Source organism: Pseudomonas sp. UBA5706 (genome assembly GCF_002419965.1).
Taxonomy (GTDB): domain Bacteria; phylum Pseudomonadota; class Gammaproteobacteria; order Pseudomonadales; family Pseudomonadaceae; genus Aquipseudomonas.
In genome coordinates, this window is sequence record NZ_DIHC01000032.1 from 1 (window position 1) to 42,678 (window position 42,678).

At 61.5% G+C, this 42,678-nt stretch carries 32 protein-coding genes and 1 pseudogene; 16 read left to right on the forward strand and 17 right to left on the reverse strand.

Features of this window, described 5'->3' with window-relative positions:
- Positions 1-545: 545 nt before the first annotated feature.
- The 3 genes from B3I26_RS14910 (at position 546) to cueR (ending at position 3,503) form a co-directional block, all read left to right on the forward strand.
- Positions 546-758, forward strand: a complete 213-nt coding sequence (locus B3I26_RS14910) for a DUF6124 family protein (protein WP_296258648.1) — start codon at positions 546-548, stop codon at positions 756-758.
- A 163-nt stretch (positions 759-921) separates the two neighbouring features.
- The gene (locus B3I26_RS14915) at positions 922-3,120 is read left to right on the forward strand and encodes a heavy metal translocating P-type ATPase (RefSeq protein WP_296258650.1); all 2,199 of its coding nucleotides are present in this window, start codon (positions 922-924) and stop codon (positions 3,118-3,120) included.
- Positions 3,117-3,503, forward strand: a complete 387-nt coding sequence (gene cueR / locus B3I26_RS14920) for a Cu(I)-responsive transcriptional regulator (protein ID WP_296258652.1) — start codon at positions 3,117-3,119, stop codon at positions 3,501-3,503. The genes B3I26_RS14915 and cueR overlap by 4 nt, the downstream gene beginning before the upstream one ends.
- 172 nt (positions 3,504-3,675) lie before the next feature.
- Here the strand turns inward: cueR and B3I26_RS14925 are convergent, their stop codons facing one another.
- From B3I26_RS14925 to B3I26_RS14935, 3 genes are all read right to left on the reverse strand, one after another.
- Positions 3,676-4,569, reverse strand: a complete 894-nt coding sequence (locus B3I26_RS14925; RefSeq protein ID WP_296258653.1) for a PA4780 family RIO1-like protein kinase — start codon at positions 4,567-4,569, stop codon at positions 3,676-3,678.
- A 297-nt stretch (positions 4,570-4,866) separates the two neighbouring features.
- Complete coding sequence (locus B3I26_RS14930) at positions 4,867-5,670, reverse strand: AraC family transcriptional regulator (RefSeq protein ID WP_296258654.1); 804 nt, start codon at positions 5,668-5,670, stop codon at positions 4,867-4,869.
- Between the two features lie 288 nt (positions 5,671-5,958).
- Positions 5,959-7,236, reverse strand: coding sequence for an acetyl-CoA C-acetyltransferase (locus tag B3I26_RS14935; protein WP_296258655.1), 1,278 nt, complete (start codon positions 7,234-7,236; stop codon positions 5,959-5,961).
- 104 nt (positions 7,237-7,340) lie between these two features.
- On the opposite strand from B3I26_RS14935, the gene B3I26_RS14940 reads away from it, so the two are divergent.
- The 7 genes from B3I26_RS14940 (at position 7,341) to B3I26_RS14970 (ending at position 14,325) form a co-directional block, all read left to right on the forward strand.
- Positions 7,341-8,696, forward strand: a complete 1,356-nt coding sequence (locus B3I26_RS14940; RefSeq protein ID WP_296258656.1) for a 3-oxoacyl-ACP reductase — start codon at positions 7,341-7,343, stop codon at positions 8,694-8,696.
- 131 nt (positions 8,697-8,827) lie between these two features.
- Positions 8,828-9,685, forward strand: a complete 858-nt coding sequence (locus B3I26_RS14945; protein ID WP_296258657.1) for a MaoC/PaaZ C-terminal domain-containing protein — start codon at positions 8,828-8,830, stop codon at positions 9,683-9,685.
- Positions 9,686-9,900: 215 nt separating this feature from the next.
- On the forward strand, positions 9,901-10,209 hold the full coding sequence (locus B3I26_RS14950; protein WP_296258658.1) for a nucleotide pyrophosphohydrolase: 309 nt from the start codon (positions 9,901-9,903) through the stop codon (positions 10,207-10,209).
- Positions 10,202-10,951: a methyltransferase domain-containing protein gene (locus B3I26_RS14955; RefSeq protein ID WP_296258660.1), complete on the forward strand. Its 750-nt coding sequence runs from the start codon at positions 10,202-10,204 to the stop codon at positions 10,949-10,951. Before B3I26_RS14950 ends, B3I26_RS14955 begins: the two co-directional genes overlap by 8 nt.
- Positions 10,952-10,971: 20 nt before the next feature.
- Positions 10,972-11,613, forward strand: a complete 642-nt coding sequence (locus B3I26_RS14960) for a DUF4136 domain-containing protein (RefSeq protein WP_296258661.1) — start codon at positions 10,972-10,974, stop codon at positions 11,611-11,613.
- Between the two features lie 31 nt (positions 11,614-11,644).
- Complete coding sequence (locus B3I26_RS14965) at positions 11,645-12,208, forward strand: DUF4136 domain-containing protein (RefSeq protein WP_296258662.1); 564 nt, start codon at positions 11,645-11,647, stop codon at positions 12,206-12,208.
- Positions 12,209-12,411: 203 nt separating this feature from the next.
- On the forward strand, positions 12,412-14,325 hold the full coding sequence (locus tag B3I26_RS14970; protein ID WP_296258663.1) for a pilus assembly protein TadG-related protein: 1,914 nt from the start codon (positions 12,412-12,414) through the stop codon (positions 14,323-14,325).
- 45 nt (positions 14,326-14,370) lie between these two features.
- Here the strand turns inward: B3I26_RS14970 and B3I26_RS14975 are convergent, their stop codons facing one another.
- Positions 14,371-17,136, reverse strand: coding sequence for a PAS domain-containing sensor histidine kinase (locus B3I26_RS14975; RefSeq protein WP_296258664.1), 2,766 nt, complete (start codon positions 17,134-17,136; stop codon positions 14,371-14,373).
- A complete protein-coding gene (locus B3I26_RS14980) occupies positions 17,126-17,596 on the reverse strand; it encodes a TadE/TadG family type IV pilus assembly protein (protein WP_296258775.1) in 471 nt (156 codons plus the stop codon). Before B3I26_RS14980 ends, B3I26_RS14975 begins: the two co-directional genes overlap by 11 nt.
- Positions 17,597-17,671: 75 nt before the next feature.
- On the opposite strand from B3I26_RS14980, the gene B3I26_RS14985 reads away from it, so the two are divergent.
- A complete protein-coding gene (locus tag B3I26_RS14985; protein WP_296258665.1) occupies positions 17,672-18,142 on the forward strand; it encodes a prepilin peptidase in 471 nt (156 codons plus the stop codon).
- Positions 18,143-18,294: 152 nt separating this feature from the next.
- Positions 18,295-19,065: a response regulator transcription factor gene (locus B3I26_RS14990; protein WP_296258666.1), complete on the forward strand. Its 771-nt coding sequence runs from the start codon at positions 18,295-18,297 to the stop codon at positions 19,063-19,065.
- 164 nt (positions 19,066-19,229) lie between these two features.
- Here the strand turns inward: B3I26_RS14990 and B3I26_RS14995 are convergent, their stop codons facing one another.
- Genes B3I26_RS14995 through cpaB form a run of 8 tightly spaced genes read right to left on the reverse strand, consistent with a single transcriptional unit; the run spans position 19,230 to position 26,711 of the window.
- Positions 19,230-19,508 carry a DUF3613 domain-containing protein gene (locus tag B3I26_RS14995; protein WP_296258667.1) on the reverse strand — a complete coding sequence of 93 codons (279 nt, stop codon included), beginning with the start codon at positions 19,506-19,508 and terminating at the stop codon, positions 19,230-19,232.
- The gene (locus B3I26_RS15000; RefSeq protein WP_296258668.1) at positions 19,505-20,230 is read right to left on the reverse strand and encodes a tetratricopeptide repeat protein; all 726 of its coding nucleotides are present in this window, start codon (positions 20,228-20,230) and stop codon (positions 19,505-19,507) included. The genes B3I26_RS14995 and B3I26_RS15000 overlap by 4 nt, the downstream gene beginning before the upstream one ends.
- 9 nt (positions 20,231-20,239) lie before the next feature.
- Positions 20,240-21,127, reverse strand: a complete 888-nt coding sequence (locus B3I26_RS15005; protein ID WP_296258669.1) for a type II secretion system F family protein — start codon at positions 21,125-21,127, stop codon at positions 20,240-20,242.
- Between the two features lies 1 nt (position 21,128).
- Complete coding sequence (locus tag B3I26_RS15010) at positions 21,129-22,013, reverse strand: type II secretion system F family protein (protein WP_296258776.1); 885 nt, start codon at positions 22,011-22,013, stop codon at positions 21,129-21,131.
- A 20-nt stretch (positions 22,014-22,033) separates the two neighbouring features.
- Positions 22,034-23,293 (reverse strand): CpaF family protein, encoded by a 1,260-nt coding sequence (locus tag B3I26_RS15015; protein WP_296258670.1) that lies wholly within the window; start codon positions 23,291-23,293, stop codon positions 22,034-22,036.
- A complete protein-coding gene (locus tag B3I26_RS15020; protein WP_296258671.1) occupies positions 23,290-24,489 on the reverse strand; it encodes an AAA family ATPase in 1,200 nt (399 codons plus the stop codon). The genes B3I26_RS15015 and B3I26_RS15020 overlap by 4 nt, the downstream gene beginning before the upstream one ends.
- The gene (locus B3I26_RS15025) at positions 24,486-25,742 is read right to left on the reverse strand and encodes a type II and III secretion system protein family protein (RefSeq protein ID WP_296258672.1); all 1,257 of its coding nucleotides are present in this window, start codon (positions 25,740-25,742) and stop codon (positions 24,486-24,488) included. Before B3I26_RS15025 ends, B3I26_RS15020 begins: the two co-directional genes overlap by 4 nt.
- 21 nt (positions 25,743-25,763) lie before the next feature.
- Positions 25,764-26,711: a Flp pilus assembly protein CpaB gene (gene cpaB / locus B3I26_RS15030; RefSeq protein WP_296258673.1), complete on the reverse strand. Its 948-nt coding sequence runs from the start codon at positions 26,709-26,711 to the stop codon at positions 25,764-25,766.
- A 320-nt stretch (positions 26,712-27,031) separates the two neighbouring features.
- Here cpaB and B3I26_RS15035 point away from each other — a divergent pair, with 320 nt between their 5' ends.
- The gene (locus B3I26_RS15035) at positions 27,032-27,208 is read left to right on the forward strand and encodes a Flp family type IVb pilin (protein WP_296258675.1); all 177 of its coding nucleotides are present in this window, start codon (positions 27,032-27,034) and stop codon (positions 27,206-27,208) included.
- Between the two features lie 71 nt (positions 27,209-27,279).
- Positions 27,280-27,690 (forward strand): response regulator, encoded by a 411-nt coding sequence (locus B3I26_RS15040; protein ID WP_296258677.1) that lies wholly within the window; start codon positions 27,280-27,282, stop codon positions 27,688-27,690.
- Between the two features lie 151 nt (positions 27,691-27,841).
- Here B3I26_RS15040 and B3I26_RS15045 read toward each other — a convergent pair whose 3' ends face one another.
- The 3 genes and pseudogenes from B3I26_RS15045 to pbpC form a co-directional block, all read right to left on the reverse strand.
- On the reverse strand, positions 27,842-29,518 hold the full coding sequence (locus tag B3I26_RS15045) for a ShlB/FhaC/HecB family hemolysin secretion/activation protein (protein WP_296258678.1): 1,677 nt from the start codon (positions 29,516-29,518) through the stop codon (positions 27,842-27,844).
- A 185-nt stretch (positions 29,519-29,703) separates the two neighbouring features.
- Positions 29,704-31,389 (reverse strand): collagen-like triple helix repeat-containing protein, encoded by a 1,686-nt coding sequence (locus B3I26_RS15050; protein ID WP_296258679.1) that lies wholly within the window; start codon positions 31,387-31,389, stop codon positions 29,704-29,706.
- A 428-nt stretch (positions 31,390-31,817) separates the two neighbouring features.
- Positions 31,818-34,130 (reverse strand): annotated as a pseudogene (gene pbpC / locus B3I26_RS15055) (peptidoglycan glycosyltransferase PbpC); the annotation flags it as partial.
- Between the two features lie 269 nt (positions 34,131-34,399).
- Between pbpC and B3I26_RS15060 the strand changes: the two are divergent.
- A complete protein-coding gene (locus tag B3I26_RS15060; protein WP_092407437.1) occupies positions 34,400-34,693 on the forward strand; it encodes a hypothetical protein in 294 nt (97 codons plus the stop codon).
- A 443-nt stretch (positions 34,694-35,136) separates the two neighbouring features.
- Here B3I26_RS15060 and B3I26_RS15065 read toward each other — a convergent pair whose 3' ends face one another.
- The gene (locus B3I26_RS15065) at positions 35,137-40,059 is read right to left on the reverse strand and encodes an alpha-2-macroglobulin family protein (protein ID WP_296258680.1); all 4,923 of its coding nucleotides are present in this window, start codon (positions 40,057-40,059) and stop codon (positions 35,137-35,139) included.
- 1,223 nt (positions 40,060-41,282) lie between these two features.
- Here B3I26_RS15065 and B3I26_RS15070 point away from each other — a divergent pair.
- Entirely contained in the window at positions 41,283-42,632 is a 1,350-nt protein-coding gene (locus B3I26_RS15070; RefSeq protein ID WP_296258681.1) for an MATE family efflux transporter, read from the forward strand.
- Positions 42,633-42,678 lie beyond the last annotated feature (46 nt).

Here is a 42,678-nt window from a genome sequence, read left to right on the forward strand (position 1 = left end):
CCCGGACACTAGTGACGCTCTTCGTGGGAACGATCAGCCAGCCGTCAGTCTCTCGTCGGGCCGAAGATGCATGGACTCCACCGCACCTGTGGGCTTCTGGATCCGTGCGACAGTGGCGAATGTGGCAGGTCAGGCATTCCATCTATACCGGACTTCATGCATTCGCTGCGGTCATCACGCCAGATGTTGGTCCCAGAGGTGGACGGCTCATTAGCCATCTTCTGCAACAAAAATCCCCGCCTGTAGGCTGTTTCTTACAGCCCAATCTCTTTCTTGTGAAAGGTATTTCCTAGAAACTCCTACCCGCTTGTGCTTGCCGATTTCGATCTCTAGGCTGCGTCGGTCACTGAAAATCAGTGGCCGGGTTTAGCAGCCTGTAGACCTTTCGAGCTAGGCGACACCACCTTATGGTGGCTTTGCGCGGGGCACCTTTGGGTGCGCCGGGTTTGGCTCTATGGTCTCGGTCTGCTAACCCGTGTCAAAGCCGCCACCCTCTTTCGTTTAGCAGCGACTGTTCGGTGGCCCCAACACCATAGAGCTGAGAAATGAAAAAAGTCACCCCAGACCCGCCCGACAAAACCCTCGAAGAATCCCTCGCCCACGTCTCGGGCCTATTGCGCTGCGCCACGGCATCGGCCTGTGAAAGCGCCGAAAACCTCACAGGCGTCAAACGCGACCTGGCCTTCTCTGTCGTGCACCTGATCGACATGGCCAGAGCCGTCGTCGATCGCTCACTGGACCAACTGGACGTCCGCTGACCGTCGTCTGCCGCTGCTACGCGGCAGACCCAGCGACTGCGGCCCAAAACCAACACTCTCCCTGTCGTTCTGTGCACAGCCATGTTTTTTAAAACTGGCTGTTGACCTTGTCCACGTGGCAAGGTTGATGCTTGCTGGCAATCGCTTCCAAGGAGTGCCCGGAATGCCCAGTCCCGATATGTTCGATCTGCCGATCACCGGCATGACCTGTGCCAGTTGCGCGGGCCGTGTAGAGCGCGCACTGCGCAAGGTCCCCGGTGTAAAAAATGCCACGGTCAACCTCGCCAACGAACGCGCCCACGTAGAAGTGCTCGAGCCGATAGACCCGGCCAGCCTGATTGCCGCGGTCGATAAAGCAGGCTACGGCGCCAGCCTGGAGCAGGACTACGCCGTTCAGCAGGCCGATCAACTCAAACGTCACGACATCGAACGCTGGCACCTCATCCTCGCTATCGTGCTCGCCTTGCCTCTGGTGCTGCCGATGTTGTTGCAACCGCTGGGCGTGCACTGGATGTTGCCGGCATCGGTGCAGTTTGTTCTGGCGACACCGGTGCAGTTCGTCCTGGGTGCTCGCTTCTACGTCGCAGCCTTCAAAGCCCTACGTGCCGGTGCCGGCAATATGGACCTGCTGGTCGCGCTGGGCACCAGTGCAAGTTACGGCTTGAGCCTGTATCAATGGCTCGCCGCCGGCCCCGGCGGCATGCCGCACCTCTACTTCGAAGCCTCCGCCGTTGTGATCGCGCTGGTGCTGTTGGGCAAATACCTGGAAAGCAGCGCCAAACGACAAACCGCCAGCGCGATTCGGGCGCTGGAAGCGTTGCGGCCGGAACGGGCTATTCAAGTCATCGATGGTCAGGAACGGGATGTCGCGATCAGCGCGCTGAAAGTGGGTGATCAAGTGCTGGTTAAACCCGGCGAGCGCTTTCCAGTGGACGGCGAAGTCATAGAAGGCCAGAGCCATGCCGATGAGGCATTGATCAGCGGCGAAAGCCTGCCGGTTGCCAAGCAGCCCGGCGACAAGGTGACGGGCGGGGCCATCAATGGCGAGGGGCGGTTGCTGGTGCAGACCCAGGCATTGGGTGCGCAGACCGTGTTGGCGCGCATCATTCGGTTGGTCGAGGATGCACAGTCGGCCAAGGCACCGATTCAAAAGCTGGTGGATAAGGTCAGTCAGGTATTCGTACCCGTGGTCCTGCTCGTGGCGGTCGTCACGCTGGTGGGTTGGCTGGCGGCGGGCGCTTCATCGGAGGCCGCGCTGATCAACGCGGTGGCGGTGTTGGTCATCGCCTGCCCTTGTGCATTGGGGCTGGCAACACCGACGGCGATCATGGCCGGCACCGGCGTTGCAGCGCGTCACGGGATTCTGATCAAGGACGCCGAAGCCTTGGAGCGTGCCCACCAAGTCACTGCGGTGGTGTTCGACAAAACCGGAACGTTGACGTCCGGGACGCCGCGTATCGCGCACCTGAGCGCGGTCAATAACGACGAAAATACCCTGTTGCAACTGGCGGGCGCGCTGCAACTGGGCAGCGAACATTCGTTGGCCAAAGCGGTGCTGGACATGGCCTACGAACGGGGCCTGACACTGGAAGCGGTTAGCAACAGCCGAGCCCTGCCCGGGCGCGGGATTGCGGGCACCGTACAGGGCCGCGAGCTGGCGCTGGGTAATCGTCGGCTACTGGAAGAAAGCCAACTGGCGCCGGATGGCCTGGCTGAGTCAGCTCAACACTGGGAGGCAGAAGGCCGCACGCTGTCCTGGCTGGTCGAGCTGAGCCCAAAGCGACAGGTGCTCGGTCTGTTCGCCTTTGGCGACACGCTTAAAACTGGCGCTGCGCAAACCGTCGAGCAACTGACCGCGCGCCACATCAGCACTCACCTGCTAACCGGCGACAACCGCGGCAGCGCTAACGTCGTGGCACAAGCGCTAGGCATCGACGATGTACACGCTGAAGTCCTGCCTGCCGACAAGGCCGCGACGATTATCGCGCTGAAGAAAACCGCGGTGGTCGCGATGGTCGGCGATGGCATCAACGACGCCCCCGCCCTTGCCGCTGCTGACGTCGGCATCGCCATGGGCGGCGGCACCGATGTCGCCATGCACGCCTCGGGCATCACCCTCATGCGCGGCGACCCTCGCTTGATCCCGGCCGCGCTGGACATCAGCCGCAAGACCTACGCAAAGATCCGCCAGAACCTGTTCTGGGCCTTCGTCTACAACCTTATCGGCATTCCCCTTGCAGCGTTTGGCCTGCTCAACCCGGTGCTGGCGGGTGCAGCCATGGCGTTGTCGAGCGTCAGCGTCGTGAGCAATGCGCTATTGCTCAAGACCTGGAAGCCGGACGACACGGGAGATAAGCCATGAACATCGGCCAAGCCGCCAAAAGCAGTGGCCTGAGTGCCAAGATGATTCGCTATTACGAGTCCATTGGCCTGCTTCCCGCCGCGACCCGCACAGACAGCGGCTATCGGTTGTATGGCAAGGACGAGTTGCACACGCTCGCCTTCATTAAACGCTCCCGAGACCTGGGCTTCTCGCTGGAGGAAGTCGGCAAACTGCTGACCCTCTGGCAGGACCGCCAGCGGGCCAGCGCCGATGTGAAGGCTCTCGCCTGTCAGCACATTGCCAAATTGAATCAAAAGATCAGCGAACTGGCAGGGTTGCGGGATACCTTGCTGGATCTGGCAACGCATTGCCAGGGAGATGATCGGCCGGAGTGTCCGATATTGAGGAATTTGGAATCGTAACGGTTTAGATGTGCGAGTGACGTCAATTGCGAAATCGCCTGCCGAACGCAATGAACATCAACACTCACGATCATTATGAAAACATCCGCCAAGCGTTAACATCTTGATCCGACACTCGCTGCGCACTAAGGGCTAAAGCGCTGGCATCGGCCAGCGCTGTGCTCATCGCCCCTTACTGCATCCAGGGCGGAGGCGGTTCCTCAGCCTTGCCCGGTGGCGCATCATCCTCTGCCTTGGCAGCCTGACGCCGCGCCTCATCACGTTGGGCCGCTTCGATCTCGCGCAACACGCTACCCACGTCTGCTACCTCATCGGTGTCCGCAAACTCTCCGGTGAGTACGGTCGCCGGCGACAGGGTGCCGGCTTCGTAGTAAGCCCACATCTCTTTGGCGAAGCGGGTTTTTTTCAGCTCCGGGGCAAAGCGGCCGAAGTAGGAAGCCATATTGCCGACATCCCGCTCAAGCATGCTGAACGCGTGGTTGTTGCCCGCAGCGTCCACTGCTTGCGGCAGGTCGATGATCACCGGGCCATCGGGCGACAGCAGCACATTGAACTCGGACAGGTCGCCATGCACCAGGCCGGTACATAACATCAGCACGATCTGTTGAATCAGGAAGGCGTGATACTCACGCGCTTGATCAGGATCGAGCGTGACGTCGTTCAAGCGTGGCGCTGCGTCGCCGTACTCATCCGACACCATTTCCATCAGCAGCACGCCTTCGAGGAAGTCGTACGGCTTTGGTACCCTGACGCCCGCGCCGGCGAGGCGGAACAAGGCCGCCACTTCGGCGTTCTGCCAGGCGTCTTCGGTTTCCTTGCGTCCGAACTTGGAGCCCTTCGCCATGGCCCGAGCCTGACGACTGTTGCGCACCTTGCGGCCTTCCTGATACTCCGCAGCCTGACGGAAACTACGTTTGTTGGCCTCCTTATAAACCTTCGCGCAGCGCAGCTCGTTGCCACAGCGCACTACATAAACAGCTGCCTCTTTGCCGCTCATGAGCGGGCGCAGCACCTCGTCTACCAGACCGTCTTCGATCAGGGGTTCAATGCGTTTTGGAGTCTTCATCGGCTTTTATTCTGGGTCCTTCGTGGCCAAACACGCGATTGTTGCTCGTTATACGGCAATCTTCCGCCAGCGAGTAGGGGCATATGTATTGAGTCATGGATTCGATTTCAAACCAGACGTTCCCAGGATCGAGCCAAGCACCTTTCATGCCGGGCGCAGGATAGTCCAATCCTGGTGATTACAGAGGCGCCAGCTGTGAGCGGATATATCGCCCCGATCCCGCCGATCAGACCATGCCGGTTGCCGCGCGGGCATAAAAAAAATGGGCTTCGCAGGCGCTTGAGCGGCGATCAGTGACTACCTGAACAACTCCCCCGGAGTAAGCCCGAATAAACCCTTGAATGCCGCGATGAACGCGGAAGTTGACTCGTAACCGCACTCAAGGGCGGTGCAGGTCACGCTGTCCCCCTCCTCCAGCGCGTTGAGCGAAGCCAGCAGTCTCGCTCTCTGCCGCCAGCCTCTGAAACTCAAGCCCGTCTCACGCTGGAACAGCCGCATCAGGGTCTTTTCCGACATATTCAGACGTGCTGCCCAACCAGCGAGCGTGACGTTCTGGCCAGGCTCTTCGACCAGCTCGTTGCACAGCGAAAGCAAACGGTTATGACGTGGAAGCGGCAGGGAAAACCCGACTTCCGGCAGGTTCGCCAGTTGGTCGAGCAACACCTGGACCAGTCGCGTTTCAGGGCTGTCGTGCTCGGGATAATCGGCGGGGAGCAGACAGAAGGTTTTGATCAGCTCGCGGGCCAGGGGCGTGACTTCCAGCACTCGACAGCGATCCGCTGCCCAGAGGCAGTCCTGGGTGCGGACGTACAGGCTGCGCATTTCGGCGCGGGTCGAGGTGATGACTTCGTGATCCAGCCCTGCAGGAATCCATACTCCCCATTGCGGCGGCGCGAAGAAGCTGCCCTGTTCGGTGTGCACCCCGAGCACGCCGCTAATGGCGTAGGAAAACTGCACCCATTCGTGGCGATGGGTCGGCGTCCATGAGCCAGCACCGAGGCTTTCCGCGCGGGCATACAGCGGGCGCGGCAGCTCGGTAAGCGTCGGTATCAGCCTTTGGGTGACGGGGTTGCGCAAAGAGGATTGTCCGTTTTTCGGCATGGGCGGGCCTTGTGTCGAGAGAAGGCAGTTTACGGCGCTGTCGCCCCCCCGACGAGACCCGCCATAGGCACAGACCTCTTTCGCCGACCGACCGGCTACAGGAAAAGGGGGGTGGATCAGCTCAAGCTTCGGTTATGCCCAGAGGGCGCAATTTGAAGCCGTTCGACTACGCCGCATCAGGCAGACTCAGCCTGCGTATGTGCTGCCAGTGAAAGGCAGACCGTTTGCAAGCTAACCTGCCGCTCCCTTCGGCCAGAATCAAAACAGGGGCAGCAAACTGATTGCGCCTTACCGCTCAAGAATCGCCGTGACACCTTGCCCACCGGCCGCGCAGATCGAGATCAAGCCCCTGCCCTGCCCCGCCACACTGAGCAACTTGGCCAGGTTGGCGACGATCCGTCCACCCGTAGCGGCAAAGGGGTGGCCTGCGGCCAGGGAGCTGCCCTTGACATTGAGTTTGCTACGGTCGATCGAACCCAGCGGTGTTTCCAGGCCCAGACGCGCTTTGCAGTATTCGGGGTCTTCCCAAGCCTTGAGTGTGCACAGTACCTGGGCGGCGAATGCTTCGTGAATTTCGTAATAGTCAAAATCCTGCAGGCTCAGGCCATTTCGAGCTAGCAAGCGCGGCACGGCATAGACCGGCGCCATCAGCAAGCCCTCGTCGCCACGCACGAAATCCACCGCTGCCGCCTCGCCATCGCGCCAATAAGCCAATACCGGCAACCCGCGCTCCCTGGCCCAGTCTTCGCTGGCGAGCAATACCAGCGAAGCGCCGTCGGTAAGCGGCGTGGAGTTACCGGCCGTCAATGTACCTTTCGCACTGCGCTCGTACGCAGGCTTGAGCGATGCAAGCTTTTCAAGGGTGGCATCAACGCGCAGATTGTTGTCCCGCGTCAGACCGTTGAAGGGCGTGAGCAGGTCGTCCTGCCAGCCTGCGGCATAAGCGGCTGCCATTTTCTGGTGACTCTCCAACGTCAACCGATCCTGCGCCTCACGGGGAATCTGCCAAGTCTGCGCCATCAGCTCGCAATGCTGCCCCATCGATAATCCCGTGCGCGGCTCGCCATTGCGCGGCAGCTCTGGCTTGAGGTTGTGCAGGCGCAGCTGGGTCAGCGCCTTGAACTTGTCGCCCGTGCTTTTGCTGCGATTGACCTGCAACAGGATTTGCCGCAAATCTTCATTTACGCCGATAGGCGCGTCCGACGTGGTATCGACACCACCAGCAATGCCGCATTCGATCTGACCCAACGCAATCTTGTTGGCCACCAGCAATGCCGCTTCCAGCCCGGTGCCGCAGGCTTGCTGAATATCGTAAGCGGGTGTCTGTGGCGACAGGCGCGATCCCAGCACGCACTCGCGGGTCAGGTTGAAATCCCGCGAATGCTTGAGCACAGCCCCTGCTACAACTTCGCCCATGCGCAGGCCGTGCAGGTTGAAACGCTCGATCAAGCCTTCCAGTGCGGCGGTCAGCATGTCCTGGTTACTGGCGGTGGCATAGGCGCCATTGGAGCGAGCGAACGGAATCCGATTACCCCCAACGATGGCCACGCGGCGTGTCTGACTCATTGAAATCTCCCTTTCTTGTGCGAGCTGATCAGCTCAAGAGCGTAGGACTTATTACCCGATAGTGCGGTCCATTTCTTTGAACCCCGACTCAAGGAGAGTGTTCCATGGCATCTGATCGCTACATTGACTTCGCCAACTCGGACATCGGTCGCCGATTGGTAGGAGCCGTGGGGCTGCCTGCGCCAGCGCGTCTGGAACGCTGGCAGGCTGGACGTCTGCGCCCGGTGGAAGGGGCCTTGCTGTTGAGTTCGGGGCCGTTGGCGCAACGGGTCAGCAGCTTTGCACCCCGCATGACCGATCTGCTTTTCAGCTTTGGCGCGCAGGTCAGCGACGCACACCCCTGGACCGAGGATCAGGGCTCGAAAATCAAAGCCGTGGTCTTTGATGCCAGCACCCTGCTACACACCTCGCAACTGGCCCGGTTGCGCGAATTCTTTCACCCCGTGCTGCGCCACCTGGAGCACAGCGCGCACATCGTGATTCTGGGCCGCGCGCCCGATACCCAGGCCGATCCGCTAGCGGCCAGCACGCAGCAGGCCCTTGAAGGCTTCAGTCGTTCGCTGGCCAAGGAAATGCGCAATGGCGGCACGGTCCAGCTGCTGCAGATAGACGAAGGCGCCGAGGATCAACTCGAAGGCGCGTTGCGCTTCTTCCTGTCGCCGAAAAGCGCGTTCATCTCCGGACAGGTGATCCGACTGAGCGCCTGCCCGAGCAAGGTGCAGGACTGGAGCCGCCCGCTGGCCGGGCGCAAGGCGCTGGTCACCGGCGCTGCACGCGGGATTGGCGCGGCGATTGCCGAGACGCTGGCGCGCGATGGCGCACACGTCGTATTGCTCGACGTGCCCCAGGCCAAGTCCGATCTCGATGCCTTGGCCGCGCGCCTTGGCGGCCAATCGCTGGTGCTGGACATCTGCGCGCCGGATGCGGCAGCACAACTGGTCGAACACATCCCGGGCGGCCTCGACATCCTCGTGCACAACGCAGGGATTACCCGGGACAAAACCCTGGCCAACATGACGGCTGACTTGTGGGACTCAGTGCTTAACGTCAACCTCAATGCGCCGCAGTTGCTGACACAAGCGCTGCTCGACGCAGGCGCGCTGCACGACAACGGCAGCGTGATCCTGATGGCCTCGATCAGCGGCCTGGCGGGCAACCGCGGGCAAACCAACTACGCCACCAGCAAGGCCGGGCTGATCGGCCTGGCCAGAGCCATGGCTCCGTTGCTCAAGGAGCGTGGCATCAGCATCAATGCAGTGGCGCCCGGTTTCATCGAGACCAGCATGACCGCACACATGCCGTTTGCCATACGTGAGGGCGGTCGGCGCATGAGTTCGCTGGGACAGGGAGGATTGCCACAGGATGTGGCCGAAGCCGTGGCATGGTTGGGTCAGCCCGGCAGCGGCTCGGTCAGTGGCCAAGTGCTCAGAGTGTGTGGGCAAAGCCTGATCGGCGCCTGAGTTCCGGGGCGCTGCTGACTGCGATCGCTGCAGCAGCCTGGCTTGCCAACGGCGGCTCTGCAACGCCATCGTGGGCAGGCCGTCCTGCTACAGGCGTCAGGGAACGTGTGGATAACAACGGGAGAAAGTCGATGAGTGGACATTGGCATTATCTGGACAGCCCACCCGCGCTGCCGGGTCTGTTCATGCAGGCGGCGATGCGGCGAAAAGTCACCGGCACCCGTCTGCCCGATTTAGGCCTGCGCTGCTGGGTCTCGGTAGATCCCGACAAGGTCAATGCCTTTGCCAAGGTCTGCGGATTTATCCCCGGTAGCCTGTTGCCGCCGACCTATCCACACGTTCTGGCGTTCCCGCTGCAGATGAAGTTGCTCACCGACAAGGACTTCCCCTTCCCACTATTGGGGCTGATCCATGTGCAAAACCGGATCAGCATTCGACGGCCGCTGGGCGGCGTGGCAAAGGCGCAGGTCAGCGTGCGTGTGGCGGACTTGCGGCCTCATGCCAAGGGCGCGACGTTCAACCTGATCACGCAGTTCGAGGACGCTCTTGGCCTGCTCTGGGAAGAGCACAGCACCATGCTCTGCCGGGGCGTGAATATCGAGGGCGAGCTCGCCACTGCACCTGAGCGCGAGCGGTTGCCGATCACTGAACTGGCGAACTGGTATGCACCGGCCGATATCGGTCGCCAATACGCCAGGGTTAGCGGAGATTACAACCCGATCCACTTAAGCGACATCAGTGCCAGGCTTTTTGGCTTCCCCACGGCCATTGCCCATGGCCTGTGGATGAAAAGCCGCGCTCTCGCTGCGCTGGACGATCATCTTCCGGCCTCAAACGTCGACATCTCGGTGGAGTTTCACAAGCCGGTGCGGTTGCCGAGCGAGGTGACGCTCTCTGCAAGCGCTGCGGGGTCCCACGGGCAGCTGAAGGTCGAAGGTCGGGAAGGGATTGTGCACCTGGTGGGCAGCTGGCAGCCGGCCTCGGAGTGAGCGCAGTGCGAACGTCGGCGCAGCAGCGCGACTAATTGACGGCGGCGTCAGCCCAATGGCTGCCGCTGGCAAGCCGCGCTGCTGCAAATCCTCAAGCATCTGCTGCTTGGCGCGCCTGACGTACACTGCGCGTCAGCATCCCTGGAAAATCCAGCGGCTTTACTTGATTCGCGCCACCATCCCCCTGAAGCTACGCACCTTCAGGAGACCTGCCCATGAACCTCGACGAACTCACCCAACGCCTGCATCGCATCCGCGATCACAACGACTGGCGGCAATTTCACAGCCCCAAGAATCTGGCCATGGCTGCCAGTGTGGAAATGGCTGAGCTGGTAGAAATCTTCCAGTGGAAAACCGAGGACCAGTCGCGACAACTGCCCGCCGAAACGTTGGCCCATGCTGGTCAGGAAGTGGGCGACATCGTGCTGTATCTGCTGCTGATGTGCAGCGAGTTGGGCCTGGACATGAATGAAGTGGTGCGCGCCAAACTGGCCGACAGCGAACGGCGGTTCATCAATGAGTGATCGTCACTTCGACCAACTGGCAACGCGCTTCGCCGAAAAGATCTACGGCGGCGCCAAAGGTGCCATTCGCCTTGCCGTGCTGCAGGCCGATATGAAGGAAGTCCTGCCGGACCGTCCCTTGCGGGTGCTGGACATCGGTGCGGGCCTGGGCAATATGTCGTTGTGGCTGGCCGAACAGGGCCACGAGGTCACGCTGGCTGAGCCCGCCGAACCCATGCTGGAGGGCGCTCGGCAACGTTTCGCCGAGGTCGGGCAGTCGGCGACTTTCATTCAAGCGCCTTGGCAGGCGCTGCCCGGGCAACTGGATGAACCCTACGATCTGGTGCTGTGCCACGCCGTGCTGGAATGGCTGGCCGAGCCCCACGCGATTCTCCCGGTACTGCGCCAGCTGACCAAGGCCGATGGTTGGCTGTCGCTGGCTTTTTATAACCGCGATGCGCTGATTTACCGCAATCTTCTCAAGGGCCATTTCCGCAAGATGCGCCGAAACACCCTGGCCGGTGAAAAACACAGCCTGACCCCGCAACAACCGCTTGATCCGCGGGACTTAGCGGCGCACCTTGAGGGTCTGTGGCGAGTCGAAACCCAGAGTGGCGTCCGGGTTTTCCACGACTACATGCCGGTGGAGTTTCAGGCCAGGGCTGAACTCGCGGACGTGCTGGAAATGGAACTCGCTCATCGTCGCCACCCGGCTTTTGCCGGGCTGGGACGTTATCTGCACTGGATGTGCCGACCTGTTTGAGGCTATCTGCGGAGACCACCATGAAACGCTGCCCCGCTTTGCTGACCCTTTGCCCGCCCCTGTGCATAGCCCTTGCCGCCTGCCAGAGCCCTAATCCTTACACTGCCGTTTCCGCGGCGGTGCCACCTGCCCCGCCGCAAGCTGCCCATGCGATCGACATGAGCGCTTACCCGGCCGCGCCTCGGGATTACGGGCGCTACCGCAACTGGACCTGGCTCAACAGCCAACTACCGCCCGGCACGCAGTGGGCGGATTCGGCGCAAGTCGCCGAAGCAGTGAGCAATGGACTGGATCAACGAGGTTTGCGTCCTTCGCGCGCCCCTCAGGCGGCAGACCTGCAAGTGGCTGCCGAGACCCGGATGGAAACCCGACTGCGCCAGGTGCGCGAGGATTATTACGATCCCTACTATGGCGGCGCGGGCGCTGGTTATTACGGGGGCAACGGCTATCGCGGCGGCTATGGCGGATACGCCAGCGTACCGGTGGTGCGCACCTACCAAGAACAGGTAGTGGTGGTGAGCATCAGCCTGTTCGATGCCCGCAGCGGCCAACCGGTGTGGAGCGCCAGTGCCGAAACCGGCAGCGCGGGCGATCAATCCGATCGCGCCAAGGCATTGCGTCAGGCCGTGCAGCGCGCCTTGAGCGCCTATCCCCCTTCTTAGCCCCGTCTTACATCGTTTCTGGAGAACCATCATGTTGCGCTGTATCGCTGTCGTGTGTGTTGCCCTGCTGCTCGCTGCGTGTCAGACCGATCGGGTCAATCGTGACTTCGATGCCAAGCGCGACTTCGGCGGGTACAGAAGCTGGGCCTGGAAAGAGCCGGGCCTGCAATATCAACCCAATGACCCGCGTATCAAGAGTGATCTGACCGAGCAACGCATCCGCCAGGCGGTCAGCGAACAGCTCGATCAACGCGGTCTGCGCATGAGCGCGCCCGGGACCAAGGCAGACGTACAGGTGCAAGCCTGGCTTGTCGTCGAGACCCGTCAGCAGATGGTCACCACAAATTACGGCGGTGGTTACTGGGGCAACCCCTGGGGCGGCTATTGGGGCGGGCCTATCGGCACCGAGACGCGCAATGTCGATTACAGGGTCTCGACCCTGCAGATCGATATGCTGGACGGCAAGGACGGCAAACTGGTATGGCGCGCCAGCTCCGAGCAGGTCATGAACGACACCAGCGATAACCCCGCCGCCCGCGAACTTGCGTTGCGCCAGACCGTACAGAAAATTCTTCAGCAATACCCTCCGCGCTGATCAACAGCTGCCGGGCAAAAGCCGGTGTGGCGCTGGCCACTGTAGCCGTCAGGCCTGCCGACGCAGACGAGTTCACGTCCGTCCCTCGCCAGCAAGCCGCGCGGCTACCGTTCAAACGCGTTAAACCCGGCATATTTGCAAAGCTCGAACTACACTCCCTGCATCTCGGGCGAGTGGCGACGGCTTTGCCGAAGGAGTGCTGGATGTCTCCCCTGATGTGCCCCTGCCCGCTTCGCAAAAGGCAACGTGGTGCCATAGGCTTGATAGCCGCCCTGACGATGGCGCTGGCGTTGTTATGCACCCTGGTGGTGGTCGACAGCGGCCGGCTCTATCTTGAAAAACGGAACTTGCAGCGCGTGGCCGACATGGCAGCTCTGGAGGCGGCGAGCCTGGGTGGTACCTGCACGGGAAGCAGCACCGCCAGCAGCTATGCCATCCAAAGTGCCACGCGCAATGGTTTCCCCGTTACCGACAGCAGCCGCGTTCTGACGACCCGCTGCGGCACCCTCACCACGGCCGCCGATAGCCGCCGCAGCTTTGCCGTCGATGCCTCGCGATCGGACGCCATCCAGGTCACTGCCAGTCATACCGTCGCTCGCAGCATTGCCGCAGGCATCGGCGCACTGTTCCAACGTACCCCGTCTGCGGCCAACATCCAGCTCAGCGCCATTGCCGTGGCCACACCGCCCTTGCCGCCGTTGGCGCAACTGACGATCAGAAGCACCTTGGCAGACGTCAACAGCGACAACGGTAATCTGCTGAACGCCCTCTGGGGCGGACTGTTGGGTGGCTCGTTGAACGTTTCTCTCACGGGATGGCAAGGCCTGATGAACGCTAACATCAACATGCTCAACTATCTGAACCAACTGGCCCTGGATGTCGGGGTCAAGGCAGGGGATTACACATCGTTGCTGGGTACCGATATCACGGTTTCGCAATTGCTCACTACGGCGGTGAAGGTGTTGCCTCAGGGCAACTCGGCGGCTCAGGCCGCGATCACTAACCTGTTGAGTGCCGGCGCCATTGCTGCAGGTACGCGGATAAAACTGCAAGGCCTGCTGACCGTGCAAAACGGTCTGCCACAGGCGGCGCTCGACACTAGCCTAAACCTGTTCCAGCTGGTGCAAGCCTTCGTTCAAGTAGCCAACAGCAGCAGCGCTCTTGCAGCGACGGTTCCCGCCAATGTCCTGGGTGTGGCAGGCGCCGTCGTGCAGGTGAAGATCATCGAACCACCGCAGTTGACGGCCTTAGGCAATCCTGTTCTGGCCAAAGCCAACCCTACCGGGCCGAATCAGATTTACGTGAAAACGGCACAGGTGCGGATACTGATCAGCGCCGATGTGGGTCCGGGGCTCAGTACCACGCTTACCGCTTTGAACAAATCCCTGTCCGCGCTTGGGCTATCACTCTTGGGGGCCGACGTGAAAATGTTGCCCAATGGCTCGACTGTCGATATCAGCATTGAAGCTGCCAAAGCCAGTAGCTATGTGACCGATTTCACCTGCGACAGCGACGCGACTAAAACCCTTACCACCAGCACTACCACCGCAGCGTTGGTCACCAAGGTCGGCAGCATCGCCAACAAATCGGCCTGGACGTCTTCTTCTAGCGCCATGAGCGTGCAGGAATTGCCGATTCTGGATATAGGGACGACCAGTTGCACGGTCCTGCCGCGCGTTTGCCAGCCAAGGGTGGCCTATGGTGGCGGTGGGCTCGGTGTGCTGGTCGGCGGCTCAGGGCCTAACGACGGCAGTGTGCTGGGCCTGACTCAGTCGTTCACGCACGTCAAACCGGCGGAAATACACAAGCCCCCCGCCTCTTATCAGTCCTTCAAGAGCGATAACCTTGTCGGCAGTCTCAACAATACGTTAGGCAGCATTCATCTGATCTATCACAAACCCACCAGCGTGACGCTGCCGTCGACCGTGCTGGGAACGCTGACCTCCATCCTGACAACGGCAGTCAGTACCATCGGCGGGGTGATCAATGGCGTGTTGGCGCCGCTGGTCGATCCTATCGTCAATCAGGTTCTGACCACACTCGGCATCAATCTGGCCTCGGTCGATGTCGGGCCTAACCTCAGTTGTCATCCGGGGCAGGCAATATTGGTGATCTGAAAATGCTCGCCATGCACGCCGGCAGTCCCATACAGCGTGCCCCTTTCACCCCCGCACAATTGGCAGCGCGATACGGAAGCAAGCTCCCTCACTGCCGTTACTCACGGTCAGCCGTCCGCCCATTTGCTCGACGATGCCGTAGCTCACCGATAAACCCAGCCCCGTGCCCACACCGACCGGCTTGGTGGTAAAAAACGGCTCGAAGATGCGTTCAAGCAGACGAGGATCGATACCGCCACCGTTATCCTCGACCACCAGCCAGATCGTCTGCTCGTCCTGTTCCACCTGCAGCGCAATCCAGGGCTCGAAGTCGGTGTCCTTTTCGCGTTTGGAAAGCAGCGCGTCACGGGCGTTGACCATCAGGTTGATCAGCACCTGCTCGAGCTGATCGACATGTCCACGCACCCTCACCCGTGGCCCGGGCTCGGCGGCACGCAGCTGCACACCCTTGCCCTTCATCCCCTCGGCCAGCATGTTCAGGCTGCCGTCCACCGCATCGATCGGATCGAACACCTGTTGCTCGATTTCCGAACGCCGACCGAATACCCGCATGTGGTCGACCACCCGTGCTGCACGCTGCACCTGGGAGTCGATACGGGTGAGTTTGTCGGTCAGGTAATCTACGTCTACGTTGCCGCTGCTCAGGCGCTTGAGCACGTTGACCACCGCCATGCGCATGACATTGAGCGGCTGATTGATCTCATGCGCCAGGCCTGTGGCCATTTCGCCAAGGGTTGCCATTTTTGCGCTCTGGTTAAGCTGCATCCGGGTGCGGCGGATTTCCGTGTTGTCGCGGCCCACCGCCTGAATTTCGATCAGCTCGCCACGCTCATCGAACACCCCACGGTCGGCCCATATCCACCAGGCATGTTCGCGCCCGGGCAATTCGAGGCAAATTTCGGAAGTGCTCATCGGCGCCTGCGGCGACAACTCGGCAATACGCTGCAGGAAGGCCTCTTTCTGTTCGGCGGAAAACCACGCTCCCAGGTTCATACCGGGCAACTGGGCCGGTGTGCATTCCAGGTAATCTGCCAGCGGCCGGTTGCCAAAACTGAGCACCAGGTCCGGCGTGTAGCGACAGATCATGGCAGGCGAGTCTTCCACCAGAATCCGGTAGCGCTCCTCGCTTTCACGCACGCGCTCAGTGGCCTGGGTCGCGTCCGTAACATCCAGCCACAAGCCGACGGCCTCCACGGGCATGCCCAAGTCATCACGCAATAGCCGCGCTTCATCGAGCAGCCAGTGGTATTCGCCTTTTTTGTCACGCAAGCGATACCGGCAACTGACCACGCCCTCGCGCAACAGCTGACGGGTGCGCTGAAACCAGATGTCGCGATCGTCGGGGTGAATATAGTGAGTGAGCTGCCCCGCGCTGCATTCGGCCTGACTCCACCCCAGCAGCGGCGTCAGGCTGGCGCTGAAGAAAGTCGGCTCCAGACTGCCCTGGTCGTAGCCGAGCACGTAGATAACTGCAGGCGAACTGGCAATCAGGTTATCGAGCCGGGCATGGGCGGCTGCAGCCTGGGTCTCCTGATTCTTGATGTCGCTGACATCAAGCATGAAGCCCAGCACCCGGCGCGTCTGCCCGCTGACCAGCACCTGACCCTGAATTCGCAGCCAAACCGTAGGTTGGGCGGGATCGTCCTGACGCAGCCTGACGCACGCCAGCAGGGGCGCTGCATGCTCGCGCAACAGGGTGAGGCGGCTTTGCAGTTCATGGCGATCGGCGGGATGAATTAACTGCAGCCACTGCGCCAGAGGTATCACGTCGCAGTTATCCGGCAGGCCAAGGGTGCGTGCCAGTTGCGGCGCAAGCTGTATCTGCTCGCCTTGGGGGAGCAATTCCCACCAGCCGGTGCCGAGCAGGTCCTGCAACACCGCCAGGCGCTCCAGTTGATGCAGGTGCATCTGGTCGGCATGCCGATAGAGAATCGGCCCGGCCAGTGCCGAACACAGGTTCATCCACTCCCGATCGCCCAATTCCGGAGCCTGTGCCGACGCGTCGTAGAAACCGAACAACAGCCACGCCTTGGCCGAGCCTGCCTTGTGATGCGGCACCAGGAAGGCTTGCGAATTGCCGAACGCACTTTGCAGATGCACCAGGGAGGTCCGTGTGTCGAAGTCGATCTGATGAGTGACGGTGCCTTTGAGCGAATCGAGATCAGCGCCCAGGCGCTGGTTGTATTGCCACAGCTGCGGCGCGGTGTGCGCGTTGTAATGCGCATAGATACGCCAACCGGCACCTTCCGGCTCAGCGAGCGCCAGGGCCAGACAGGGAACCCGATAGCTTTGCGCCAGCTCTTCCAGTTGCTCGGCCGCCATCGCTTGCAGACGATCGATATGGCAGCCACGGACCTTTTCCGCCACTTGTTCGGCCAGACGCAGGCACTGTTGACGGCTCTGTGCGACATTGGCTTCTTCCATCAGATCGCCGATGTCCAGCAATTGCAAAAGCCAGTGGTCCGCCTGCGCCTGGACCCAGCCGCGGGTGTGCAACACCTGCCCATCGAGACGCCGAAAATCCAGATCAAGCATGTGCCCCTGCCATTCCTGAGGCGTACCTTCGACCACCAGCGCACTGCTGGGCATCAGATAGCCCAGCAGGCGCTGCGGCGGGGTCGATGCAGCGGCCAGCCCCAACGCGTTGCGCAGGGGTTTGCTGATGCTGGTCACGTGCCCGTCCTGATTGAGCTGCATGTGCCAGTCGGCACTGGCCGGAGCGGGATCGACCACCTGCGGCTCGGGTTCGGGTTCGGAAGGTGCATCGGCACGTCCGAGCCAGCGATTGAGAAGTTCCTTTTTAAGGGGCAAGTTGCAGGCTCGCTTCTGCAGAAAGGTAGGTGGGCAGGTTCGGTACGTCGCCGATTCCGGGCAACTTCAAAACCGGCACGACATGGGTCAGCTTGCTTTTGGGGTAATCGATGCGAACCCTGAGCAGCTTTCCATCGAAGGTGATCGCCGCGTCGGAAGCGGCATTGAACGCAATTGCCGGCGGGAGCCAGGACAGCTGGCTGGTCAATGCCGTCGTCGCCTGGGTGGTGACGAGATTGGCATAATCGGCGGCACTGGTGCCGGCGCCGGGGCTGATGGCGACGCTTTGGCGAACAGCCTCGGCGGTCGCATTGTTGAAGGACTGCATCATCAGCAACGGCAGGCTATAGGTCACCAGCCCGTAAAAAATCGCGAAGAAGATCACGAACACCAACGCGAATTCGATGGCCGCTGCGCCGCGTTGCCTGGCGGAACAAAACTTGCGGGGGATACTGCGCATGCCGACGTCTACCCTGACAGTGCTACCGTGCATGGAGCATAGATTCTTTACAGAAAACAGGACGTGTTTTACCCAATGAATTTATTTTTTCTACTGCTGTGGTTTGCCGTTTGCGCGGACCAGGACGCGCGCAGCAGGCGGGTTTCAAACGTATTGACCCTGGGTGCCGGGCTGTTGGCGCTGGTTTATCTGCTGATCAACGGTAGCAGTTGGCTGGGTGCGCCGATGCCGCAGGCAGGCTGGGCGTTGTTGCTGACCCTGGGGCTCACACTGCCCGGTTATGCGTTGGGCAGGCTCGGTGCGGGGGATGTGAAATTGCTGGCGGCCTTGGCGCTCGCCAGTGATCAGTTGCATGTGCTGGGAACGTTCATCGGCGCTGGCGTGGCCCACATTGTGTGGCTGATGACGCGTCAAAAAGTCTGGCCCCATGCCGGTCAATGGGTTACGGCTCGCTACTCTCACCTCGTACCGCAAGCGTCAAACAAACTGCCTTTCGTGCCTTTTTTGTTCGTCGGTTTCCTCATCACTGCGTTTTGGATCCGCTAGTCGAATTGCCATCACACTCTATGTACATAGTAGGAAAGTGCGTCTAGTTTTGTTCCCACGCCCGGGCAGAGAACTGTCCTGCAGTGGATTGCCATAACGGATAGGCAAGGTCCCGGGCCGGGTTCGGTCGTAGTCGCAGCAGGGAGTCGCGCGTGAACAATCAATCGGCAGTCAAGGTTCTGGTGGTCGACGATCAGCCATTGATCGTTGACGAAATCAAAGAGTTTCTGGACAGCAGTGGGTACAGTTGCGTGCCTTGCTATTCCAGTCGAGAAGCATTGGAGCGGTTTCGCAACGACACCACCATCGCCATCGTTCTGTGTGATCTGGATATGCCAGGTTTGAACGGGATTGAGCTGGTGGAAGCCATGAAAGTGCTGGCGGGCAAGCAACGTCTCTTCGAATCGATCATGCTGACCGGCCGCGCTGAAAAACAGGACGTGATCAAGGCGCTGCGGGCGGGGATCGCCGATTACTACCAAAAACCGGTGGACCTGAATGAATTGCTCGAAGGAGTCAAGCGCCAGGAGGAATCGCTTGGAGAAAGGGCCAAGAATGTGCAACACCTTGGCCATCTCAACGACAAGCTACAGTTCCTGGCGGCCTCGATCGACGACCTCTACCAGGACCTGGATAAGTCCCGACAAATCGCTCAGGCAACGGTGGCGTCCGAAGGCGACGCCGAATCAGAAATCCCGGCCATCTTCGATCCACTCTCCCCCCGGCAACTGGACGTCGCCAGGCTGGTGAGCAAGGGCCAGACCAACTATCAGATCGCCTGCGAACTGGGGATCACCGAAAACACCGTCAAACTCTACGTGTCGCAAATTTTGCGTCTGACCCACTTGCACAACCGGACCCAGCTGGCGCTGGCTCTGTCGCCCAACAACAACGCCGCAAGGGGGCGGGTGACTGCGCATTAGAAGGCCGCGGGGCAGTCAGGTGAGCGCTGCGTGAATACCGCGCTCGCAGCTGTCGTACCTGCGTTCTCTCACTCAGTGATTACACCTTGCAGATCATCACTCTCCCCGCGTAGCGACCGGCGGTGGCGCTCCCGAGCATCCCACCGCAGGCACGCGGCCCTCTGTCAATTTCTCCCGGCACTCCCTGACCCGGACGAACTTTCTTCCTTTTTGCGCTCATAAAACTCAGGAATCGGGTGCTGGTAGCTGTTGAGCCAGCGCTGCAGGCTCAGGTCCCGCTCGGCGGGCGCCTGGGGCTGGGGAAGGTTCGAGGCAGCCCTGCCGCTGGCTTGCAGCTGCAGCCAGGCCTCCGTCTGCTTCTGAGAAGATGCGTCCGGTTCGATCGCCATGGCGGGCACGCTCAGGGCCAGCAGCCACAGGCCATTCAACAGCACGTTTTTCATGGATGTCTCCCGGCAGCGGCGGTCGGATCGGTGGCCACGGCAACCTTGTCCGGTCTGATCGTGGCACCGGGTGTGGTTTTGAGTTTTTCTGCACGGGCCTGGGCGTCGTTTACCTGTTCAGGCGATAGCCCTAGCCGTGAGACCCACTCGGCAGCCTGCGTCCAGTCGTCCTGATAGATCAGCAACGTCACCATATTCAGCGCCGCCAGGTTGTCCTGTTGCTTGAGTTCCATCGCGGTGAGGAACTGGAAGCGCGCCTGCTCAAGTTTGCGCTGATTGAGGTAAACCACCCCAAGATCGTTGCGGATTTTCTCGTCGGTGGGCGACAGTTTTACCGCCGCCTGCAGGTGCCTCAGCGCCGCATCGTTATCGCCTCGCGCCACGGCAAGTTGCCCCAGGCCGTGTTCGCCTTCGGCCGCGCGACAGGTGCCCAGAAGGCTTTTGTACAGCGGTTCGGCTTCATCGCTGCCCAATAGACGCAGCACCCGCGCCTTGCGCAGCCGAACCTCGGCCAAATTCGACGGCAGCCCTTCCAGGTGCGCCAGGCTTGCATGCAGGCGTCCTTCGTCCGCCATGTCCTGTGCCATGTTCAGCGCCAGTTCCTGATCGGAGGTGGGTTTGCCACAGCTGCTCCCGGTGGCCTGTGCCAGCCAGGGCGCACTGCCATCGCTGGCGCAACCACCGAGCAGCACCAGGCCCAATGCCGCAATCACTGCTTTCATTCGACCTCCCTAATGCGAACCCAATGCCTTGCCGATGGCGATAAAGCCCGGCCCGGCCAGTACGATCAACAACGCTGGAAACAGAAACACCATCATCACCACCGACATTTTTGCCGACAGCTTGGAGATGTACTCCTGCAAGCGCGTCAGACGACGGTCATCGATCAACTGCTTGAGCGCCAGCAGCGACTTCATCGCCCCGCCGCCCTGTTGAATCAGTTGATTGAGAATCACGCAGGTGTCACTGAACTCGTCGACCGCCAACACCGAGGCCATCTTGGTCAGCTCGTTGCCCAGCTCAAGGCCTGAATCAACGCGCACCAGCATCAGTCGCAGCTCCGACGACAACACGGGCAACAGCCGTTGGCCTTCATTGCCGAGCACACGCAGCGCCTGTTCAACCGCCATGCCGGACTCGAACAGGATGCGCAACAACGGAATGAATACGGAAATCTCCGCCACGACCTGCTTTTGTCGGCGCGCCGCCGCCTGCGCAAGCACTCGCTTGGGCGCCAGATAACCCAGGCCAAGGGCAAACAGGGGCGCCATGACCGGGTACGTGATGTCCGAGAAAAACAGCATCTGGATAGCCATGACCAGGCAGAGCGTCACCACGGGCACCCCCACCTGACACGCCGCGAATAGCGATCGCTGGCTGGCCCGGCGCCAGCCGATGCGGTTGAGCAGGACCTGGGTTTCACTGTCCAGACTAACCGCGCGCTGCCCCAGAGGACTGTCGCCGAGCAGGCGCATCAGCGTACCGACCCGACTGTCGCGCACCATCACGCCTTGCAGGCGCGACATCACTACGCGCTCGTTGCGTCGTTGGCGAGCGACCGTTAGCAACAGGAAAAACCCGGCGGCCACAAACATCAACCCACTGAGCAGCAAGGCCATATCAAATGCTCCGCATCATCCGCCACAGTGCCAGGCATCCCAAGGTCTGCATGGCAAACGCAACCATCAGCATCGTCCTGCCGCTGTCGTCATTCCACATGTGCAGCAGGTAGCTGGGGTTTGCGATCAAAAAGTACGCCACCATGCCCACCGGCAGCAGCGCCAGCACCACGGAGGTCATGCGGGTTTCTCCGGTCATCGCCTTGAGCTGCCGCGTCGCCTGTTCGCGCTCGCGGATCAGCCGGATCAGGTTGTCCAGCAACTCACTGGCGTTGCCGCCATAGCGGTGGTTGACCCGTAACCCCATGGCGAACAGCTGAAACTCATCACGCTCGTACAGCTCGGCAAAGTCCTGAACCGCATCCGGCAGGGGCACACCCAATTGCACGTTGCGCTTGATCCGCGACATTGCCTCGTTCAGCGGATACCCCGCAGAGTCGATCCCGTGCAATACCGCATCCCCCAAGGTGCGACCGGATTTCAGGCTGCGCACGGCATGATCGAGCAATGGCGGCAGTTGCTCGATCATGCGGCGCACGCGGCGCTGATAACGAAAGCTGACATACAGGCGCAGCAGGATCACAGGCAACAGCACGCCCAGCGCCAGCCCGAACCCTTCGTCGAGCACATAGCCCACCAGCATCGTTACCAACCAGATGGTCAAGGCCAATGGCAGGCGCTCGGTAGGGCGACCCAGGCCGGCACGCAAAAAAGCGCGTTCAATGCGCGCAAGGCCCGGGCTCGACGCCGCAGACTCAGGTCGGCCCAACGACAGACGCGACATGATTCGCTCGTTGGCCCCCTGGTTCAGGCCGCGATAGAACAGATAAAACGACAGGCCCATCAGCAACATGAACACCAGCCCGAGGATGATTGCCCCTTTCACCATGAACCTCCGTGGCTCATTTAGTAGTCCATGTGCCGCAGCTTGTCGCCGGCAGGGTTGATGGCCTCTCGCAGGAAGCCGAAGCCCGAGCGCCGGTCGAGCCGGAATAGGGTGTTGGTGACGTAGACGTCATCGCGCACGCCTACCACTTCCACGACCTCGCTGACGCAACGCCGGCCATCGGGCATGCGCGTCAGCTGGATGATCACGTCAAGCGCTGCGCAGATCATCTGCCGCAGGGTTTTCTCGGCGATCTGCCGGCCCGTCAGGCCCACCAGGGTTTCCAATCGCAACAGGGCATCCTGGGCGTTGTTGGCGTGCACGGTACTCATCGAGCCGTCGTGACCGGTGTTCATGGCCGTCAGCACGTCGAGCACTTCCACGCCGCGAATCTCGCCGAGGATGATTCGGTCCGGACGCATCCGCAGCGCGTTGCGGATCAGGTCGCTGGAACGCACCTCACCGTGGCCTTCGGCATTGGGTGGCCGCGTTTCCAGGCGTACCACGTGAGGGTGCCCAAGCTGCAATTCGGCGACGTCTTCGATGGTCACCAGGCGTTGCTGGGTTTGAATCATCTGGCTCAGGACATTGAGCATGGTGGTCTTGCCCGTGCCCGTACCGCCGCTGATGAGGATGTTGCAGCGCTTGCTCACGGCGCTTTCCAGAAACTCGTAAATCGGTTGGTCGATGGTCTGCATGGCGACCAGGTCGGCGCTCTTGAGCATGTCCTTGCGGAATTTCCGAATCGATACACAGGGGCCATCCAGCGCAATCGGCGGGATGATGGCGTTGACCCGGCTGCCATCGGGCAGGCGCGCATCGACCATCGGCGAAGACTCATCCAGACGCCTGCCCAGCGGCGCAAGAATGCGCTGAATCACTCGCTCGACGTGGTGCGAATCGATAAAGCGCAAGTCCGAGTGATGCAACACGCCGTCGCGCTCGATGAACACTTTGTTCGGGCCGTTGACCAGAATCTCGGTAACCGACTTGTCGCGCAGCAGCACTTCGAGTGGGCCGAAGCCGGTGAGCTCATCCACCAGTTCCTCGGCCAGACGCTCCATTTCGTAGCGCGAAACCGCCAGGCGCAAGCGCGCCACGTACTCGGCGACCTTGTCGGCGACGAACTGGGCCAGTGCCGTGCGCGTGCCCTCCAGCAGGTTGCGCCCGCTCTCTTCGATGGCATCGATGATGTAGCGATGCAGGACCAGCTTCAGGCCCTGGCCGTCGCCTCCTTCCTGCGGGCGGGCTGAAACGCCAAAGAGTTTTTCACCTTTCATTTACGCTCCCCCAATAGACGTCCCAGCCAACCTTCGCGCTTTTTTTCCGAGGCCGGTGCGTGACTGGCCAGCCGTTCGCCAAGGGTGCGCAGACCGGTGCTCAGGGACTCGCGCGGTGAGATTTCGAACAATGCCAGCCCCTGATTTTTTGCGTTCAGGCGCAGTTCCGGGCTCAGCGGCAGCACCGCCATCGCGGGCAGGCCAAAGGTCTTCTCCAGCGCCTGTGAATTGGGGGTGACGTGGCGCATGTATTTGTCCACCAATAAACCTCCTTGTTGCAGCTTCAGACCCTTCTCGCGCCAAAGCGTGAGAATCGCCAGGTTGCGGCGGCACTCGATGACGTTCTGGTCGACGTACCACAGCAACTGATCGCAATGGGCAACGAAGGTCCGTAACGACTGACTGTCCGGTTGCCCGACCAGATTGACGACCACGTGCTGGAAATGCTGACGCAGGGCGCTGAGCAACATGTACAGCTCCGCCGCGCTGGTGTGCTCCAGTGACATGTCATCGTCGCCGTAGGCCAGAATGCGCAACTGAGAGGGATGAACCGTGAAGGCACTGTCGATCAACGTTGAGTCCAGGCGACGCAGGTGGCGCAGTGCGTCGCCGAAGTTGAACGAGGATTCAAGGCTTAGCATCGCCAGACTGTCGCCCCGGGGCATGCCCAGATCCAGCAACAAGGTGCGCTGCCCTTTCTGCTGCGCCACCAGCGCCAGATGTGCCGACACCAACGCGCCGTCGCCATCGCATTGCGCGCCATAGATGACGGTCAGGCTGCCCATGTTCGGATTGGGAGCAGCTGCAGGCAGGCGTTTACTCAGGCGCCGAACCAACCCTGCGACCTCACTGGACCGCGAGCCATAGGCCACGAAATCCCGCGCACCGGCGCGCATGGCATTGAGTACCAACTGGTTATCCATGCCATCGCCAAGGGCCACGATGGCTAGCATCGGCTTGGCTTCCAGCGCACCTTCGATCAGCGCGCTCTGGTTCACCAGGTGCTCCCGATCAAGCCCCACGAACACCACGCTGGCAAAGGTCACGTCGACCAGCGCGAGCAGTTCGTCGAGGCTGCCGGTCCCGGCACTGACCACCTGCCCAAGCGGCAACAGCGCGGCCTGCAGCCATTCCAGATCGGTGTTATTGCGGGTGATGGCCAGGAAGGTCTGGCTCAGGCTGGGTCCCTGGCTCATTGGGATAACCCGCTACGGCGATCGAAACGGCCGTTTTCCAGAAAGTACAGGTTGAGAAAGCTCGGGTCGTAGTTGCGCAGTCCTTCTCCCGGCAACGATGGCAGCGGGGCGTTGACCGCCATCGGCTGAACCAGATGCGGGGTGACGATCATCAGCAATTCACGCTCGTCGCGGTTGATTTGCGAGCTGCGAAACAGCGCCCCCAGGATCGGGATGTCGCCAAGGCCCGGGAACTTGTCCACCGCCGCGATATTGCTGGTGTTGATCAAACCGCTGATGACGAAGCTTTCGCCATCGGCCAGCGACACGCTGGTGTCGGTCCTGCGCACGTTCAGCGCAGGAACCGTCGTCCCGGCGATGGTCACGCCGGCGCTAAAGTCCAGTTCGCTGACCTCAGGGGCGACTTTCAGCACAATGCGATGACGCCCCACCACCGTCGGCGTCAGGGTCAGACGCACACCGTATTCCTTGTACTCGATGGAAATGCCGTTGCTTTCACCATTGGGCACCGGCACTGGAAACTCGCCGCCGGCCAGAAAGCTTGCGCTCTGCCCGCTGAGGGCGACCAGGCTAGGCCGGGCCAGGGTGTAGGCGAACCCGCTGCTTTCCATGGCATTGAGCATGCCGAGCACTTTGCTGCTGCCGCCGCCCCAGACGATGTTGAAGGTGTTGTTGTTCAACGCAATACCCGGCTGCGTTTTGCCTACGGATCCCGGCGTCACGCTCACGCCCGGCACAGTACCGGGCGCGCCGAACAGGAAGTTGTTCGACCCCCTGCCAAAGATCGAGGTGCTGGCTTCCTTGAGCTTGGTTCGGCTGACCTCGACGAAACGGATGTCGGTCTGCACCTGACTGGGCAGCAGCGGGTCTTCGGAGGGCGGCAGCTGCGCGTCGGTCAATGCGGCTTTGGCGGTGCCGCGCACGAACACCATGCTTTGGCGGGGCGAGGTGGAGCAGGCGGTCCAGATCATCAAGCTGGTGGTGCCAGGCCCAACGCCGGTCAGCAGGAAGCCGCCGTTATCGTCACCGTTGACGTGCACATCGGCAATCTTCGGATCGCCCACCGCCAGGCGCGTAATGGCAACGGGCGAACGAACGTCCTGTTGCACCCCTTGAACGATTTCCATCGCCGCAGGCATGGCCGACAACGTCGAGCATCCCGCAGGCGCTGCCATTGCCAGGCCCTGGCACAGCCCCGCAGACACCAAGGCCAATACGATGCGATTCGCTACCGGTTTGAAACAGCTGCTCATCAAATGCAATCCTTGCTCGAATCAGGGTGTTTGCTGGGTCATTTGGTTGCCACGGATGACTTCCACCGGTTTAGGCCCGCGAGGCGCCGCACCGCTGGCACGTGAGGTAGCGTTCGCCTGCATGTTCAGTTGATCGAAGTGAATGATGTTGCGATTGGCGGTGTCCGCCTGCAGGGCAATGTCACTGTCACCCGCCCAGTACCGCTCAAGGTTCCTCTCGTCGGCACTGCGCACGGCCAGCCGCAGAAGGCCGGCCTGCGAGGCCAGCGTTAACCGGCTGAGCAGTTTTTCCGGGACAGCGACCACCACGCTACGGGCGTTGGCCTTGAGTTTTTGTTGCTGCGCGCGGTCGTCGCGACTCACGCCCTGATCGTCCTGGCCCTCATTTACGGGGCCTGTGAGTGCACCGACGCTGAGCACGCGCAGTGCGGCAGCGACGGTCTGCGCACTGCGGTCGGTGCTGGGTTGCTCGGGCGGAATATAGAGCAGGACATCGACGTAATCGCCGGGGCTCAACTGGCCGCCGGCGCCGATGATCTCGTCGATGCCCAGTGCCAGGGCTCGTTCGCCGGGACGGATCATGCGCGCCAGCGCGCCCCCCGCCTCGAAGCTGCTTTCGGTCAGCCACGTGCCGGCTGAAAGGGGTCGCCACGGCATACGGCCTACCGCCTCTTCAGGTTTGCTGAAGCTGCCGGCAGGGGCTACCTTGAGCCGCTCGACGATCAGGTCCTCGGCCTTGATGGCTTGATAGGCGGGAATGTCATTGGCCAGCACCAGTACGGGCTGGCGAGTGAGATCTTGCGCGGGCTTTTCCTCGATCACCGGAGCCGGGACAGGCGCGACACTCTGGGCAACCGGAGCCTGCGCAACGGGGACGGGCTGACGGCTCAACACCAGTCCCCAATACCCGGCAAACAACGCACCCAGTAAAAAGAGTACAGCCAGCCCCTTTGTAACGCGACTGCTCATAACGGCCCCCCATGCCCAACTCCAACTTAAAAGTAACAGCACAGATCGCTTAATCAGTTGGCTGTGAACATTGATCCCTATCGCTTTATGAAGGTAGCCGAAGTCATTCAAAAAGCCATTAGCAGTAGGAAATTTCCTACTGCGGTATTCATTCGAGGGGACTTAACTACCGAGAGGTTGCCATTCGCTTTTATTACTTTGTGATTAATGCTTTCTTGTGATTGTGGTGTATGCGTTTGGCGGCAATGCTGTAACCACGAAGGATTGTTATGACGCTGTATGCGTGTAGATATGCGCCTTGTGCGCCGAGGAGAAGTCAGATGTCCCTTATGTATTTTTCTGCATTGCTGCGTAAGTTCGTTAAGGATGAGGAAGCGGCGTCCGGGATCGAGTATGCAATCGTGGTCGCCATGGTGGCCGTTGTCATCGCGGCGTTCATAACGCCGATCGGAAATAAAATCACCGCGATGTTTACATCGCTGTCCTCGGCGTTGTGAATGACCTGACGACAAACTCTGCTGATCCATCGTGATGGTCCGTGAACGTCAATTTCGGTAGGTGAATCAACATGCGTGTCCACTCAACACGCCAACAGTTATTACTCGTTGACGACGAAGAGGACGCCAATGAAGAGCTGGCAGAGTTGCTGGAAGGCGAAGGCTTTTGCTGCTTCACTGCGTCATCGGTCAAAGAGGCGCTCAAGCAACTGGCCTTGCACCCGGACATTGCATTGGTCATTACCGACTTGCGGATGCCGGAGCAGAGCGGCATCTCGTTGATCAAGCGTCTGCGCGAGCATCCCTCGCGCCAGCACCTTCCCGTGATCGTTACCTCGGGCCATGCGGACATGGAAGACGTCAGCGACCTGTTGCGCCTTCAGGTGCTGGATCTGTTTCGTAAACCTATCTATCACGTGCGCCTGGTGGAAACGCTCAATAAGCTGTTCGCGCAACCGAAGGTTTATCAGGTCGGGCCATAAGCCCATAGGCAAGCTCACCCCACGTGCGGTCCAAGCCCATAACGCTCAACTACCCTCACCTGCCTCCAAAGCAATCCTGCCCACCCGTGTTAATGCCAGCAAAACAGCTGCCACGGCCTAGCCGTACGCGACAGGCGTTTGCGTACTTACGCTATAGCTGATAGCTGAAACTCAAGGTAAAACGCGGATTGCGGTTGAAGCTGTCCAGGCCCACGTCGGACATGGGCTTTGCAGCCTCCAGAGCAATGTTGTAATAACGCGCATCACCCAAGCGCAATCCCAGCGCCGAGGAGGACAATTTCGAATCCCTGACCGCAAGCTCGTTGAACCAGGTACGCGCCGCGTCAAACACGACGTATGGCTGCAGCACTTTCACCCAGTTGCCGTCGTGCATGAAGCTGTAGTTGACCTCGTATGCCACGCCCCAACCCTTGTCACCCGACGCCTGATCGGTCGGATAGCCACGGCCGAAATTCTGCCCGCCGAACTGTGCTCGTTCGCTGTCTGGCAAGGTGTCGTTGCTCCAGTACAACGCCGCCGAAAACACCCCCTGCCAGTGCTCGAAAAACTTGTCGCTTTGCACCCCGGATAACCGCGCCCGGAAGAAATCCAGATCGTAGGTGGTGTCGTCGGTCTTCGCGCCCATACCGTCGATGCCGCGGTACAGGCCGCCGCTGAGAATCCGCAATTGCCGGTCCGTCGACTTGCGCCAGTCGCCCTCAAAAGCGAGCGCGCGTATATCGGTGCGGCTCTGGATGCTCAGTGGAAAGCCGATCACGTCATAGCGGGTCTTGTCGTTTACGGCGTACAAGCGCGCACCGGCGCTCAGCCATTCGTTCTGCGCAGCGATCAGCGGATGAGTGAAGCCGATGGAATAACGGTCGTTGTCGCGCCGCCGTTTGAGCTCCAGGCCGTTATCCAGCGCAATGTTGGTCCCCGGTTCACTGCGATAACGGGATGCCGAGAGGTTCAGCTGCGTGCCCTCGGTGTTGAGAAACTGGCTGTAATCCAGGCGGTAGTAATGCTCCTTGTCATCGCCCGGCGGAAACAGGCCGCTAAAGGTCAGTTGCTCGGCCATCGATGTCTGCGCATTGCTGCTGACACCTAACAGCGCCTGAACGCCGTCGCGGTTGTCATCGGTTGTACTGAGGTTACTGGTGACCGGTTTGCGCGACGCTTGGGCGATCAGCGTGGTGGCGCCGTCGGTGGTACCCGGTGGCGGGACCTGCGCCTGCAAGGTCACTCCGGGCACTCGGCTCATCAACGAGGTGTAGCGCTCGAATGTCTTGCGGGTCAACGGGCGCTCCTGCTTGAGCTTATTTGCAAGCTTTTGCAGGTAGGCCGACACATTGCCGACATCGCCTTCCAATCGGTAATCGCGTACATAGCCTTCCACCAACACCACCCGCACCAGTCCCTGATCGAAACCCTGGGGAGGCAAAAAAGCATAGGACAGCAGATAGCCGTCGTCCTGATACCGCTTGGTAATGCCGCGCGTGGCCTCGATCAATTCGGCCAGCGTGGCATCACGGCCGATGAGGGGCTGGAAGGCGGCGCCCAGTTCCTCAAGCGAATAAACGGTGCCGCCTTCGATACGGATTTTGCGCACCCCCACCCGGGTGCTCATCATCAGCAGTGTGGTCTGGGCAGGGGGCGTCGGCACTTGAAACGCGGGCGTTGTCGGACGGTAGGCATCGGCGGGCAGGTTGGGTGCCCGAAGTGTTCGCTCTCGGTCATTGCTGTTGAGAAAACCGGGCAACGGTTCAGCGTTCGCGAACAAAGGCGAGACGCAAAAACCGGCCATAACGACAGGGATTAAGGCACGCATAGGACCCTCCATTGGCCAATAGCAGCGACAACGCACGGGCAAAAAAAAGACAGGGGGCCATTTGACTCCCCTGTCTAAAACAAGCGTAGGCGTAATAGGAAAAGCCGCTACCGCAGTAAGCTGGAGAAAGAACACTTCGTCACGGAAAACAGACTCGCGACAGTTCTTACACTTCCCGGCACGTCTTACTTACGGTTGGCCAACCCACCACCGAGGACGCTTGTCACCCCGTTGAGAATACCTCCGACGCCACCATTCGCTGTGCCGCCGTTAGGGTTCACCAGCCCGCCAACCTGGGTCAACGTGTTGCCCACCGACGAAACCGTCCCCCCCAGTGCAGCCGTTACCTGACCGCCATTGCCGGCCGCGATCTGATTGCCCAGATTGCCGACTGCCCCGCCGGTCTGCGCGAGCAGGCCATTGATCGGGGCTCCGAGGCCCGTGGCGCCGCCGATGTTCTGTGTGATGCCAGCGACGTTGCTCACCACCGGAGCGAGCGCTGCGCCGACGTTGTTCGTCAGTGCGCCGATCGGTGCGCCGATTGCCGTGTTGGCGACACCATTGCCCCCCAGGATCGGGCCGAGCGAGGCGACGGTGTTGCCGACGCCCACACCGTTGAGCCCCGCCGCGCCAAGCACGCCGCCGCCAGAACCTGCGTTCAACCCTGAACCGGCGGCCGCCACCACGCCGCCTACGTTTTCCAGCAACCCGCCGTTGAAACCCGGCACGCCTGGAAGGCCTGGCAGCGTGCCTCCCGCGCCGGCCCCGACGTTGACATTCACATAACCGCCAGCGGTGCCCGCTACATTACCCACCCCAGCGAGACTGCCACCCAGACCTGCTGCCACCGGATTGTTTTGTGCGCTGTCTTGCACGCCGGAACCCAGGCTGTTAAGCGACCCTTTGACGTTCTGCAGCAGGCCGTTCACCGGCTGGCCCAGCCCCGTGGCGCTACCGACGCCATTGGTGGTCGACTCGAGCATCGCCACCACCGGCACCAGCTTGTCGCCGAGGGCCTGGGTCGCCGAGCCCGTCGGGCCGGAGGTGGTACCGGTGCTGAGGGTGTCACCGAGCATGGTGACTTTCTGCCCGACGCCATCGACCAGATTACCGGTGCCACTGACTACAGTGCCAACCAGCGGCACTTGCTCGATGGTCGACGAGCGGGCGAATTTCGATACACCCCTCCCCGCCGCGGACACGCCGGTGCCCAGGTCACCCGTTGCATCGCCGACGCTGGCAAGCGTGACACCGAGTGAGTTGCTGTCATCGCCCAATGTGCCGAGGCCGTTGACCAGGCCGTCGCTAACGCTGTTGGTCGCCACGCCGACGGACGAGACCAGGCCCCCTGCACCGGAGGTCAGGTCGGTATTGCCGGCAACTGGCACCGAGGACACGGCATCGCCGACACCGACCACAGCGTCGCCTACCTGACCGAACACATTGCCCAGGTTGGCGCTAGTCCGCGCCGTCGTGCTTCGTGTACGGATCACGGGCGTTCCTCCACCGCCGGTTCCGCCGGAGCCATCAGTCGCACCGCCGTCGGTGCCACCTGTTCCTCCAGTGCCGGTGCCGCCGGTTCCGCCATCGACTACGCCGCCGTCCGTACCGCCTGTGCCACCCGTTCCAGACCCACCGGTCCCGCCGTTCCCGCTATCGCCTGTGCCTCCTGTTCCGCCAGCACTGCCGGTTGCGCCGGTGCCGCTGCCATCGGAGGATCCGCCGCTGGCAGATCCTGCCGACGTGCCCGCTGTTGATGACGAGCCATTGACATGACTTTTCGAACCGCCACCGCCGCTGCTGCACCCGCCAAGGCTAACCGCCAAAACCAGTGCCAGTGCCGATGTTGCGACAAACATCTGGGTTTTCATGGGGAGAATCCTTCCAAAACTATTGTTTTATCGACTTATCGGCTGGGCCGAAAAGCAGTTGTCCATGGCGACATAACAGTCTTGGGAAAGGGGTTAGGCAATTCGTAAGTTGGTATTAACCACTTATATAAATGAGCAACGACACACCTCGAATCAGACGGATCTTCATGTAAATCAATGGGTTTTGAACGGGTCGAAATGGCGAAACCGGAGGGATGTCAGAAAGTTATATAGTCGTAATTGACGGGTTGTTTGTCTTGGATTCTCACTGCGGGCCCTGAAGCCGTCGGGAGCCAAGCCCTGCGACCGCGGCGTGCCAGGCGCACCTTGTGTGCAGTTTTACTGCCGGTCCCTGAACCATCGCCGGCAAGCCGAGCGCCTACGCCATTCGGGCAGCAGCGGGCTGGTGTCGCAGCACTTAATCGTGCTCAATCCACCACGCTGAACTCCACCCGCGCGGTTTGTCCACTCTCGTCCAGCACACTCAATTGATAGCGACCCAGCCGGCTGAAACTGTGGCTGTAACTGTCCTGATTAGCCGTATCGCCGACCGGCGCGCCATCGATGAACCACCAGCGCCGCCCCAAGCCCCCCAGCGCTGAAAAGTTGAGACGCAGCTGCTGCTGGCTGCCCGTCGGCAAGCGCAGTTGGTCCCCTTCCCGCACGCCCACGATCGATATCGGTGTCGCCAGACCCAGGCTCTGGGGCGGGCAGGCAGGATCGATGGCAGGCAGGCGCATGTCGCGCCGTTCGGCCTTGGGCAGCCAAGGCTCCAGTGAAGCGGGCCACAGCGCAATATCGCGGGGCTGCGACTGTGGACAACCGGCACCGACGCGCAGGCCTTTGTCATTGATCCAGACCTTCTCCAGCAGCCCCAACCCCAACGGCTGATCGGTGGCCTGCAAGGTCGGCGGCGTGGTGCCGTCGAGCGTCCAGGCAAAGCGCTGACGCCGACAATTGGGATCGCTCTTGCTCAGCGGTTGGCCCAGCGGCCAACAGATGGCCGCGACCCCCACATTCAGGGGAACAGGGGACACCGGCGGCAGGATGTTGCGCTGCGCATCGCGGTTCACCAGCAGGTCGTGCACCTGCAGCATCAGCGGCGCTGCCGAGGCCAGGCCGAACTGTCCGGGCACTGGCGTGCCATCGGGCCGGCCTATCCACACGCCAATCAAGAAGCGCGGCCCGACGCCAATCGACCAGGCGTCGCGAAATCCATAACTGGTGCCGGTTTTCCAAGCCAATGCCGGCCGTTGCACCAGCTCCGCGTGAGGGTCCAGATCGGGTCGCGACTGGCCGCTAAGAATGCGCCGGATGATCCAGGCGGCCCCCGGCGACATCATTGGCCGGTCACGCAACCGGTCCTGCGGTTGCAGGCGAATATCGGCGCTGCGCCCGCCCCGTGCAAACGCGCTATAGCCACCGACCAGGTCCTCCAGACGACTCCCCGCGCCTCCCAGAATCAGCGCCAGATTCGGCTCGGCCAGCGGCGGCAGCGTCAGCGGCACCCCGCCGTTGCGCAACTCGGCGGCGAAGCGTTTTGGCCCGTAGGCTTCCAGCAGCTGCACAGCAGGCAGGTTGAGCGACATCGACAGCGCCGAACTGGCCGCGACCGCACCGTTGAAGCCGGAGGAAAAGTTGCCCGGCCGATAGTCGCCATAACGCCTTGGCACATCCTGCATCAGCGATTCGGAATGTATCAACCCGGCGTCCATCGCCTTGCCATAGAGAAACGGCTTGAGGGTCGAGCCCGGTGAGCGCAGCGCACTGACCATGTCGACATGGCCAAAGCGCTTGGTATCGCCGATGTCCACCGACCCTACGTAGGCACGAACCGCCATGTTCTCGGCCTCCACCACCAGAATCGCCGCCGAGGTGCGCTCGGGTAAGCGCGCGCGCCAGCCCAGCAAGAGGTCTTCGAGACGGCGCTGCAATCCGGCATCGAGCGTGGTGCGGATCAGCGGTGGGCTGCCCGGTCGGTTCAGGCGCCGGGCCAACAGTGGCGCCAGGCTAGGCTCCTGTCGCGGGGCAAGCAGTAAAGGCTCCTCCAGCGCCTCGTCCACCGCCTGCTGCGGCCACTCGCCGAATTCGGCCAGACGGCGCAGTACCTTGTCGCGAGCCATTTGAGCGCGTTGTGGATGGCGATCAGGGCGCAGCCGGCTTGGTGCCTGGGGCAACACCGCAAGCAGCGCGGCATCGGCGCGGGTCAGTTGCTGTGGGGATTTGCCCAGATACGCCCAACTGGCCGCCGCGACGCCTTGCAACGTGCCACCGAAGGGTGCGCGATTGAGGTACAGGCCGAGGATCTCCTGCTTGGACAGGTGCCACTCCAATTGGGCGGTACGCCACAGCTGACGCAGCTTGCCGGGCAAGGTGCGCGAATGAGGATCGAGCAAACGCGCAACCTGCATCGACAAGGTACTGCCCCCGGACACCACATGCCCGCCGCTGAAGTTCTGCCAGGTGGCGCGCAGCAGCGCCATGGGGTTTACGCCGGGATGCCGATAGAACCAGCGATCTTCGTAGGTCAGCAGCGCATCGAGATAATACGGCGACACCTGATCCACACTCACCGGATAACGCCACACGCCGTTGGCATCGGCAAAGCGCCAGAGGGGCGTGCCATCTTCGGCCAGTACCACGCGAGCCAGATCATCTCTGGGCAACGGTAACGGCCAGAGGCGATCGGCGAGCCAGAGCAGCAGGCAGAACACCAGCAGCCCCCCCGCCAGCCATCGAAGTACACGGCCTGCTGTCTGTCGCTGACTGGGGGACGTGTCGGGAACCTGTGGGAGCGAGCTTGCTCGCGAAGGCGTACCGTCAGGCGTCTCTGATGCCGCCGAGCCACCGACTCGCGAGCAAGCGCGATCCCACCAGGCTCTGCAGCGAGTCGCAAGAAATCCACGCTTCATGCCAAAGAGCCTTTATCCTGCAGGGAACTCGGCCCGCCCATCGGTAGCCAAAGCGAACAGTGCCTTTTTCGGCTCATCCCCTTCATCAGGAAGCAGACATGCAGGTAGAAAGCGTTTTCGAATGGCTCGGCCAGGTAATCGGGGCCGTGATTCGCTTCGTCGTCGACGGGTTAAGCTGGTTGTTCAACATGTTTACTCATGCCGGTGGCAATTTCGTCGACGGGTTATCACGCACGTTGGGCATGGACACCTCACTGATCAGCATCGTCGCCCTGATCATCGGGCTGATGCTGCTGTACTCGGCGATCCGCGCCTTCATGCGCGCCTCGATCATCATGGGGATTATCTGGCTGTTTCTGGGATTGTGGTTACTGAGCTGGATTATTCATTAAGGTCCTCACCGGCGTGATCGTCCCCGCGTTACCACGCAGAGCGTGGGAACGAGCAGCTAACTCCTCACCGGCATGATCGTTCCCACGCTCCGCGTGGGAATGCATCCCACGACGCTGTGCGTCGTCACAACAGCAGACGCGCAGCTTCCATCCCGCGTTACCACGCAACGCGCGGGAACGAGCAGCTAACTCCCCACCGGCATGATCGTACCCACGCTCCGCGTGGGAATGCATCCCACGACGCTGTGCGTCGTAACAACAGCAGACGCGCAGCTTCCATCCCCGCGTTACCACGCAACGCGCGGGAACGAGCAGCTAACTCCCCACCGGTATGATCGTTCCCACGCCCACGCTCCGCGTGGGAAGGCATCCCACGACGCTGTGCGTCGTCACACAGCAAACGCGGCGAACATCGTGATCCGCCGCACCCCATAGGCTGCCCCTTACTTCTTCCCTTTCACTACCAACTGCGCCGGCGCATCGCCCAAAGCCTGCCAGTTCGGCCGGTACATCGATTCGATCTGCGGCGGCGGCACGCGGTAGGTGCCCGGTGTCACAGCCCGCGCCAGATAAAGCAGATGCACGGTGTTGAAACCCTGCAGATCCACCGCCGCGACATAACGATCAGCGCGGAACTCCTGATGCTTGATACCGGCGTTTTCCATCGACTCACGCCACTGCTTCACCGAGCCACTGGCATCTTCCAGACTGGCCGCGCTTTGCGCCAGATTCTGGTTTTCGATCTCAAGCCCGGCTGGCAGCAAATCCACCACCAGCGCATCCGGCACCCGCTCCTTGGCTTTGAGCTCCAGATGCACCAGCACCAGTTCGCCACTTTTCAACGCGTTCAGGTTCAGCGCCTGGCCATCCATACCCAGGTACTCGCGACGAATCGCCAGGTTCTCGCCACCGGCCACGGGAGGCTGCGAGGGATAACCGGAAATCGTCATCTGCTGATACAACGTGTCGCCGCCGGTGTTCTGTACGGTCAGCGGCGCAGCCAGCACGGAGCTGTCGAGTTTCACGCCCGGTTGATCGTTGCTCAGCTCGCGATTGTTGCTGCCGCTGTTCAAGGTCGCCGCCCACTTGCCTTCCGGCTTGCCGAGCAAATCGCGCCCGGCGAGGAACAGCGAGTTACGCTCCTGGGTCGACAAATAGCGGCTGGCCGCAACCTGATCCGACAGCGCAAACAGACGCTCCTCGACCTTGTCAGTCGCCAGTTTGTTTTCCTCCAGCAGCGACAGAATCAGCGCCTGATCGCGCAACGGGCTGCCGTAGTCGGCCAGCCAGTCGTTGGCCTTGCGACCCGCCGCCAGCCCCGCCAGCAACGCTTGATCGGCACGGGGTTTGTCGCCCATTTTTTCCAAGGCGATGGACAACTGCACCAACGGCAGCCCGGAGCGTGCATCGGCACGACGTTCGAACAGGCTGCGCAGCGCACCCAGCGGCGCCTGCTGGCTGCGCGACAGCACCAGACCCGCATAAGCCTGTACGGCGAAGCGGGTGTGCTCGGCGTTTTCGCTGTAGTTAACCTCGATCTGATTGCGCTCCTGCAGGTAACGCAACAAACGCTCGCTGGCTTTCTTCAAGGCATCCGGCGGCACCGCAAAACCCTGATCACGGGCGCGCAGCAGGAAGTCGGTGACGTAGGCGGTCAGCCAGTATTCTTCCTCGCCATCAGCGCCCCACAGACCGAAACTGCCGTTGTAGCGCTGCATGCCCAACAGGCGCTCGATGCCGATTTCGATTTTGCGCTTACGCTCGGCATCGGACTCACCCTCCAGCCCCAGCCGCTTGAGGACCGCGGCGTCGGCATACAGCGACGGGTACAGACCGCTGGTGGTCTGTTCCAGGCATCCGTAGGGATAAGCCTTCAGCGCCCGAATCTGTTCGCCAAGGTTCAACGGCGGATGGCTCGACACTGACAGCAGCGCCTCACGCCCGGCAGGCTCGAACGCCTCCAGCGCACCTTCCGGCAGGCTCCACGCCTGATCCTTGAGCACCGCACGGTACTGCCTCAGCATCGCCGGGTAGGCCGGACGCACACCGATGGTCCACTCACGACTGAACGCAGGCAGGTTCTCGCCCGGCAGATCCAGGCCGTTGACCGTCACCTGGATCACGCCCTGACCAAAACCACCCTGAGCCTTCACCGGAATCTGCAACGTGGTGCGCTGGCCCTGATTGAGGCTGACCGCCTTTGTGCCGTCGCCTTCGGCCAGACTCAGTTGCCCAAGGGCGGTGACCTGCACATTGAGCTTCTGCGCTTTGCCCGACAGGTTTGACAGGTCCAGCGCCACTTTGGTCTGGTCGCCACCGGCAAGGAAACGCGGTGCCGACAGCTCGGCGATCAGCGGCGCGGCGACCACGGTTTTAGCTTCGGCCATGCCATAGCGCTCGTCGGTCCAGGCTTGGGCCATGATCCGCAATTGGCCGTTGAAGTCGGGAATATCAACACTAACCTCGGCATCGCCCTGATCGTTCAGCGTCACCGGCGCGCTCTGCAATGCAACGATGGTGACGCTGGTTTCAGGACGCTTGCCGCCCTTGGCCAGCGCCGCATCACCGCCGAATGCCAGGCTCGCCAGACGATTGCGCCCGGCTTCGATCAACTGGCCGTAAATGTCCAGTTGATCGGCGCCGTATTGCTTGCGCCCGAACAGGCCGGTAAACGGATCCGGCGTGGCGTATTCGGTGATGTTGAGAATTCCGACATCCACCGCCGCGACCAGCACATGCACGTTCTTCGGGATCGAACCGTCGGCGTTTTTTGCGTTGACCTTGAGTTTGAGCGGCTGCTTGGGACGCATCTTCTCAGGCGCCGTGACGGTCAGCGCCAGTTTGCGTTGCGAGCGATCCAGCGGCAGATGCAACACGCCGACGGCGCGTTTGGGCGTGACGTTGGCCTTGCGCTCGCCCGGACGAATCACCAGCGCGCTGACGTACAGGTCGTGGCGCGCCCATTTCTTGTCCACCGGCACATCGAAGGTCTTGCCCTCGGCCGGCACATCGATTTCCTGCCACCACAGCGGACCTTCGCTGGACTCCACCAACAGATAGCCCTTGCCCGCCGAGGGCGGCGTGACGGTGACCTTGGCCGTGTCGCCATCGGCGTAGGCCGGTTTGTCCAGCGCCAGCTTGACCTGATCGGGTCGCACGGCGCCGCCTTCGGCGTTGTCCTGCCAGCGGTAGCCGGCCCAGAAACGCACGCTGCTAACGAGGCCGGTGGTTGGGTCTTCGACTTCCACGCGGTACGGGCCCCACTCCACCGGGAAGCTGACCTTGGCCGTGGAGTCCTTCTTCACGCTGAGGGTCTCTTCGGACAGGTTGAGGAATTTCTCGTTGTAGTGGTAGCTCCAGCCATCGCTGTCGGAGTAGTTCCAGTAGTAATCGCGACGCTCGCGAATCAATCGCACCTTGAGGTTGTCGGCGGCCAGTTTGTGGCCTTGGGCGTCGGCCATGAGCACTTCGAATTCCACCGGACCATCGCCGTCGGTGGCGTCGCCATCGAACAGTCCGCGCAGGCCGGGCAGCGTGTCGGCAGGCCATACCGGTTGCGTCAGGCGTCGGGTTATGGGGCGACCACCGGACTCCTGCAGGCTGGCTTGCAGGACCAGCTCCAGTGGCGAACGGGCCTTGGCCCATTGGCTGTCGATGCTCAGGTCCAGTTTGCCATTGGCGTCGAGGGTGCCGTCTTCGATTTCAAGATCCTGTTTCAGGTCCTCCTCGGTCACCGATCCAAACTGATACCCCGGCAGCCCCGGCACCGCTTCACGCAGCGGGCGCACATAGAGTTGACCGGTCAGACGATTGCCCGAAGCAGGCGCGCCGTAGAGGTAACGGCCATTGATGGAAACATCGAACGGCGCATCAGGCGCCAGTGGCGTATCGCTGCCCTTGAGTTCCAGAGCCATGCGTTCCGGCAGGAAATCCTCGACCTGGAATTCATATAACTGGGGCTTGCCGTCGCCCAGGTCAAACACCAGCTGCCAGCGTCCGGTCGGGGCTTCGTCCGACAGTTGCAGTTGATACTGGTAAAGCCCCGTGGCGTCGGCGTCCCACACGAACTTGCGACTGACCTGATCATCCGGGCGGCGCACTTCCACGGTGATCGGCTGAGGTTTCACGCTCTTGCCGTCGCTGTCACGCAGCAGACCGTTGAGCAGCACCACTTCGCCGGGGCGATACAGGTCGCGAGGGCCAAAGATGAAGAATTGCAACGGATGGGCTTGTGGGCCGGTGATGTCGAATTCGGCAAGATCCAGCGCGGCACTGTTCAGGCGCAGCATGCTGGTCTGCTCACCTTGATGGGCCAACAGCACCTGAGCCTTGGCTGGCAGCGGCAGTTCGGCGTGACCGGCACTGTCGGTCTTGCCCTGGCCGACCACGCGGCCCTTGTCGTCATACAGTTCGAGGCCTACGCCGTCCAGCGCCTTGCCACCTTCAAGCGCTTGGGTAAAGACGTCCAGACGGTTGGCGTAGCGATGCGCGGACAGACCGATATCGCTGAGCGTGAACAGCGTCGCAGGCTGCGAATAGTTGTAGGTGCCCGAGGCGCGCATCACGGCCAGGTACACGCCCGGCTGTTGCAGTGGCTTGAGCCCGGCGATAGGCAGAAGCACGGTTTCCCGGGTGTTGCGCGCAGGGTTCAGGTCGAAACGACCGCCATAGACCAGATCGGCCATGGGCAACAGTTCCTGAGACTCATAGCTTTGCAGGCTGGAAGAGCCTTCCCACGAGCTGAGGAAAGCCGGCAGCGAGTCGGGCTTGATGCGGAAGAATTCGACATCGACCTTGTCGACGTTCAGCGCAATGACCGGCAACCCCTCGGCCAAACGCGTGGGTAACAGGCTGCCGCGACTGGCGAAACCGACTGTGGCATGCAGGTCGGAGGTCTCAAGGCGCGCGGAATATTCGGCGGCAAGGCTATTGTTATTCACGGCCAGCAGGCCCGGATCGATGGTCAGGACCAACTTGCGCTTGGGCTCCAGATGCCGCAGGCGCAGTTCCATGAGGTTGTCCGACAGCTCCCATGCACCATCGACCTTGCCACTGACGCTGTCCACCAGATGCACTTTCTCGGCGAACTTCTGGTCCGGGTTCAGGGGTACGGAAAAACTCAGAGACAGCGTGCTGGCACCGTCAAGCTGGACTTCGGAGACATCCACCACCGCCAGCTCACGCCCGGCGTAGCGCTTGCTCAGCGCAGGAATATCAACGGCGGGTTTGGGTTTCGCGGTATCTGACGCTGGCGCTTGAGTCGCAGCGGGTTGCGCAGGTGCGGGAGCGGGTTTGTCAGAGGTAGAGGAATCACAGGCACTGAGCAGTAACAGCGTGCAGGCCAGGAACAGTCCTTTGTTAAGCATGAGGCACTCATTAGCGGCAGGTGGTGTGAGGAGCAGCAGTTATAGCACCGCAATCGCGTTCGTAAAGTGCGGCGCGCAGATAGACCATGGGTTTGTGCGTCTGTTCGCAGGCTAGGGATCGAGCAACGTCTACTTCTGCGCGCAGGGCCAGAATTACACAACGTCTGCTTCTGCCTGTAGACCAATGACCCACACACTGTCCGCTTCTACCCGCAGGGCGTAGGAGCCCGGCTCGCCGACGATCTGCCGGGAACCGGCAGTAAAACCTCTGAACGCGGTCTTCCTGCACAACCGCGTCGGCTGATGTTGCTGCCGCTACGCGCCAGATCGCCGGCAAGCCGGGCTCCTACGCCCTCTGGGCAGAATCAAAAGCGCGGTTGATGTGGGGCATTTCTCCGCGCAGGACGACAAACCGTCCGTTTCTGCCCGCAGAGCGACAAATCGCGTTCTGCTCCTGCCTGCAGACCGACGAACCGCACACCGTCCGTTTCTGCCCGCTGGGCGACGCACCGCACACCGCCTGCTTCTGCCTGCAGACCGACAAATCGCGTTCTGCTCCTGCCTGCAGACCGACGAACCGCACACCGTCCGTTTCTGCCCGCAGGGCGACGAACCCCACACTGCCTGCTTCTGCCCGCAGGGCGTAGGAGCTGGCTTGCAGGCGATCTGACGGGAACCGGCAGTAAAACCTCTGAACGCGGTCTTCCTGCACAACCGCGTCGGCTGATATTGCTGCCGCTACGCGCCAGATCGCCGGCAAGCCGGGCTCCTACGCCCTCTGGGCAGAATCAAAAGCGCGGTTGATGTGGGGCATTTCTCCGCGCAGGACCACAAACCGTCCGTTTCTGTCCGCAGAGCGACAAATCGCGTTCTGCTCCTGCCTGCAGACCGACGAACCGCACACCGTCCGTTTCTGCCCGCAGGGCGTAGGAGCCTGGCTTGCCGGCGATCTGCCGGGAACCGGCAGTAAAACCTCTGAACGCGGTCTTCCTGCACAACCGCGTCGGCTGATGTTGCTGCCGCTACGCGCCAGATCGCCGGCAAGCCGGGCTCCTACGCCCCCTGGGCAGAGTCAAAAGCGTGTTGTGCAGAACATAAGCACACCGCTGGCATGCCAGAGTACGCGCACTGGGCGCAATCAAGCCCGCGTTGGTATGGAGCACAAGTACGCGGCAGGCTTGCTATCTGTTCGCTACAATGCCGCCCCTTGCGCAGGAGTCCTCATGTCTCACTTCCTCACTGACTGGCGTCAGCGCGTCACTCATCGACAGGTATGGGCGCTGGCAGCACCGATGATCCTGTCGAACATTTCAGTACCGCTGGTTTCACTGGTGGACAGTTCGGTGATAGGCCATCTGCCGCACGCTCACCAACTGGGCGCGGTGGCAGTGGGCGGTACGCTATATAGTTTTCTGGCCTGGGCAATGAGCTTTCTGCGCATGGGTACCACCGGCTTCGCGGCTCAGGCAGCCGGACGTGGGGATGGCACGGCGCTGCGTCAGGTGCTGTTGCAGGGTCTGCTGCTGGCACTGGGATTTGCCGTGTTGCTGGGGTTGGTCGGCCTGCCGTTCCAGCACTTGGCCCTGCAAATGATGCAGCCTTCGGCAGACCTCAATGACCTGACGCGGGACTTCTTCCACACGCGCCTGCTCGGTCTGCCTGCGGCACTGGCAAGCTACGCACTGGTCGGCTGGTTTCTGGGCTTGCAGAACGCTCGCGCGCCGTTGGCCATTCTGCTGACCACCAATCTGGTCAACATCGCCCTCAATCTTTGGTTCGTGCTCGGGCTGGATTGGGGCGTGGTTGGCAGTGCCCGGGCCTCGGTTGTCGCGGAATGGCTCGGCGCGTTGCTGGGCCTGATCCTGACCCGAAAAGGCTTGCGCGATTTCTCCGGGCAGTGGGTGCTGGTCGCGCTCAAACGCTGGCACAGTTGGCGGCCACTGCTGGCGGTCAACCGCGACATTTTCATTCGCAGCCTGGTGCTGCAATCGGTGTTCTTCCTGATCACGGTGCAAGGCGCACGGTTGGGCGATGCCACCGTGGCCGCGAATGCCCTGTTGCTCAACGGCCTGCTACTGACCGCCAACGCATTGGACGGCTTGGCGCACGCGGTGGAAGCGCTCTGCGGCCATGCCATCGGCGCGCGGGATCGTGAAGCGTTGCGTCGCTCATTGAACGTCGCCACTGGCTGGTCATTGATTTGCAGCGTCGCGTTCGCGATCTTCTTTTCGCTCGGCGGGCATTTGTTCGTTGAATTGCAGACCAACATTGCCGAGGTTCGCGACATCGCGTTCATTTACCTGCCTTATCTGGCCGTGCTGCCATTGGTAGCCGTATGGAGCTACCTGCTGGATGGTTTGTTCATCGGCGCCACCCGCGCCCGGGAAATGCGCAATGCAATGGTGGTAACCGCCCTGATCACAGCGCCCTTCGCCTGGCTGGCCAGCGGGGTCGGTAACCACGGCGTGTGGGTGGTGTTTCTGTTATTCATGGCGTTGCGGGCGTTGACGCTGGGGTTTATCGCCAGGCGGCTGAATCGGACAGATGGGTGGTTCGTTCAACCCAGCCCATAAACCGGCGAGCACTGCTTTTGATTCTGCCCGAAGGGCGCAGGAGCGG

Excerpts from the sequence above, each read along its gene's own strand:
- B3I26_RS14910 (WP_296258648.1), top strand. The coding sequence starts at position 546 with ATGAAAAAAGTCACCCCAGACCCGCCCGACAAAACCCTCGAAGAATCC.
- B3I26_RS14915 (WP_296258650.1), top strand. The coding sequence starts at position 922 with ATGCCCAGTCCCGATATGTTCGATCTGCCGATCACCGGCATGACCTGT.
- cueR (WP_296258652.1), top strand. The coding sequence starts at position 3,117 with ATGAACATCGGCCAAGCCGCCAAAAGCAGTGGCCTGAGTGCCAAGATG.
- B3I26_RS14925 (WP_296258653.1), bottom strand. The coding sequence starts at position 4,569 with ATGAAGACTCCAAAACGCATTGAACCCCTGATCGAAGACGGTCTGGTA.
- B3I26_RS14930 (WP_296258654.1), bottom strand. The coding sequence starts at position 5,670 with ATGCCGAAAAACGGACAATCCTCTTTGCGCAACCCCGTCACCCAAAGG.
- B3I26_RS14935 (WP_296258655.1), bottom strand. The coding sequence starts at position 7,236 with ATGAGTCAGACACGCCGCGTGGCCATCGTTGGGGGTAATCGGATTCCG.
- B3I26_RS14940 (WP_296258656.1), top strand. The coding sequence starts at position 7,341 with ATGGCATCTGATCGCTACATTGACTTCGCCAACTCGGACATCGGTCGC.
- B3I26_RS14945 (WP_296258657.1), top strand. The coding sequence starts at position 8,828 with ATGAGTGGACATTGGCATTATCTGGACAGCCCACCCGCGCTGCCGGGT.
- B3I26_RS14950 (WP_296258658.1), top strand. The coding sequence starts at position 9,901 with ATGAACCTCGACGAACTCACCCAACGCCTGCATCGCATCCGCGATCAC.
- B3I26_RS14955 (WP_296258660.1), top strand. The coding sequence starts at position 10,202 with ATGAGTGATCGTCACTTCGACCAACTGGCAACGCGCTTCGCCGAAAAG.
- B3I26_RS14960 (WP_296258661.1), top strand. The coding sequence starts at position 10,972 with ATGAAACGCTGCCCCGCTTTGCTGACCCTTTGCCCGCCCCTGTGCATA.
- B3I26_RS14965 (WP_296258662.1), top strand. The coding sequence starts at position 11,645 with ATGTTGCGCTGTATCGCTGTCGTGTGTGTTGCCCTGCTGCTCGCTGCG.
- B3I26_RS14970 (WP_296258663.1), top strand. The coding sequence starts at position 12,412 with ATGTCTCCCCTGATGTGCCCCTGCCCGCTTCGCAAAAGGCAACGTGGT.
- B3I26_RS14980 (WP_296258775.1), bottom strand. The coding sequence starts at position 17,596 with ATGCGCAGTATCCCCCGCAAGTTTTGTTCCGCCAGGCAACGCGGCGCA.
- B3I26_RS14985 (WP_296258665.1), top strand. The coding sequence starts at position 17,672 with ATGAATTTATTTTTTCTACTGCTGTGGTTTGCCGTTTGCGCGGACCAG.
- B3I26_RS14995 (WP_296258667.1), bottom strand. The coding sequence starts at position 19,508 with ATGAAAAACGTGCTGTTGAATGGCCTGTGGCTGCTGGCCCTGAGCGTG.
- B3I26_RS15000 (WP_296258668.1), bottom strand. The coding sequence starts at position 20,230 with ATGAAAGCAGTGATTGCGGCATTGGGCCTGGTGCTGCTCGGTGGTTGC.
- B3I26_RS15005 (WP_296258669.1), bottom strand. The coding sequence starts at position 21,127 with ATGGCCTTGCTGCTCAGTGGGTTGATGTTTGTGGCCGCCGGGTTTTTC.
- B3I26_RS15015 (WP_296258670.1), bottom strand. The coding sequence starts at position 23,293 with ATGAAAGGTGAAAAACTCTTTGGCGTTTCAGCCCGCCCGCAGGAAGGA.
- B3I26_RS15020 (WP_296258671.1), bottom strand. The coding sequence starts at position 24,489 with ATGAGCCAGGGACCCAGCCTGAGCCAGACCTTCCTGGCCATCACCCGC.
- B3I26_RS15025 (WP_296258672.1), bottom strand. The coding sequence starts at position 25,742 with ATGAGCAGCTGTTTCAAACCGGTAGCGAATCGCATCGTATTGGCCTTG.
- cpaB (WP_296258673.1), bottom strand. The coding sequence starts at position 26,711 with ATGAGCAGTCGCGTTACAAAGGGGCTGGCTGTACTCTTTTTACTGGGT.
- B3I26_RS15035 (WP_296258675.1), top strand. The coding sequence starts at position 27,032 with ATGTCCCTTATGTATTTTTCTGCATTGCTGCGTAAGTTCGTTAAGGAT.
- B3I26_RS15040 (WP_296258677.1), top strand. The coding sequence starts at position 27,280 with ATGCGTGTCCACTCAACACGCCAACAGTTATTACTCGTTGACGACGAA.
- B3I26_RS15045 (WP_296258678.1), bottom strand. The coding sequence starts at position 29,518 with ATGCGTGCCTTAATCCCTGTCGTTATGGCCGGTTTTTGCGTCTCGCCT.
- B3I26_RS15050 (WP_296258679.1), bottom strand. The coding sequence starts at position 31,389 with ATGAAAACCCAGATGTTTGTCGCAACATCGGCACTGGCACTGGTTTTG.
- B3I26_RS15060 (WP_092407437.1), top strand. The coding sequence starts at position 34,400 with ATGCAGGTAGAAAGCGTTTTCGAATGGCTCGGCCAGGTAATCGGGGCC.
- B3I26_RS15065 (WP_296258680.1), bottom strand. The coding sequence starts at position 40,059 with ATGCTTAACAAAGGACTGTTCCTGGCCTGCACGCTGTTACTGCTCAGT.
- B3I26_RS15070 (WP_296258681.1), top strand. The coding sequence starts at position 41,283 with ATGTCTCACTTCCTCACTGACTGGCGTCAGCGCGTCACTCATCGACAG.